At 68.6% G+C, this 57409-nt stretch carries 50 protein-coding genes and 1 tRNA gene (2 of these 51 running past the window's edge); 30 read left to right on the top strand and 21 right to left on the bottom strand.

Features of this window, described 5'->3' with window-relative positions:
* The 4 genes in view from AB0I19_RS11970 to AB0I19_RS11955 are tightly spaced (at most 7 nt apart) and all read left to right on the top strand, a layout consistent with a single transcriptional unit that may run on beyond the window.
* Positions 1–2599, top strand: partial view of an ATP-binding protein gene (locus AB0I19_RS11970; protein ID WP_357147571.1) — the 3' portion only. It extends 1082 nt beyond the left edge of the window; only the last 2599 of its 3681 coding nucleotides appear in the window; its start codon lies beyond the left edge, outside the window; its stop codon occupies positions 2597–2599.
* The gene (locus AB0I19_RS11965) at positions 2596–3009 is read left to right on the top strand and encodes a roadblock/LC7 domain-containing protein (protein ID WP_011207200.1); all 414 of its coding nucleotides are present in this window, start codon (positions 2596–2598) and stop codon (positions 3007–3009) included. Before AB0I19_RS11970 ends, AB0I19_RS11965 begins: the two co-directional genes overlap by 4 nt.
* A 7-nt stretch (positions 3010–3016) precedes the next feature.
* On the top strand, positions 3017–3391 hold the full coding sequence (locus AB0I19_RS11960) for a DUF742 domain-containing protein (protein WP_067492470.1): 375 nt from the start codon (positions 3017–3019) through the stop codon (positions 3389–3391).
* The gene (locus AB0I19_RS11955) at positions 3372–3974 is read left to right on the top strand and encodes an ATP/GTP-binding protein (RefSeq protein WP_174550224.1); all 603 of its coding nucleotides are present in this window, start codon (positions 3372–3374) and stop codon (positions 3972–3974) included. The genes AB0I19_RS11960 and AB0I19_RS11955 overlap by 20 nt, the downstream gene beginning before the upstream one ends.
* A 49-nt stretch (positions 3975–4023) precedes the next feature.
* Here AB0I19_RS11955 and AB0I19_RS11950 read toward each other — a convergent pair whose 3' ends face one another.
* Positions 4024–4566 (bottom strand): hypothetical protein, encoded by a 543-nt coding sequence (locus tag AB0I19_RS11950; RefSeq protein WP_067640986.1) that lies wholly within the window; start codon positions 4564–4566, stop codon positions 4024–4026.
* On the bottom strand, positions 4563–4838 hold the full coding sequence (locus tag AB0I19_RS11945) for a helix-turn-helix transcriptional regulator (protein WP_067640988.1): 276 nt from the start codon (positions 4836–4838) through the stop codon (positions 4563–4565). Before AB0I19_RS11945 ends, AB0I19_RS11950 begins: the two co-directional genes overlap by 4 nt.
* A gap of 83 nt (positions 4839–4921) precedes the next feature.
* Between AB0I19_RS11945 and AB0I19_RS11940 the strand changes: the two genes are divergently transcribed.
* Positions 4922–6421 carry a carboxyl transferase domain-containing protein gene (locus tag AB0I19_RS11940; protein ID WP_357147744.1) on the top strand — a complete coding sequence of 500 codons (1500 nt, stop codon included), beginning with the start codon at positions 4922–4924 and terminating at the stop codon, positions 6419–6421.
* 90 nt (positions 6422–6511) lie between these two features.
* A complete protein-coding gene (locus AB0I19_RS11935; RefSeq protein ID WP_357147567.1) occupies positions 6512–7366 on the top strand; it encodes an aldo/keto reductase in 855 nt (284 codons plus the stop codon).
* Here the strand turns inward: AB0I19_RS11935 and AB0I19_RS11930 are convergent.
* Positions 7347–8465, bottom strand: a complete 1119-nt coding sequence (locus AB0I19_RS11930; RefSeq protein ID WP_357147564.1) for an NAD(P)-binding domain-containing protein — start codon at positions 8463–8465, stop codon at positions 7347–7349. The genes AB0I19_RS11935 and AB0I19_RS11930 overlap by 20 nt on opposite strands.
* Before the next feature lie 91 nt (positions 8466–8556).
* Here AB0I19_RS11930 and AB0I19_RS11925 point away from each other — a divergent pair, with 91 nt between their 5' ends.
* The 5 genes from AB0I19_RS11925 to AB0I19_RS11905 all read left to right on the top strand — a co-directional run bounded on the left by AB0I19_RS11925 (position 8557) and on the right by AB0I19_RS11905 (position 13300).
* The gene (locus tag AB0I19_RS11925; protein ID WP_225281789.1) at positions 8557–9285 is read left to right on the top strand and encodes an enoyl-CoA hydratase; all 729 of its coding nucleotides are present in this window, start codon (positions 8557–8559) and stop codon (positions 9283–9285) included.
* The gene (locus tag AB0I19_RS11920; protein WP_357147561.1) at positions 9285–10418 is read left to right on the top strand and encodes an MBL fold metallo-hydrolase; all 1134 of its coding nucleotides are present in this window, start codon (positions 9285–9287) and stop codon (positions 10416–10418) included. The genes AB0I19_RS11925 and AB0I19_RS11920 overlap by 1 nt, the downstream gene beginning before the upstream one ends.
* Before the next feature lie 60 nt (positions 10419–10478).
* A complete protein-coding gene (locus AB0I19_RS11915; protein ID WP_067492586.1) occupies positions 10479–10727 on the top strand; it encodes an antitoxin in 249 nt (82 codons plus the stop codon).
* Between the two features lie 51 nt (positions 10728–10778).
* Positions 10779–13046: an ATP-dependent DNA ligase gene (locus AB0I19_RS11910; protein WP_357147558.1), complete on the top strand. Its 2268-nt coding sequence runs from the start codon at positions 10779–10781 to the stop codon at positions 13044–13046.
* A gap of 74 nt (positions 13047–13120) precedes the next feature.
* Positions 13121–13300: an antitoxin gene (locus tag AB0I19_RS11905; RefSeq protein ID WP_357147555.1), complete on the top strand. Its 180-nt coding sequence runs from the start codon at positions 13121–13123 to the stop codon at positions 13298–13300.
* Positions 13301–13378: 78 nt separating this feature from the next.
* Here the strand turns inward: AB0I19_RS11905 and AB0I19_RS11900 are convergent, their stop codons facing one another.
* From AB0I19_RS11900 to AB0I19_RS11885, 4 genes are all read right to left on the bottom strand, one after another.
* The gene (locus AB0I19_RS11900; RefSeq protein WP_357147552.1) at positions 13379–14014 is read right to left on the bottom strand and encodes an ammonium transporter; all 636 of its coding nucleotides are present in this window, start codon (positions 14012–14014) and stop codon (positions 13379–13381) included.
* Positions 14015–14225: 211 nt separating this feature from the next.
* The gene (locus AB0I19_RS11895; protein ID WP_357147550.1) at positions 14226–14966 is read right to left on the bottom strand and encodes an energy-coupling factor transporter transmembrane protein EcfT; all 741 of its coding nucleotides are present in this window, start codon (positions 14964–14966) and stop codon (positions 14226–14228) included.
* Entirely contained in the window at positions 14963–17056 is a 2094-nt protein-coding gene (locus AB0I19_RS11890; protein WP_357147547.1) for an ATP-binding cassette domain-containing protein, read from the bottom strand. Before AB0I19_RS11890 ends, AB0I19_RS11895 begins: the two co-directional genes overlap by 4 nt.
* Before the next feature lie 101 nt (positions 17057–17157).
* Complete coding sequence (locus AB0I19_RS11885) at positions 17158–17937, bottom strand: metallophosphoesterase (RefSeq protein ID WP_357147544.1); 780 nt, start codon at positions 17935–17937, stop codon at positions 17158–17160.
* A 110-nt stretch (positions 17938–18047) separates the two neighbouring features.
* Between AB0I19_RS11885 and AB0I19_RS11880 the strand changes: the two genes are divergently transcribed.
* Complete coding sequence (locus AB0I19_RS11880; protein WP_357147541.1) at positions 18048–18551, top strand: DUF4333 domain-containing protein; 504 nt, start codon at positions 18048–18050, stop codon at positions 18549–18551.
* Here the strand turns inward: AB0I19_RS11880 and AB0I19_RS11875 are convergent.
* Positions 18541–19308 (bottom strand): RNA pseudouridine synthase, encoded by a 768-nt coding sequence (locus tag AB0I19_RS11875; protein WP_357147741.1) that lies wholly within the window; start codon positions 19306–19308, stop codon positions 18541–18543. The two genes, AB0I19_RS11880 and AB0I19_RS11875, sit on opposite strands and share 11 nt — an antisense overlap.
* A gap of 64 nt (positions 19309–19372) precedes the next feature.
* Complete coding sequence (locus AB0I19_RS11870) at positions 19373–20359, bottom strand: adenylate/guanylate cyclase domain-containing protein (RefSeq protein ID WP_357147538.1); 987 nt, start codon at positions 20357–20359, stop codon at positions 19373–19375.
* Between the two features lie 193 nt (positions 20360–20552).
* On the opposite strand from AB0I19_RS11870, the gene AB0I19_RS11865 reads away from it, so the two are divergent.
* On the top strand, positions 20553–21449 hold the full coding sequence (locus AB0I19_RS11865; protein ID WP_357147535.1) for an NAD(P)-binding domain-containing protein: 897 nt from the start codon (positions 20553–20555) through the stop codon (positions 21447–21449).
* On the opposite strand, the gene AB0I19_RS11860 is transcribed toward AB0I19_RS11865, so the two are convergent.
* On the bottom strand, positions 21413–22147 hold the full coding sequence (locus AB0I19_RS11860) for a MerR family transcriptional regulator (protein ID WP_357147532.1): 735 nt from the start codon (positions 22145–22147) through the stop codon (positions 21413–21415). The genes AB0I19_RS11865 and AB0I19_RS11860 overlap by 37 nt on opposite strands.
* 61 nt (positions 22148–22208) lie before the next feature.
* Here AB0I19_RS11860 and AB0I19_RS11855 point away from each other — a divergent pair, with 61 nt between their 5' ends.
* Entirely contained in the window at positions 22209–22640 is a 432-nt protein-coding gene (locus tag AB0I19_RS11855) for a DUF6194 family protein (protein WP_357147530.1), read from the top strand.
* On the opposite strand, the gene AB0I19_RS11850 is transcribed toward AB0I19_RS11855, so the two are convergent.
* Entirely contained in the window at positions 22629–23243 is a 615-nt protein-coding gene (locus AB0I19_RS11850) for a TetR/AcrR family transcriptional regulator (RefSeq protein ID WP_357147527.1), read from the bottom strand. The two genes, AB0I19_RS11855 and AB0I19_RS11850, sit on opposite strands and share 12 nt — an antisense overlap.
* Positions 23244–23392: 149 nt before the next feature.
* Here AB0I19_RS11850 and abc-f point away from each other — a divergent pair, with 149 nt between their 5' ends.
* Genes abc-f through AB0I19_RS11830 form a run of 4 tightly spaced genes read left to right on the top strand, consistent with a single transcriptional unit; the run spans position 23393 to position 26067 of the window.
* Positions 23393–24994, top strand: coding sequence for a ribosomal protection-like ABC-F family protein (abc-f, locus tag AB0I19_RS11845; protein ID WP_357147524.1), 1602 nt, complete (start codon positions 23393–23395; stop codon positions 24992–24994).
* 17 nt (positions 24995–25011) lie between these two features.
* On the top strand, positions 25012–25725 hold the full coding sequence (locus AB0I19_RS11840; protein WP_357147521.1) for a CatB-related O-acetyltransferase: 714 nt from the start codon (positions 25012–25014) through the stop codon (positions 25723–25725).
* Positions 25683–25850 carry a DUF4236 domain-containing protein gene (locus AB0I19_RS11835; RefSeq protein WP_084457272.1) on the top strand — a complete coding sequence of 56 codons (168 nt, stop codon included), beginning with the start codon at positions 25683–25685 and terminating at the stop codon, positions 25848–25850. Before AB0I19_RS11840 ends, AB0I19_RS11835 begins: the two co-directional genes overlap by 43 nt.
* A gap of 25 nt (positions 25851–25875) precedes the next feature.
* Entirely contained in the window at positions 25876–26067 is a 192-nt protein-coding gene (locus tag AB0I19_RS11830) for a DMT family transporter (RefSeq protein WP_357147518.1), read from the top strand.
* On the opposite strand, the gene AB0I19_RS11825 is transcribed toward AB0I19_RS11830, so the two are convergent.
* Positions 26064–26615 (bottom strand): TetR-like C-terminal domain-containing protein, encoded by a 552-nt coding sequence (locus AB0I19_RS11825; RefSeq protein WP_357147516.1) that lies wholly within the window; start codon positions 26613–26615, stop codon positions 26064–26066. The two genes, AB0I19_RS11830 and AB0I19_RS11825, sit on opposite strands and share 4 nt — an antisense overlap.
* Before the next feature lie 414 nt (positions 26616–27029).
* Between AB0I19_RS11825 and AB0I19_RS11820 the strand changes: the two genes are divergently transcribed.
* From AB0I19_RS11820 to AB0I19_RS11800, 5 genes are all read left to right on the top strand, one after another.
* Positions 27030–27650, top strand: coding sequence for a GNAT family N-acetyltransferase (locus AB0I19_RS11820; protein WP_357147513.1), 621 nt, complete (start codon positions 27030–27032; stop codon positions 27648–27650).
* 15 nt (positions 27651–27665) lie between these two features.
* Complete coding sequence (locus AB0I19_RS11815; protein WP_357147511.1) at positions 27666–33971, top strand: SDR family NAD(P)-dependent oxidoreductase; 6306 nt, start codon at positions 27666–27668, stop codon at positions 33969–33971.
* Positions 33968–35326: an aminotransferase class I/II-fold pyridoxal phosphate-dependent enzyme gene (locus AB0I19_RS11810; protein WP_357147508.1), complete on the top strand. Its 1359-nt coding sequence runs from the start codon at positions 33968–33970 to the stop codon at positions 35324–35326. Before AB0I19_RS11815 ends, AB0I19_RS11810 begins: the two co-directional genes overlap by 4 nt.
* 64 nt (positions 35327–35390) lie before the next feature.
* Positions 35391–36728, top strand: coding sequence for a DUF1254 domain-containing protein (locus tag AB0I19_RS11805; RefSeq protein ID WP_357147505.1), 1338 nt, complete (start codon positions 35391–35393; stop codon positions 36726–36728).
* 95 nt (positions 36729–36823) lie between these two features.
* Positions 36824–37096: a hypothetical protein gene (locus tag AB0I19_RS11800; protein ID WP_357147503.1), complete on the top strand. Its 273-nt coding sequence runs from the start codon at positions 36824–36826 to the stop codon at positions 37094–37096.
* A 27-nt stretch (positions 37097–37123) separates the two neighbouring features.
* Here the strand turns inward: AB0I19_RS11800 and AB0I19_RS11795 are convergent, their stop codons facing one another.
* Positions 37124–37759 (bottom strand): TetR/AcrR family transcriptional regulator C-terminal domain-containing protein, encoded by a 636-nt coding sequence (locus AB0I19_RS11795; RefSeq protein ID WP_357147500.1) that lies wholly within the window; start codon positions 37757–37759, stop codon positions 37124–37126.
* 70 nt (positions 37760–37829) lie between these two features.
* Between AB0I19_RS11795 and AB0I19_RS11790 the strand changes: the two genes are divergently transcribed.
* Positions 37830–38789 (top strand): zinc-binding alcohol dehydrogenase family protein, encoded by a 960-nt coding sequence (locus AB0I19_RS11790; protein WP_357147497.1) that lies wholly within the window; start codon positions 37830–37832, stop codon positions 38787–38789.
* 25 nt (positions 38790–38814) lie between these two features.
* Here the strand turns inward: AB0I19_RS11790 and AB0I19_RS11785 are convergent, their stop codons facing one another.
* A complete protein-coding gene (locus AB0I19_RS11785) occupies positions 38815–40074 on the bottom strand; it encodes an ATP-binding protein (protein ID WP_357147494.1) in 1260 nt (419 codons plus the stop codon).
* A gap of 282 nt (positions 40075–40356) precedes the next feature.
* On the opposite strand from AB0I19_RS11785, the gene AB0I19_RS11780 reads away from it, so the two are divergent.
* Positions 40357–41244 (top strand): exodeoxyribonuclease III, encoded by an 888-nt coding sequence (locus AB0I19_RS11780; protein WP_357147491.1) that lies wholly within the window; start codon positions 40357–40359, stop codon positions 41242–41244.
* Between the two features lie 91 nt (positions 41245–41335).
* On the opposite strand, the gene AB0I19_RS11775 is transcribed toward AB0I19_RS11780, so the two are convergent.
* A complete protein-coding gene (locus AB0I19_RS11775; protein WP_357147488.1) occupies positions 41336–42403 on the bottom strand; it encodes an AraC family transcriptional regulator in 1068 nt (355 codons plus the stop codon).
* Between the two features lie 124 nt (positions 42404–42527).
* On the opposite strand from AB0I19_RS11775, the gene AB0I19_RS11770 reads away from it, so the two are divergent.
* Both AB0I19_RS11770 and AB0I19_RS11765 read left to right on the top strand, forming a co-directional pair.
* A complete protein-coding gene (locus AB0I19_RS11770) occupies positions 42528–44018 on the top strand; it encodes an NAD(P)/FAD-dependent oxidoreductase (RefSeq protein WP_357147485.1) in 1491 nt (496 codons plus the stop codon).
* Between the two features lie 106 nt (positions 44019–44124).
* Positions 44125–44685: a helix-turn-helix domain-containing protein gene (locus tag AB0I19_RS11765; RefSeq protein WP_357147482.1), complete on the top strand. Its 561-nt coding sequence runs from the start codon at positions 44125–44127 to the stop codon at positions 44683–44685.
* 27 nt (positions 44686–44712) lie between these two features.
* Here the strand turns inward: AB0I19_RS11765 and AB0I19_RS11760 are convergent, their stop codons facing one another.
* The 4 genes from AB0I19_RS11760 to AB0I19_RS11745 all read right to left on the bottom strand — a co-directional run bounded on the left by AB0I19_RS11760 (position 44713) and on the right by AB0I19_RS11745 (position 48363).
* Positions 44713–45837 carry an alpha/beta fold hydrolase gene (locus AB0I19_RS11760; RefSeq protein WP_357147479.1) on the bottom strand — a complete coding sequence of 375 codons (1125 nt, stop codon included), beginning with the start codon at positions 45835–45837 and terminating at the stop codon, positions 44713–44715.
* 436 nt (positions 45838–46273) lie between these two features.
* Positions 46274–46346: transfer RNA gene (locus AB0I19_RS11755), tRNA-Arg, on the bottom strand.
* 66 nt (positions 46347–46412) lie between these two features.
* The gene (locus AB0I19_RS11750) at positions 46413–47123 is read right to left on the bottom strand and encodes a DUF1542 domain-containing protein (protein WP_357147476.1); all 711 of its coding nucleotides are present in this window, start codon (positions 47121–47123) and stop codon (positions 46413–46415) included.
* Positions 47124–47223: 100 nt separating this feature from the next.
* Positions 47224–48363 carry an acyl-CoA dehydrogenase family protein gene (locus AB0I19_RS11745; protein WP_067641039.1) on the bottom strand — a complete coding sequence of 380 codons (1140 nt, stop codon included), beginning with the start codon at positions 48361–48363 and terminating at the stop codon, positions 47224–47226.
* A 154-nt stretch (positions 48364–48517) separates the two neighbouring features.
* Between AB0I19_RS11745 and AB0I19_RS11740 the strand changes: the two genes are divergently transcribed.
* Positions 48518–50152, top strand: a complete 1635-nt coding sequence (locus tag AB0I19_RS11740; RefSeq protein ID WP_357147473.1) for a long-chain fatty acid--CoA ligase — start codon at positions 48518–48520, stop codon at positions 50150–50152.
* A gap of 63 nt (positions 50153–50215) precedes the next feature.
* Here the strand turns inward: AB0I19_RS11740 and AB0I19_RS11735 are convergent, their stop codons facing one another.
* Both AB0I19_RS11735 and AB0I19_RS11730 read right to left on the bottom strand, forming a co-directional pair.
* Positions 50216–50608: an SCO5389 family protein gene (locus tag AB0I19_RS11735; RefSeq protein ID WP_357147471.1), complete on the bottom strand. Its 393-nt coding sequence runs from the start codon at positions 50606–50608 to the stop codon at positions 50216–50218.
* Between the two features lie 83 nt (positions 50609–50691).
* Complete coding sequence (locus AB0I19_RS11730; RefSeq protein ID WP_357147469.1) at positions 50692–51723, bottom strand: nitronate monooxygenase; 1032 nt, start codon at positions 51721–51723, stop codon at positions 50692–50694.
* A gap of 261 nt (positions 51724–51984) precedes the next feature.
* Between AB0I19_RS11730 and AB0I19_RS11725 the strand changes: the two genes are divergently transcribed.
* Both AB0I19_RS11725 and AB0I19_RS11720 read left to right on the top strand, forming a co-directional pair.
* Positions 51985–52845: a M23 family metallopeptidase gene (locus tag AB0I19_RS11725; RefSeq protein WP_225281822.1), complete on the top strand. Its 861-nt coding sequence runs from the start codon at positions 51985–51987 to the stop codon at positions 52843–52845.
* Positions 52846–53080: 235 nt separating this feature from the next.
* On the top strand, positions 53081–57409 hold the 5' portion of the coding sequence (locus AB0I19_RS11720; RefSeq protein ID WP_357147466.1) for an amino acid adenylation domain-containing protein. Its footprint extends 2949 nt past the window's final position; the window shows 4329 of its 7278 coding nt (coding positions 1–4329); the start codon lies at positions 53081–53083; its stop codon lies off the right edge, out of view.

The raw sequence follows: 57409 nt of genomic DNA, 5'->3' as shown, positions 1-57409 counted from the left end.
CGTGCCGCTCGAGCCGATGCCGGTGCGCTCCGACGAGGAGATCGGTCAGCTGGCCCGCGCCGTCGACGACATCCACGGTCAGGCGCTTCGCCTGGCCAGCGACCAGGCGCAGATGCGTTCGCAGGTCAACGACATGTTCGAGACGCTGGCGCGGCGGTCCAAGTCGCTCGTCGACCATCAGCTCACCCTCATCGAGGCGATGGAGTACGACGAGAAGGACCCGCGCCTGCTCGAAAACCTCTTCCGCCTCGACCACCTCGCCGCGCGTATGCGCCGTAACGGTGACAACCTGCTGATCCTCGCCGGTACCAAGCAGCGGCGTTCCAAGTCGGCCCCAGTCGAGATCGCCGACGTGCTCCGCGCCGCGATCTCCGAGGTCGAGGACTACGAGCGCGTCAAGCTCGGCGCCACCCCGCGCGGTTCGCTCGTCGAACCGGCCGCCTCCGACCTGGCGCACCTGTTCGCCGAGTTGCTCGACAACGCGCTGCGCGCTTCGCCGCCGGAGACCGACGTCAAGTTCACCTTCGCCCAGGCGCACGACCAGGGTCTGCTGATCGAGGTCGCCGACCGGGGCATCGGTATGCCGCCCGCGGAGATGACCGACATCAACCGCAGGCTCGAGCAGGCCGCCGAGCCCGGCCCCGACACCGCCCGCCACATGGGTCTGTTCGTGGTCGGCCGTCTGGCCGAGCGGCACGGTCTCACCGTCCGCCTGCGCCCGACGTTCGACACCGCGCGCGATCCGGGCGTCACCGTCACCGTGCACGTGCCGGTCGGCCTGATCGTCTCGGGTGCCGGTGGCGCGGTCGTGCCGCCGAACCAGCTGCAGAAGCAGCAGCAACCGCCGCAGCAGCAGCCGCCGCAGCCCCAGCAGCCGCAGCAGCCGAGCACCATGCAGACCCGTGCGATCACCCGTACCCCGGGTGGCAACATGATGGTCACCGTCGACCCGGGCGTGAGCCCGCCGCCGACCGGTCCCGGTGGACTGCCGCAGCGTCAGCCGGGCAACTCGATGGCGCAGACACAGGACGGGAACGAACAGTCCCCGTCGCTGCGCCCCGCCGCCCCCGGACAGGGCAATGTGCCGCAGCGCGGCAAGCTGGCCGCGGCCAACCTGCCCAAGCGCAACCTGGCGGCGGGTGGTCCCGGCGCGCCGCAGCGTCCGCAGCCACCGCAGCCCCCGCAGGGCAAGCCGGGCGAGGCCAAGCCCGCGCCGACGGCCGGCGGCCTGCCGCAGCGTCAGCCGGGTGCCAACGGTGCCCCCGCCCGCGAGCCGGGTCAGCCGCCGCGCGACGCGGCACCCACCCGTGACGGCGGACTGCCGCAGCGTGCGCCCGGTGCCAACGGCGCGCCGCCGCGTGACCCGTCGCCCGGGCTGCCGCAGCGCGACCCGTCGAACCGCGCACCGCAGCGCGACCAGACCGGTGGTCTCCCGCAGCGTGACCCGGCGGGCGGACCGCAGTCCGGTGGCCTGCCGCAGCGCGCGCCCTCGGGTGGTCTCCCGCAGCGTGACCCGTCCAACGGGCTGCCGCAGCGTGAGCAGACCGGTGGTCTGCCGCAACGTGATCCGTCCACCGGCCTGCCGCAGCGTGCGCCGAACAACCCGCCGACCGGCCTCCCGCAGCGTGGCGGCCCCGTGCCGCAGCGTGATTCCGAGCCGGTGCAGCGCGATCCGTCGACGGGCCTGCCGCAGCGTGGCGGCCCTGCGCCGCAGCGTGATTCCGAGCCGGTGCAGCGCGACCCGTCGACCGGTCTACCGCAGCGTGGTGGCCTGCCCCAGCGCGAGCCGACCCCGCGTCTGCCGCACCGCGAGCAGTCCGGCGGCCTGCCGCGCCTGGACAACCCGGTCGGCGGTCTGCCGCAACGGGATCCGGCCAACGGGCTGCCGCAGCGCAACCCCGCCGGTGGCCCGCCGCAGCGCACCCCGTCGGAAACGCCCGCCGCCCACCGGGATCCGGCCGACGGCGGCCTGCCGCAGCGCGCGCCCGGTCTCCCGCAGCGCGGTGAAGCCGCGCCGGAGCGCCCACTCGGACCGAATGGGCTGCCCCAGCGTGCTCCCGGCGCTACTGTGGTACCGCAGGCGAACGCCGGGCCGGGAGTGGCTCTGCCGCAACGGGATCGGGATCCTGCGGAGCCGGGGAACGCTGCGTCGGCAGGGCGTGATCCGGGACGGCACAGCTATCGGTCGAATCCGGCCAAGGCCGCGTCGTTCTTCCAGACCAGGTTGCAGCCGGCACCGGAGGGCGATTCCGTGATGGGCGGAACGCCGATCTTCGCGGAGATGATGTCGGCGTGGCTCACGGACGAGAATTCCGACCGGTCCCAGCTGGCCGCCGCCTTCGAATCACCCGGTGACGAAGGTTGGCAGGCCGCGCGACGGGCCGCCGAGGCGCAGGCCGAGGCCCGCACGGCCGCCGGCTTGCCACAACGCAATCCGGGCGGAAGGCTCGTGCCCGGTGGCGTGACCGGTAACGCCGACCGCACACCGAAGCGCGACCCTGAAACCATCAGGTCCAGCTTGAGTCGTCACCAGCAGGGCGTCCGGGATGGCCGCGCAATGAAGGCAATGAACCTAACCGGAGATAAAGGAGACCGATGAACCCCGATCTAGGTGGTACGAACCGTCAGCTGGATTGGCTGGTTTCGAACTTCGCCAACGAGGTTCCTGGCGTAGCCCATGCTGTCCTTGTCTCGGCCGACGGCCTGCTGATGGCCGCCAGTGCCCAGCTACCGGTCGACCGCGCGGAACAGCTGTCTGCTGTCACCGCCGGTCTGGCCAGCCTGTCCGTCGGCGTGTCGAATCTGTTCGAAGGCGGTACGGTACTGCAGTCCGTCGTCGAGATGGAGCACGGTTACCTGCTGCTGATGGCAGTGGGCGACGGCTCCTATCTCGCGGTCCTGACGAACACCTCGTGTGACATCGGTCAGGTCGGCTACGAGATGGCTCTGTTGGTCGAGCGTGTGGGCCAGACCGTCCAGGCCACGCCACGCGTCACGATGGGTTCCTGATGGTGGGATGGACATAGACGATCACCGCATGGGAAGCGCCGAGCCAAGCCTCGTTCGCCCTTACTCGTTGACTTCCGGCCGTACCAGGCCGGCAGTCGAGTTGGCGTTGGAGGCTCTCGTTGCCTCGCATCCGGTCGCCATGGAGCGGCAGTTCGAACTGAACAACCTCGAAACGTCCATCGTGGAGTTGTGCAGACAATCGCCGTCCGTCGCCGAGATAGCCGCCCAGCTGCGCATCCCCATCGGGGTTGCGCGGGTACTGGTGGCCGACCTCATCGAGGCCGGTCATGTTCGGGTCTCGGCGACTTTGAAAGACGATTCCAGCGACGATGAACGTCGCGAGCTGATCGAAAGGGTTCTCAGTGGACTCCGGCGTATTTGATTCGACGGCGCAGGTCGACACCCGCACGAGCAAGCCGACTTCGGCGAAGATCGTTGTTGCCGGTGGCTTCGGTGTCGGTAAGACCACGTTGGTCGGTGCGGTGTCGGAGATCGTTCCGCTGCGCACCGAGGCGTTGGTGACCAATGCCAGTGCTGGAATCGACAACCTCACCGGCATTCCGCAGAAGTCGACCACCACGGTGGCCATGGACTTCGGCCGGATCAGCCTCGCCGACGACCTGGTCCTGTACCTGTTCGGTACGCCGGGCCAGTACCGGTTCTGGTTCATGTGGGACGACCTCATCCGCGGCGCCATCGGCGCCGTGGTGCTGGTCGACACCCGCAGGCTGGAGGACAGCTTCGCGGCCGTCGACTACTTCGAGGCACGTGGCCTGCCGTTCCTGGTGGCGCTCAACGAGTTCGACGACGCACCGAAGTACCCGCTCGAAGACATCCGCCAGGCCCTCGCGGTCCCCGCGGATGTCCCGATCATGTCGATCGACGCCCGCCGCCGCGAGCCGGCCAAGCAGGCACTGGTCTCGCTCACCGAATACGCGCTGCGCAAGGTGATGCAGGGCTACTGATCGGCGGGTGGGGCTGCGTCGATGAAGGCCGCAGCCCCGGTCTCACTCGTCAGGGTTCCGGTTCGGGATCGGGACGGGTCCAGCCGATGATCATCGCGGGCGCGCAACCGCCCGCCATGAGCGCTGCCAGCAGCATGAGTCCTCCCGCGTAGGCGGTGCGATACGCATCGGCTTCGGGGTTGATAGCGCTTGCCCCGATCAGGAAGAACAGACCCGGCAGGGTCAACGACTGGGTGAGCGCGAGGCCGACCGAGCGGGCTTTGTTGCGCTCGGCGATCTCGAATTCGTCGAGCATCTGTTCCGGCGCGTAATCCTGTCCGCCGCTGGCGATTCGCAGCATGGTCCAGGCGGGCAGGAACAGCAGGAGCGAGATCGTCGCGATCACGACCGGCACGACCTGCAGGTCGAACGCGCACAGCACGCCCGCGATCGCCACCCCGGCAAGCGCGGTCACGGTGCCGATCACCAGTAGCCGCCGACGTCGTTGCGGCCGCCAGCTTTTCAGCATGCCCGCCGTGCGCTGTTCCTGCACGAGCCAGCGCCGCACCCGATAGTCCTGATAGCGGTCGATCAAACCGGTCGCGCTGGTCATGACGTGCCTTTCGTTCGTGGATACACCTCGGCCGAGAGCGGGCCGAATTCCGTGCGGGAGAAGACCGCCTCCACCGGCAGGGCGAACACGTCGCAGATGCGCAGCGCCAGGTCGAGGCTGGGGTAGTGGTCGCCGCGCTCGAGCGCGCCGATCGTCTGGACATTGACATTCACCGCGTCGGCCAGGGCCGCCCGGCTCATCCGCTGTTCGGCGCGCAGCACCGCGATGCGGTTGTAGATCGGGAGGGTTTCCCCTCGTCTGACTGGGCTCACACAACATAGTGTTGTAAAAACACAACATTCTGTCAAGGCTATCCGCGACATCGTGATCGCCCGGCTACGCTCTGCACGTGCAGATGTCGGCGAATGAGGTGATCGCGCGGCTGCTCGACGTGGGTTCGTTCGCGAGTTGGGATCGCCCACCGATCGGGCGCGCCGCCTCACCGCGCTACCGCCAGGAGCTCGTCGACGCGAGCCGCCGGGCGGGCACCGACGAATCGGTGCTCACCGGCGAGGGGCTGTTGCGCGGGCGTCGGGTGGCCGTGATCGCCTGTGAATTCGGGTTTCTCGCCGGATCGATCGGGGTGGCTGCCGCCGAGCGGATCGTCGAAGCGGTGGAGCGGGCGACCGAACTCGGGCTGCCGCTGATCGCCTCGCCGACCTCGGGTGGCACTCGGATGCAGGAGGGCACAGTCGCTTTCGTGCAGATGGTGAAGATCGCCGGTGCGGTTGCCGTGCACAAGGCGGCCGGGCTTCCGTATTTGGTCTACCTGCGCAATCCGACGATGGGTGGGGTGTTCGCGTCCTGGGGATCGCTGGGGCACATCACCTTCGCCCAACCCGGTGCCCTGATCGGTTTCCTCGGTCCGCGCGTCTACGAAGCGTTGTACGGCAAGCCTTTTCCGCCCGATGTGCAGACGGCCGAGAACCTCTACCGCAACGGTGTGATCGACGGGGTTGTGCCGATCGAGGTCTTCCGTCGGATCGCCCACCGCGCGTTGAGTGTGTGCGCCGGCCGACCGCTTCCGTTGTCGGCCGAGCCGGGTTGGGCTGCGCCCGTGCGTAATCCGGGTACCCCAGCGAATCCCACGGCCACAGCATGGGATTCGGTGCTCAGTACTCGGCGCCCCGGACGCCCCGGCATTCGTGACCTGCTTCGCCATACCAGCCAACGGGTTCCGCTGTCGGGCACCGGCCAGGGCGAAACCGACCGCACCGTCCTGCTCGCCCTCGCCCGATTCGGCGGGCAGCCGTGCGTGGTGTTCGGGCACGACCGATCCGGCCGCCTCGAGGAGCAGACGATGAGCCCCGCCGCGCTGCGCGAGGCCCGCCGGGCCATGGCGCTGGCGGGAGAGTTGCGGCTGCCGCTGGTCCTGGTGATCGACACCGTCGGCGCCGCGTTGTCCAAGGAGGCGGAGGAACGCGGTCTGGCGGGCGAAATCGCCCGCTGTCTGGCCGATCTCGTCACCCTCGACACCCCGACGGTCTCGGTGCTGCTCGGTCAGGGCACCGGCGGTGGCGCCCTCGCCCTGCTCCCCGCCGACCGGGTGCTCGCCGCGCGGCACGGCTGGCTCGCGCCGCTGCCGCCGGAAGGGGCAAGCGCCATCGTCTTCCGCGATACCGAGCACGCTCCGGAACTCGCGGCGGCCCAACGGATTCGCTCCGAGGATCTCCGCGAGGACGGCGTGGTGGACCGGATCGTGGAGGAGTACCCCGACGCCGCCGACGAGCCGGTCGCCTTCGCCCGCCGCGTCGTCCTGACGATCGCCGAGGAACTGGCCACCCTGCGCACCCACCCGCCCGAGGAACTGCGCACGCTGCGGCTGGCCCGCTACCGCCGCATCGGCCGGTGGTAAAACCGACCACCGCCCCGGTTCGCACACCTGGGGAAACACGCGAGGTCGCGTCGTTGACGCCACCGGCAACCACTTCTACCCTTCGGTAGGGTGACCTTCCGCAGCGAAAGCAGTCCTGTTCCCACCATCGTGCTCAACGACGGGAACGTCATACCGCAGCTCGGCTTCGGTGTGTTCCAGGTGCCGGAGGAAGACGTCACCAGTGTGGTCGCCGAGGCGTTGAAGGTCGGTTACCGCAGTATCGACACGGCCGCGATCTACGGAAACGAGGAAGGCGTAGGTCGCGCGATCCGTGCCTCGGGGATTCCCCGCGACGAGATCTATGTGACAACCAAGCTGTGGAACTCCGAGCAGGGCTACGACAGCACGCTGCGTGCGTTCGACACCAGCATGCAGCGTCTCGGCCTGGACTATCTCGACCTGTACCTGATCCACTGGCCGGTGCCGAAGGCCGGTCGTTTCGTCGATACGTTCCGGGCTTTCCAGGCGTTGAAGTCGCAGGGCCGGGTGAAATCCATCGGTGTCTCGAACTTCCGGATCCCCGATCTGGAGCAGGTGATCGCCGAGACCGGCGAGATCCCCACCGTGAACCAGATCGAGCTGCATCCCACCCTCGCCCAGCCCGAATTGCGCGCCTTCCATGCCAACAATGCCATCGCCACCGAGGCGTGGAGCCCGCTCGGGCAGGGCACGCTGCTGGACGATCCCACCATCGTGAGCCTGGCCAAGGAGCTCGATCGCACCCCCGCGCAGGTCATCATCCGGTGGCACCTGCAGCTGGGCAATATCGTCATCCCGAAGTCGGTGACGCCCTCGCGCATCGCCGAGAACTTCGACGTGTTCACCTTCGAACTCGACGCCGACGCGATGGCCGCGATCAACCGCCTCGATCGGGGCACCCGGGTCGGCCCCGATCCTGCCACCTTCAGCGCCGGTCTGGACTGATTCCCAGGTAGTCGCTCAACTCCCGGGCGGCCGCCCGGCCTGCCCGGTTGGCGCCGATCGTGCTGGCCGACGGCCCGTAGCCGATCAGGTGCACGCGGGGGTCGACCGCGACCTGGGTGGCCAGCCGGCCGGTCATCGTGATGCCGCCCCCGGGCCCGCGCAACCGCAGCGGGGCCAGATGGTCGAGGGAACTGCGGAAACCGGTCGCCCACAGAATGACGTCGGCGGGCTGGAAAGTGCCGTCGGACCAGCGCACGCCGGTCGGCTCGATCCGTTCGAACATGGGCAGCCGGTCGAGTACGCCTCGGTCCCGGGCGGCGCGCAGCCGGTCGTCGAGCGGCAGGCCGGTCAGCGACACCACCGAGCCCGGCGGCAGGCCACGGCGCACCCGGTCCTCCACCGCGGCCACCGCCGCGCGCCCGTCCGCTTCGGTGAACGGTGTCTCGCGCCACCGCGGCTCCGTCCTGGTCACCCAGGTCGTCGAGGTGACCCGGGAGATCTCGTCGAGCAACTGCACCGCCGAGATACCGCCGCCGACGACGATCACGTGCTTGCCCGCGAACTCGTCGGGACTGCGGTAGTCGCGCGTGTGCAGCTGACGTCCGGCGAAGCTGTCGGCGCCGGGATAGCGCGGGATGAACGGGTGCTCCCACGTGCCGGTGCCGTTGATCAGCCCGCGCGTGCGCAGTGTTCCGGCACTGTCGGTTTCGACCTGCAGCACCTCACCGCGTCCGGCGCAGCTCTGCCCGTCGGCGGTCCGGTCGCAGACCGCGCGCACCGAAACCTGACGGCGAACCCGCAGGTCGAACCGCTTCTCGTAGAGCTCGTAGTAGTGCGGGACGGCGGTCGCGGCCGGTGCCGAGGACGACCCGGGCGGCAGGGTCTCGGCGAACGACATGCCGGGCAGGTCGTGCACCCGGTTCACGGTGGTCAGGGTGAGCGAGGGCCAGCGGAACTGCCAGGCACCGCCCGGCCCCGGCGCGTGGTCGACGATGAGGAAGTCGCGTTCGGGCACCAACCCCAGGCGGCGCAGGTGATAGCCCGCCGACAGCCCGGCCTGTCCCGCGCCGATCACCACGATGTCGAAGTCGGTTCCCACAGCCGCCGATGGTATGCCTTACCGGGCGCCGACCGCTGACTGTGGCAGAGTGAAGACAACCACGTGATCCGGTACTTCTGTGGAGGAATTCATGCTCGGCGTGACCCGCGATGGCGATGTGATCACCATCGAACTGCAGCGCGAACAGCGGCGCAACGCGCTCAACGAGGAGCTGGTCGCCCAGCTGCGCACCGCCATGCTCGCGGCCGTCGACCAGGGGGCGCGCGTCATCGTGCTCACCGGCCGTGGCCCGATCTTCAGCGCGGGCGCCGACCTGTCCGGTGTGTACTCCGAGACCTTCCTGACCGGTCTGCTCGACATGCTGCACACCATCGAAAGCCTTCCGGTGCCGGTCATCTCGGCGATCAACGGTGGCGCGATCGGCGCCGGTGTGCAGTTGGCGCTCGCCTCGGACCTGCGGGTGATCGAGCCCGATGCCTACATCGCGGTGCCCGCCGCCAAGCTCGGCATCTCGGTGGACCGCTGGACCGTCGCGCGGCTGGCCGCCCTGATCGGTGGCGGCCCGGCCCGCACCATCCTGCTCGGCGCCGAAACCGTCAGTGCCGCGGACGCTTACGCGTTCGGCTTCGCCAACAAGATCGGCACCGTCGCCGACGCCAAGGCCTGGGCCAAGTCGATCGCCCAACTCGCGCCGCTGTCGCTGCGGGCCATGAAGCTCATGCTCAACGACGACGGCACCCGCGTCCCGGCCAGCGAGCAGCTGGAGACGGCGCTGTCGGCGGCCTGGACCAGCGACGACGCGCAGGAAGGCCGGCTGGCCCGGCAGGAGAAGCGCCCGGCGAAATTCCAGGGGCGCTGATGAATCCGGCACGGGTCGCGGGTTCGGTGGCGAGTGCGCTCGGGCTGGCCTGGGTGGCGCGTGCCGTATGGGGTCTGCCGAGGGCACTCGGCGCCGGGCCGTCGGAGATCGCGCCGACGGCGCTCGGCAAGTCGTCGTATCGGGACGGCCGTTTCCACAACACCGAGGCCAGCGCGATGATCGCGGCCGGTTCGGTGGCGTCGCTGGTGTGGTCGGGGCTCACCCAGGGGCGGGTCGGGCGGCCGAGGCGGCCGGTGCCGCTGGTGACGCCCGCCGTACCCGAGCAGGCGGAGGAACTGGCCGTCACCTGGTACGGGCACGCGAGCGCGCTGATCGACCTCGACGGGTACCGCGTGCTGACCGACCCGGTGTGGAGCGAGCGGGTCTCGCCGTCGCCGGTGGTCGGGCCTGCCCGGTTGCATCCGGTGCCGGGCGCGCTGTCCACCCTGCCGAAGGTCGACGCTGTCGTCATCTCCCACGACCACTACGACCACCTCGACAAGCCGACCGTCGACGAGTTGGTCCGCGGCCAGCGCGCGCCGTTCGTGGTCCCCATGGGAATCGGTGCACACCTGCGGCTGTGGGGCGTTCCGGACGACCGCATCATCGAATTGGATTGGGGTGGTTCGGTTTCCCTCGGCCACAAGTCGGGCGACCGTGGTCTGACCATCACCTGTGCCGAGGCCCGTCACTTCTCCGGTCGCGGCCTCACTCGCAACACCACCCTGTGGGCGTCGTGGGCGCTGGCCGGACCGACCAAGCGGGTGTATTTCGGCGGCGACACCGGGTACACGAAGGCGTTCGCGCAGGCCGGTGCGGTGCTCGGCCCGTTCGACCTCACGCTGCTCCCGATCGGCGCCTACGACGAGCGCTGGACCGATGTGCACATGACCCCCGAGGAAGCGGTGCGCGCGCACGCGGACCTGTGCCTCGGCGACCCCGGCTACGGGTTGCTCGTCCCGATTCACTGGGCCACCTTCAACCTGGCCTTCCACGGCTGGGCCGAACCGGTGCGCAGGCTGGTGTCGGCGGCCGCCGCGGCCGGCACCGCGATCGCGGTGCCCAAGCCGGGTGAGCGGGTGGTTCCGAATGACCTCCCACCACGGGTTTCGTGGTGGGAAGATGTGGAGTGAACCTTTCGGCTTAGTGCAGCGATGGGCGATCGCGCGAAACTGGGAAAGGAACATCGGCAGATGAGTCTCGTGGACACCTTGAAGGGCTTGCTCGGTAAGGGCAAGGAGGCCGCCGCGCAGAACGCGGACAAGATCAACGATGCCGTCGACAAGGCAGGCACCTTCATCGACGACAAGACCAAGGGCAAGTACAGCGACAAGATCGAGAAGGGCAAGGAAGCCGCCAAGAAGGCCGTGCCCCCGCAGCAGCCGGGCTCGGGACCTGCCACGGGCGGCACCACCCCGACCGATCCGGGGCCGAAGGCCTGATCCGGTGCGCGGGGGCCGCGACGACGCGGCCCCCGCCGCCGGGCCACGTCGATGGTCCGCCGCGAGTTCGGTGGTGCGCCGGGTGAACCGGATGTCGAGGTCGAGCTCAGCAACCTCGACAAGGTGTTGTACCCGGCCACCGGAACGACCAAAGGTGAAGTGATCGCCTACTATTCGGCGATCGCCGATGCCATCGCGCCGCATATCGCCGGTCGTGCGGTCACCAGGAAGCGGTGGCCCAACGGGGTGGATCACCCCGATTTCTTCGAGAAGAACCTGCCCGAGCACGCGCCCGCGTGGTTGCACCGCGCCGCGCTCGAGCATTCCAGCCGCCGGGTGGTGTACCCGCTCATCGATTCCGAGGCGGCGATGGCCTGGCTCGGGCAGCAGGCGGCGCTGGAAATCCATGTGCCGCAATGGCGTTTCGAAGCGGGCGAGCGCGGTCCGGCCACCCGTATCGTGTTCGACCTCGATCCCGGGCCGGGTGCGGGTCTTGTTGAATGTGCCACGGTGGCGCTGGCCGTGCGGGACATGGTCGGCGAGATCGGCATGCGCGCCTTTCCGGTAACCAGTGGCAGCAAGGGAATTCACCTCTACGTGCCGCTGGACCGGCCGGTGAGTTCGCGTGGCGCGTCGACGGTCGCCAAACAGGTGGCGACGAATCTGGAGAAGCTGCACCCCGACCTCGTCACCGCGACGATGGCGAAGTCGGCGCGGGGCGGCAAGGTGTTCCTCGACTGGAGCCAGAACAACGCCGCCAAGACGACCATCGCGCCCTATTCGCTGCGCGGACGCACCGAACCCAATGCCGCCGCCCCGCGCGACTGGGCCGAGATCGAGGACGCGAAGTCGTTGCGACAGTTGCGTTTCGACGAAGTGCTCGCCCGCTGGAAAGCCGACGGCGACCTGCTGGCCGACCTCGACCCACCACTGCCCGCCCGTCCCGACTCGCTCACCAAGTATCGCAGCATGCGCGACCCGGGGCGCACGCCGGAACCGGTCCCAGCCACGGCTCCCGAGCGTGGTTCCGACGACCGGTTCGTCATCCAGGAACACCATGCCCGCCGCCTGCACTGGGATGTGCGCCTCGAACGCGACGGCGTCCTCGCCTCCTGGGCCGTCCCGAAGGGCCCACCGACCGAGCCGAAACACAACCGGCTGGCCGTGCGCACCGAGGACCATCCGCTCGAATACCTCGACTTCCACGGCACCATCCCCAAGGGCGAGTACGGCGCCGGGGAGATGACGATCTGGGATTCGGGCACCTACCGCACCGAGAAGTGGCGCGACGACGAGGTGATCGTCGAGTTCGACGGCAAGAAGGTGCGCGGTCGCTACGCCTTCATCCAGACCAAGGGCGACCAGTGGCTGATGCACTACATGCGCGACCAAGGCGCCCGGGAAACGCTGCCCGACACCGGTTCCCGGTCGTTCCCGCACGGCTTGTCGCCGATGCTCGCGACCGCCGGAGACGTGGAGTCGTTGCAGCCTCCGGAGTGGGAGTTCGAGACCAAGTGGGACGGGTTCCGGGTGATCGTCGAGATCGACGACGGCACCGTCACCGTGCGCAGCAGGCGCGGCAACACCGTCACCGCCCGGTACCCGCGCCTGGCCGCGCTGGCCGCCGAACTGGCCGGGCACCGCGTGGTGCTCGACGGGGAGGCGGTCGTCTTCGACGACAACGGGCTCTCGGACATCTCCGCGCTCCAGGCGGATTCGGCCCGCGCGATCTTCGTCGCCTTCGATGTCCTCTACCTCGACGGCACCTCGCTGCTCCGCAAGAAATACAGCGACCGCCGGGTGGTCCTCGAGGCATTGGGACAACTGGCGCCCTCGATGCGGGTGTCGGAACGACTCGGCGGTTCCGGGGCCGAGGCGATGGAGCAGAGCCGTGAACAGGGACAGGAGGGCGTGGTCGCCAAGCGCGTCGACTCGGTGTATCAGCCGGGAAAACGCAGCCAGACCTGGATCAAACAGCGCAACTGGCGATCCAGGGAGGTGGTGATCGGTGGGTGGCGGTCGAGCGCGGCTCGCCCGTTCAAGTCCTTGCTCGTCGGCATTCCGCACGACGACGACTTCGTCTACGTCGGCCGGGTCGGCACCGGGTTCGATTCCGAACAGCAGCGCCGCATCGCCGAACAGTTGCAACGCCTGCGCCGCAAGACTTCACCGTTCACCAACGAGATGACGGCGGAGGAGATCAAGGACGCCGAGTGGGTCACGCCGAGCGTCACTGGCATCGTGCGCTTCCAGGCGTGGACCGATACGGGACGCCTGTGGCATCCGATCTGGGACGGTGTGACAAGTTCGCCACGATGATGCTCGCGCGTGAAAGCTGCGCTGTTGCTAGGGTGATCGCGTTGTACCCGGTTCGAATCAGCGAGGAGTACGCGGTGGATTTCAAGAACCTGGCGGACAAGGCGATGGGCCTTGTCTCCCAGCACGCCGACAAGGTCGACGACGTCATCGAGAAGGCCGGTGACGTGGTGGACAACAAGACCGGCGGCAAGTTCGCCGGTCAGGTGGATTCGGCTCAGGAAGCGGCGAAGAACGCGCTGCGCGACAAGGCCTGAGGCCGACGGCGGGCCGGCCGCCACCGGCCCGCCGGACCAACGCGCTGAGAGTTTGCTCCCAGCGCGTTGCCTTGGGGATTACCCGGTCTGCGCCCAGCGGGTGGTGCCCGGGGGAGCGGTCAAGGTGTTGATCAGGTCGATGCCCGCGACGATCAGGGTCGGCCCACCGGCGACGATGGTGCCGATGATCGCACCGACGGACGCACCGGTGATGAGACCCGGCAGTGCGCCGACGCCGCCCGCGGCCGCGCCGACGACGAGGCCGATCACCGCGCCGATGGCCATGCCGACGAAGCTGCCGATGGCGGTGGCCAGGCCGAAGGTCGAGGCGAAATTAGCCTGTGCCGCATAGTTTTCCGAGGGGGAGGCGACCGGGGTGAGGTTCGGGCGCGCGGTGGCCGCGTCCTTCACGGCCGTCAGTTCGAGCTTGCGGCCCTCGTCGCTGACCGCGTGCGGCAGCGGGTACTCGAGGGCACCGTCGCGCACCGAAAGCGGCAGCGAAAGCAGGGTGGCGCCCGCTTCGTCGCGGACCTGGACGGCGCCGTCGGTGACGGTGAAGGTGCCGTGCGTGAGGGTGGTGACAACAGTGTTGCCGATGAGTTCGGTGCGGTACTCGACGCTCGGCGCCACCGGTTCGGCGTTCGCGACGCCGGTGCCGACGAGTGCTGCCGCGAGCACCGGAATGGCGACCGCGGCGATCTTACGGATGATCATGTGAACATTCCCATCTGGTTTTCATCAGGAGACGTGCCCAAACGAAGGCGCCGCGTTCGTTGCTTCCCCCGAGAAGCGAGCGTCGGCACGTGAAAGCGGTCCAGCTCGGTTGTCGATTGAACGCTAGTCGTCTCGATGGTGTCTCACAGAGGAATTCAGATTTTAAACATGAAATTCCTCATAGATATACGCTATGAGGAGCCGTGCTCGTTCACAGTGCGGCGTTGAGCCCGAGCGCACCCGCGCAGACCGCGAAAACGATCACGAGGGCAACGGCATCGCGCCTGGTGGGGGCGCTGGGATGGGCCGTGAGCATGCCCGTGCCACCGCGCGCGGTGATGGCCTCGGCCAGCTCGCCCGCCCGCCGCGACGACACCGCCATGCACGCGGTGAGAATGTCGATGAGCGGATTCGCGTCGGAGGCGCGATGCAGCAGGCTCTCCTTCGGGCGCAGCTTGCGGGCCGCGCGCAGCACCCGGATCTCGTCGAGCAGCAGCGGCAGCCCGCGCAGGGTGAGCGCGACGACCACCGCCCACTCGTCGACCGGCAGCCGCAGCTTGCGCAGCGGCGCACCGAGCTTGGCCAGCGCCGGGGCCACCTCGCCCATCGGGGTGGTGAACGCGATCAGCAGCGAGGCCGCGACCAGCACCAGGCCGAACACCACCACCTGCGCGTAGACCAGCACCCCACGCGTTCCGTTGGGGATGTTGACCAGCGCGCCGAGCACGATCAGCCCCCAAAACCACAGCGGCAGGCGCGGCAGCGCGCCGAGCGGAATCCTGGCCAGCACGGCGATCGCGATCAGGAACGCGATGATCACGCCGAGCACCGGCCACGCGGGCCAGAACATCAGCAGCAGACTGATGGTGAACGCCGCGATCATCTTGGTGCCGGCCCAGAGGCGGTGCACCACGCTGTTCACGGGTACCTCGCGCAACAAAACGGTACTCATCGGGCCACTCCGTTCCCCGGTTCGTTGCGTGAATTGTCCAGTCGCCACAGCGGTTCGGTGTGCGCGGCGACGGCGCCCACGGTCTGGCGCGCGGTCTCGACGATCACCCCGGAATCCAGGTGGACGGTGCGATCACAGACCACCGACACATCGGCCACATCGTGGGAGATGACGATCAGGGTGAGGCCTGAATCACGCAGGCGGGCAAGCAGTTCCACCACTTCGGCGCGGCCCTGCGGGTCGAGTCCGGCCAGTGGTTCGTCCAGGACGACGACCTGGGGATGGCTGGCGACCATCGCCGCGAGCACCACCCGTTTGGCCTGACCGCCGCTGAGTTCGTCGACCGAGCGGGCCGCGAAGGCCCGGTCGAGGCCGACCGCGTCGAGCGCGCGGCCCACCGCGCCGGAACCGGTGGCCTTGCCGCCCCAGTCGGCGATCTCCTCGCCGACCGTCTGCTTCTGCAGTTGCAGGCGGGAATGCTGGAACGCCAGGGTGACGCGCCCGATCTGCTTGTCGACCGGGGTGCCGCGCAGTTCGCAGCGGCCCTCGCTCGGGGCGATCAGGCCGGCGATGATCCAGGCCAGCGTCGACTTGCCCGACCCGTTGCCGCCGACCACGAGCAGTGCCTCGCCGCGGCGCACCGACAGGTCGACACCGTGCAGCGCCGGTGCCTCCCACGGTGTGCCCCGGTTGTAGGTGTGGCGCACGTCGGTGAGCTCGAGGATGGGTTCGCCCATCGGTGCCCGGCGCCGGTCGCGGGCCGGTTGCGGCCAGGCCGCGAGCCGGTCGACCATGCGGCCCTGCGCCAGGTGGATCACCCGGCCCGCGGCGCTCGCGTCGGCTTCGTGGTGGGTCACCAGGACTACGGCGGTGCCGTGCCGCTCGGGCAGCCGGGCCAGCAGGGCGACCAGGTCGCGGCGGCCGTCCGGATCGATCATCGAGGTGGCTTCGTCGGCGATCAGCAGGGCCGGGCGCCGGGCCAGGGCCGCGGCGACGGCGAGGCGCTGCTGCTGGCCACCGGAGAGGGTGGCGGTTTCGCGGCGGCCCATGCCCTCGAGGCCGACCTCGGCGAGCAGCGCGTCCACGTCGACCTGGGCGGCGAGCTCGGGCGGCAGGCCCCACACCACGTCGTCGGCGACGGAGACGCCGAGGGTCTGGCTCTCGGGACGTTGCAGCACCAGCGCGGTGCCGCCGAGTTTGCCGAGGCCAGCCGAGCCCGGCCGGTCGACGGCGCCGCAGGTCGGTGGTCGGCCCGCGAGCACCCGGGTGAGCGTCGATTTGCCCGACCCGTTGTGCCCGACCACGGCGACGAACTCGCCGGGCCGGATGGTGAGGTCGATATCGGCGAGTGCGTCGGTGGCGGCTCCCGGATACCGGAAACCGACGCCGTGCAGAGAGACGGGCAGCGGTGCGATCTGCCGGTCGTCCTCGGGTGCGTCGAGGCGGTCGCTGCCCGGCAGCCAGCGCAGCCGGTCGAGCACCGAGCCGAGCACGAACCAGGAGACGACGGTACTCACGAATACGCCGAGCGCGACCGAGCCGCCGATGTAGAGCCACCACCAGCGCAGCACGGCGTCGGTGGCCTCGGTCGCCATCCGGCCGAGCGGTTCGAGCTGCGCCTGTCGTTCGGCGAGGTTGTTGATGCCCTCGGCGGTGCTGCGGATGGCGTCGAAGAACAGCTGCCTGGTCCTGGCGAACAGCAGCAGGCTCGCCACGGAAAACAGCCCCCAGCCGAGGCCCGCGACCAGCCCGAGCGCCAGCACGGCGGCGAATCCGCCACCTCGTCGTTTGACGATGCCGACGATCCCGGCGATGGTCGCGGCGCCGAGCACCCCGAGCGCGGGCATGATCCCGGCCGCCACGAACGTCACCAGTCCGGCGGCGACGGTCGCGGTGACCAGTGCCCGCAGCCGGTACCGGTGGGCCAGCAGCCCGAGCGGAACGGCCGCGACCAGCTGCAACGCGGCCGCCATCGGCACCAGCGACCCCACGGTGATGAGGCCGACGGTGAGCCCCGCCATCACCGCCCCGGTGGCCAGCTCGATGGGACGCAGTGGTCCGCGAGGAAGATCCGCGGGCTTGTGATTCACGTGTCCAGTCTGCCAGGGGGTTGCCCCACCGGGATATGCGCGGCGTGTGGATTATGTGTGGATCCCGTGTGCCCGCCTGGTGGTGGGCACGGCGCGCAGGCTCAGATCCGGGGCTCCGCCAGCCAGCCGCCCATCGCCACCGTGCGGAAATGGGTTGTCAGAGCGTGGTTTTCGTCGATGACGTGCAAGGCGATGGCCGGGTCGGGTGCGTAGTCCATCACCCGATGCGGCGGAGTGATCTCCCATTCGCCGCCGAGGACCGAGGCGGTGCTCGGGCAGGTGATCATCGGCTTGCCCGCGAAGGTGGTGGCGATGGGGGAGTGGGCGTGGCCGGTGAGCACGCCGATGATGCGCTGGTCGCCCGCGACGATTGCGGCCAGCCGACCGGGGTCGGCCAGCGCGATCACGTCGACGATCGGGCTGAACAGGTGGTTCGGCGGGTGGTGCAGGGCGATGAGGATGGGGCCGTCGGCGGGCGCCTCGGCCAGGGCGGCGCGTAGCCACGTGTACGTGTCCTCGGACAGTGCACCGCTCGGCTCGCCGGGGATGCTGGAATCGAGCATGAGGATCGTCAGCGGGCCGACGCGGTTGGCGCTGTTGATGGGTGCCGTCGAGGCGGGCTCGCCGAGCAGGCCGGTGCGGAAGTTCGCGCGGTCGTCGTGGTTGCCGGGGAGCAGGTAGACCGGGATGTCGGCGGTCAGGGCCAGGCGCGCCTCGGCGTACTGCTCGGGTTTGCCGGAATCGGTGATGTCGCCGGTGACGAGGATGACGTCGGGCCTGCGCGGCAGGTCCGCCAGATAGCCCATCACCGCCTCGACCCGTTCGGTATTGCGTGCGCTGAGGTCGAAATGGGTGTCGCTGAGCTGAGCCGCCAGGATCATCGGCAGTCGCTTTCTTCTCTGGGATCGCTCCGTTGCGTCAGAGTGCGCCGGGATGACTCATCGGCACCCTTCAAGGCTAGATGACCTGCGCTTATTCGTCTGCATGAGCCGTGCCACGGACCGAAACCCATCGGCTGGTCTGTGTGCGTTTTCACCGCGCGGAAGCTCACGTTCTCCTGCGCGAATCAGCCTGTTGTAGTAAGTGTATTCCGCTGAGTGGGATCGGATGTTTACTCGAGCGGAAGGTCGAATCCGTGAAGTGCCCGCGTCTGGCCGACGAACCGGCCACCGGTGACACGTTCATCTGCGTGGCCAAGGTCGAGGGCAAAGAAGTGCGCGTGGATGTGCGGGTCGAGGACGGCGAAGGCTCGGTGGAGTACAAGAGCCGCGATATCGCGTTCGACCTGGCGGCGACCGCGGCCGACATCAGCACCGAAGCCTCGAACCAGCTCGGTTTCGCGGTGACCGTCGACTGTGGTCAAGGCCTGAAGATCGCCGAGGTCGGCAGCACCTTCACCTGTACGGCGGTCGAGGCCGAGGCCGAGGGCGATACGGCGACCGTCGTGGTGACCGCGCGCAACGACGGCAGCAGCAGCTGGGAGATCACCGGGTAGCACCGGTGCGGCGGTCGGCCTCGGCGAGCAGGTGAGCCGCTTCGTCGGGGTCGGTGGTGAACGGTGCCCAGAAGTCGGGGCCCGGGGTGGCGCGCAGGTCGAGGACCGGTGGGGTGAGCCAGTCGGCGTCCAGTTGCAGCCGCCAGGAGTGCAGATGGGTGCGGGGGAGGGCGGCGGTGCGGTCGAACAGGGGGTCGCCGAGGATCGGGTGGCCGGTCCAGGCGAGCTGCACGCGGATCTGGTGTCGTCGCCCGGTCACCGGTCGCAGGGCGAGCAGGGCGCGATCGTCCTTGCGGGCGACGGTGGTGAACGTGGTGAGCGAGGGGTAGTTCTTGGCGGGCAGCAGGTCGGCGTCGTCGACGAACCACCGGTCGTCCTCGCGGCGGATCGCCTCGCGCGGCGCCGCGATCCGCACCCGGTTCTTGCGTCCCACGCTCAACGGCAGGTCGAGTTCACCGTGGTCGGGCAGGTCGTCCCCGGACACGATCGCGAGATAGGCCTTGCGCGCGGTCTGCTTGTTGAACTGGCGGGTGAGCTGCCCGTGCGCCGCCAGATCGGTCGCCAGCAGCACCAGCCCGGAGGTCACCTTGTCGATCCGGTGCACCGGGTACACCTGTGTCCCCGCCGCCTGCGCGATCTCGACCAGATCGGTGTCGTGCCGCTCCCCGGTCACCGAAATGCCCGACGGCTTGTTCAGCGCCACCACCGCGTCATCGGCGAACACCGTGTACGCCTCGCGCACACTCAGCCAATCCATCTCCACCACAACACCCTAGAGAACGGTGTCCTGCATCCCTTCGACACGGTGCTCCGAGCCGAATTCACGCGCGGCGGAGGCGGTGGGGGCGCAGGCGGTTGAAGCCTCGGACGCGGACGCTGCGCAGGTGACGGATGGCGAATTCGGGGTGGTCGGCGAGGGCTTCGGCGGCGGCGTCGTCGATGAGGATGTTGGCGGGGCGGGCGACGCCGGTGAGGCGGGCGGCGATATTGACCACCGAGCCGTACAGGTCACCGAAGCGTTGCAGCACCTCACCGTAGGCGAAGGCGACGCGCAGTTCGGGGGTGCCGCCCACGAGCATGGTCGACTCCTGGATGGCCAGCGCGATCCGGGCCGCGTCGATCGCGTTCTCGGCGGCGAACATCACCTCGTCGCCCACGTTCTTGATCACCCAGCCGCCGTTGTCGGTGATCGCGGCGGTGGTGGTCGACTCGAAAGCCTCCAGCAGCGTGGACAATTCGTCGGGATGCAGGTGCCGGGTGAGCCGGGTGAACCCGACCATGTCGGCGAAACCGACGGCCAGGGTGCGGGTGGATCCGTCCCCGGCGTCGTCGATGGAACGCGCGATGGCCGCTACCAGATGCCTGCGCCACACATACGCCTGCAACTGCTCGACCTCGGCGAGGGTGTCCTCGGCGGCCGCCCTGATCCGCTCGGCCACGGGCAGGGCGGGATCGGCCGCCTCCGCGCGGACCTTGACCTCGGCGAGCACCAGGTCGGCCTGCCATTCGGCCAGCCGCGCCAAGCCCTGACCGATGGTGCGCGCCGCCGCCGCCTGCTGCCGGAGATTCGACGCCGCAACCACTTTCATGCCGCGGAAGGTGCTGACCGAGTCGATATCGATCTGGGCGTAGTCGACGGCTTCCTCGGAGTTGGCGGGGAAACCGAGCGCCGTCCACAGCCGCCGGGATTCGCTCTCCGGTACGCCGGAGAGCTCGGCCACCTGGGTTCGGTTGAACCGTCGTGGGCCGCCCAGTAGCGCCTCCTCGACGATGCGCTGTACCAATTCGGTCATCTCGGGCTCCGACATACCTGAAACTTTACGGCCACCGGCTGTACACCCGGGGATGCTCACCTTCGGCCTTGGCATGGTTCACAACAATGACGCCCCACACAATTGTTCACCCGCCGGTGCCCTGACCTGGACGATTACCTGTGGGTGAGCTAGGGACGGGAAAAGTGCGTACTTCTGTGCCGCCGGGTTGGCGCCCACACTCGGACTCATGAACAACGTGACCGTGCTCGGCACCGGCGCGATGGGCACCGCGATCGCCCAGGCCTTTCTCGCCGCCGGCTACCGCACCCATGTCTGGAACCGCAGCCCCGAGCGCACCACGGCCCTGGTGGCGGCGGGTGCGGTCGCCCATCCCGCCGTCGCCGATGCCGTCGCCGCGAGCCGGGTGATCGTGACGACCATGACGACCTTCGCCGCCACCCGCGACAGCCTGGACGGTACCGGTGAACTCGCGGGCCGCGATCTCATCACGCTGAACAGCGGAACACCGGCACAGGCAAGGCAATTCGCGCGCTTCGCGCATTGCGTGGGCGCGCGTTACCTCGGTGGCGCGATCAAGAACGTGCCATCGGCCGTCGGAAACTTCGACACCCTGCTGTATTTCGGTGGCGACCGCGCCGTCTTCGACACCCATGTCGAGACCTTGCGCGTACTCGGCGGCGACGTCGAATTCCTCGGCCCCGACCCCGACCTGGCCGCACTCTACGAATCCGCCGTCGGCGCAACCCTTCTGCCCACCCTGCTCGGCATCTTCGAGGGGGCGGCGATCCTTGCCTCCCGTGGAATCCCTGCCGAGGCGATGGTCGGGTACTCGGTGAAATGGTTGCGGATGATCGAATCCCTGCTGCCGATCCTGGCCACCGAGATCGACACCCAGGACTACAGCCGCCTCGGCGCCACCGTCAACCTGTTCCACACGGCGGTCCCCGACGACACCCAGCTGGCGGCGGAGACGGGCGTCGATATGAGCTGGCACGAACCCATCCACCACCTGCTCCGTTGCGCGGTCGCCGAGGGGCGTGGTGACCAGAGCATCACCGCCCTGTTCGAGTTGCTCGCCGCCGGTACTCAGCAGAGCGCGCGAGCTCGGGGGTTGTGCGGCTGATCCCGCAGGACCTCCGTCAGGGCCGCCGCCGCTTCGACGAGCGCCCTGGATCGTCGGGTGAGTGCGGCCTCTCGGGTGGCGAGGGCGTCGCGTAGCTCTCCCGGCCCGCTGCGCCGGAACTGGGTGAGCACCGTGCGCAGGGTGGTTATGCCGTAACCCGCGCGCCGCAACTGGTGCACGATCCTGGCGTCGCGCACCTGTTCGGGCGTGTATCGCCGCGCCCCTTTCGAGCGCTCGGGAACGACCAAACCCTCTGCGTCCCAATGCCGCAGCGTGGAAGTTCGGATGCCGAGCGCGTCGGCGAGTTCGGCGATGCCGAGTGCGTCGGAGTCGCGCACATCCGCGATCGGCTCGGCTCCGATACCGGCCGCCGCCCGCACCGCGAGCGCCAGCTCGCCGCGTTCGGTGTGCAGGGCGGCGTGGGCCGCGTCGAGCCCGGCAAGTGCCCGCTCGGTGTCCCCGGCGACGGCATCGCGCATGATCGCCTTCGCCGCCACCGGGCCGGTCCCTTCCGCCAGCGCGCGGTAGGCCCGGGCGGCCGCGACATGCGCGTCTCGATAGTTCCGGTGGCCGCCCGGCGACCGTTGCGCGGCGGGCAGCACACCGTCGTTCTCGAGGTCGCGCACCTGCTGCACCGAGTAACCGGCCGCCCGCGCCACATCGACCGTGCGCAGTCGGTCCGAATGGAGCTTTGTCACGAGTTCTCCTGGTGATATCGCGTCCGAGTCCACACAAGCACTTCAATGCGACGCTTGAAGCATGCAGATTACCGAGATCGACGACTTCGTGAGCGGACTCGACGGTGTGCTCGCCCTGCGACCCACCGAGGGCAGTGACTTCCCCGAGATCAGCTGGGGCGACGTCTTCTACTACTACGCCCCGGACGGCGTGGTGCCCCGTGGTCAGCCCTTCGCCACGATCGTCACCAAGAACTATCCCGACGACACCGCTTCCGGCCTGGACCGGCCCGGTGCCTTCCGCGTCAACGTCGCGGTCGGCACGGACACCTTCGCCGAATACGCCGACAATCCGCTCGCCGACAACACCTTCGCCCCGCATCCGCAGTACGCCCGCGCGCACTGGCTTTCGATCACGAACCCCGGCCCGGACAACGCCGAGGTGCTGCGTGAACTGCTACGAGAAGCCCACGGCCGCAACAGAGCACGCGTCGAACGCCGTTCAGGACATTGACGGTCGAGTGGTGTGCCCGCGGAACGCTCCCGCGCGGGCGGCGAGCGCAGTGCCGGCCGCCGCCCGCCCCGGCAACCCCGGATCCGGCGGGGTGCGCAACAGCATCAGGCAGTGGTACACCGGGGCCGTCGCCGCGATGAGCAGCGCTCGGGCATCGGTGTCGGCGGGGATCTCGCCCCGTTCCACGGCCCGCTCCACGACGATCTCGCACTGCGCGTAACGGTCCTCCCACATCCGCGCGAGCCCCTGCGCGGCTTCCGTCGACCGGAACGACACCGCGATCAGCGCCGACGCGATCGACGGTTCCGCGAGCAACGACTCCTGGATCTCCTCGTTCAGCGCGGTCAGATCCCCGGCGAGCGAACCGGTATCGCGCGGCTGCCAGTCCAGATCACCCGCCGCCGCGATGACATCGGCGAGCAGCCCGCCCACATTGCGCCACCGCCGGTACACGGTGGTCCGATGCACACCGGCACGTTCGGCGACGGAGTCGATGGTCAGCGCGTCGTAGCCGTTCTCGGCCAGCTCGGCGCTGACAGCGGCCAGTACCTGCTCCCGGTTGCGGGCGGTGCGGCCACCTGGGCGCGGTTTCGGTTCGCTCATGGATCTTCTTCTTGCTCGCGGGGAAATCCTGTGGCACCATACTAATGCAATTGTTGTCGCACTAGTGAGGTTGCCGATGCTCCTTCGAAGCGTTCATCACGTCCTGCGGTCCGCTCGGTCCGCTTCCTCGAATGCTTCGGAGTGCTTGTATGCCAACCCAACTCACCGCACGCGCGGTCAGCAAATCCTTCCTTGGGCGCCCGGTCCTCGATGAGGTGACGTGTGCGTTCGCCACCGGCGAGCGCACCGGGATCATCGGCGAGAACGGTTCGGGCAAATCCACCCTGCTGCGCTTGCTGGCCGGCCGCGAACTGCCCGATTCCGGCGAGGTGACGGTCCGGGCCGACGGTGGCGTCGGCTACCTCGCCCAGGACGAGGAACTCCCACCGCACCTCACCGTGCAGCAGATCATCGACCGCGCCCTGGCCGACCTGCGCGCCATCGAGGACCGTCTGCGAACGCTGGAAGCCGCCATGGCCGACGGTGACGGCATGGCCGAATATGCGGAGCTGACAACCCTTTTCGAGCTGCGCGGCGGTTACGACGCCGAAGCCGAGGTGGAACGGGCCCTGCACGGTCTCGGTCTCGGACTCGTCGCCCGCGATCGCCGCGTCGGTGACCTGTCCGGTGGCGAACAGGTCCGATTGCGGTTGGCCTCGGTGCTGGCGGCCGGCACCGAGGTGCTGCTGCTCGACGAGCCGACCAACCACCTCGACGACACCGCCATGACCTGGCTCGAAGACCACCTGCGCACCCGTCGCGGCACCATCGTCGCGGTGTCGCACGACCGGCGGTTCCTCGAACGCGTCGCCACCGACCTGCTCGAGGTCGACGCCGACCGCAGACGAGTGATCCGCTACGGCAACGGCTACGCGGGCTACCTCACCGAGAAAGCGGCGGCCAGGCAACGCTGGGAGCAGGCCCACGAACAGTGGCAGACCGATATCGCCCGCCTGCGCGAGACCGCCGCGACCACCGCCCGCGCCGTGGCACCGGGCCGGGCGATGAAGGACAACAACAAGATGGCCTACGACCGGGCCGGTGGTCGCGTGCAGCAGTCGTTGGCCAGTCGTGTCCGCAATGCGGAGGAACGTTTGCGGCGGCTGCTGGCCGACCCGGTACCCGCACCGCCGCAGCCGCTGCGGTTCACCCCGGTGCTTCGGACGCGGCGGGTGCAGGGGCAGGTACTCGAAGCGGTCGACGTGGCGGTCGAGGGTCGGCTGCACCGTACGAGCCTGTCGATCGCGGCGGGGGAGCGGGTGCTGATCACCGGGCCCAACGGCGTCGGAAAGACCACGCTGCTCAGGGTTCTCACCGGTGAAGTCACACCCGACGGTGGCACCGTGACCCGGCGCGGACGCATCGGCTACCTGGCCCAGGAGCCTTCGTTCCCCGACCCGTCGCAAACCCTGGCCGCCGCCTTCGCACACGGTCGCGCCGGCGACTCCGATGAGCACACCGAACAACTACTCGCCCTCGGCCTGTTCGATCGCGCGCGACTGGACACCCGCGTGGCCGACCTGTCCACCGGCCAACGCCAACGCCTGGCCCTTGCCCGCCTCGTCACCGAGCCCGTCGACGCCCTGCTCCTCGACGAACCGACCAACCACCTCTCGCCTGCCCTGGTCGAAGACCTGGAAACCGCCCTGAGCACCTATCGCGGTGCACTGCTGGTCGTCAGCCACGACCGCCGCCTGCGCTCACGCTGGCGCGGCGCCCACCTCGCCCTCGGCGCCACCGCCACCGTCTGAATCACGAAGGAGCCCCCGTGCCCGCACCCGACCCGACCACGCCCCATCCCGTTCCCGACCGCACCCGGGTGATGCTGCTGAAACCGCACGTGACCTCGCCCTGGATCGAGGTGGGCGACTTCACCTACTACGACGATCCCGACGACCCGACCGCCTTCGAAACCCGCAACGTCCTCTACAGCTACGGTCCGGAGAAGCTGGTCATCGGCAAGTTCTGTGCCATCGCCACCGGCGCCCGGTTCATCATGAACGGCGCCAACCACCGCATGGACGGTCCGTCGACCTACCCGTTCCCGGTCCTCGGGGGTTCGTGGGCCGACCACATCGACCTGGTCATGGACCTGCCGAACCGTGGCGACACGGTGATCGGCAACGATGTGTGGATCGGCAACGGCGCGACCTTGATGCCCGGCGTCCGCGTCGGCAACGGGGCGATCATCGGCACCGGCGCCGTGGTCACCGCCGATGTTCCCGACTACGGAATCGTCGGCGGCAACCCGGCCCGGCTGATCCGAACCCGGTATCCCGCAGCCGAAGTCGAGCGCCTGCTGGCTTGTGCCTGGTGGGACTGGCCGCTCGACCACATCACCCGCCATATTCGAACTATCATGGCCGGTAGCGTCGATGCATTGGAATCGGCTGCCGCCGAGCTCGATTCGGATCGACGCGCCGAACCGAAAGGCCAGCAATGCCCATCCGATTCCGCCAGCGCAAATCCTTCGGCCCCCTGAAGTTCAATTTCACCCAGTCGGGCCTGTCGTCCTGGGGCATCAAAATCGGTCCCTGGTCCTGGAACTCGCGCACCAGGAAGAACGCCGTCGACCTCCCCGGCCCCCTGAGCTGGCGGCAGCGCTGAGACTCAGCCGAATTCGCGCGCGACGGTGACGTTCACCGTCATCCCGCACATCGGCGCCGCGACCACCATCGCGCTCACTGTCACAGGCCGGCAGGTACTTTCGGCCGCCATCGATCATCGCGGCTGGTTCCAGCTGCCCGCGAAACCGGTCACCACCAGGCGACTGGCTGGGCCGGCGGCCCTGATCGCCGGGTGCGCGCTGGTCCAGCCGACCTAGAGCAGGAGATCTTTGGTGAGGGCGTCGGCGACCATCGTGGCGATCAGGTCGATGAGGGGCGGGACGCGTGCGGAGTCCTCGTCGAGCACGATCAGCCAGGCGTAGAGCGGGCCGAGAACGAGGGCCTGCAGGACGGCGGGGTCCGGTCGGTGCGTCACCTCGCCGCGCTCGATCGCACGGTCCACCACGGTGGTGATGATCGCGCGCTCCACCGCGAGGAAGGTCGAGGCGAAACGGGTACGCAGATCGGGGTCCGCGCGCACGTCGGCCAGCAGGCCCGACAGCGTGTCGGCGCCCGAGCCGACCAGCTGTGCGGCGATCTGCTCGATCAGCGTGACCAGGTCGCCGCGCAGGGAACCGGTGTCGGCGGGGGACTCCTCGCCCAGGTCGTGCAGCAGGACGGCGAAGGTCATCTCCTGCTTGGAGGAGAAGCGCCGGTAGATGGCCGCCCATGAATGGAGTACGCCCATGATCACTTGGGCCGGGAGGTGCTCGGCACCTCTGCTGTGCGCCGTCATCTTCGAGCCGGCCTCGTAGATCCTCGCCACGGCCGCCTCGGTTCAGTTGCTGATCGGCATCCGCCGACCGGTCACACCGCGTCCGATCGAAGCCCGAGCCGGACGGTGATCCGTGGCCGTCCGCGTGAGCGAGGGATTCGCACGGACGGCGTCACGGACCGTCAGATCTGGTCGGAGAAGCGCAGGTCCCGGGAAGAAATCACGATGGGCCAGCCTAATTGTCCGACCGGCCCCGGCATCCCGAGGCGACCGTAAGGATTTCGTCAAGAATCGGCGCGGACGACCAGTGTGTCGATACCCCTTGACGCGTGGCGACGTCGCGAAAACCGACAAGTCGTTCCGAATTCTATGCTTGGCAGATGTGCTGAGATAGCCTAACGAAACACATTCTGCCCGAACGAGTTCCGTGATCCGGCACAGTGGATCCATTGAGGTACAACAGCGTTGAGTTCAGGAAAGAGCCTGATCGTCCGCCCGGCAACCAAGGCCGACATCGACTCCATGGTGGAAGTGCTCGCCGCCGCTTTCGCCCATGACGATCCGATCGATGAGTACGTCTTTCCGGACGAGACCGTCCGGTATCGACGGGCCCCGCGCATGTTGCGCGCCATGATCCGGCACCGCTTTCTGCCCGCAGGCGGGGCCGAGGTGGCGGTGCTCGACGGGCGGGTTGTCGGGGCCCTGCTGTGGTACCCGCAGGGTTATCGTCCGGGTGGCCTGCGCGAAATCATCGCGGGCCCTGAGCTTCTCGCGGCGATGGGATCCGCGGTGCGTCGCGGTATCGAGGTCGACGCGGCCATGGATCGGGCCGCTCCGCCCGAACCGCACTTCTTCCACGTCTATCTCGGCGCCGACCCGAGCCTGCAGCGCAGCGGTGTGGGCCGGGCGCTGTACGCCTCGTTCACCGACAAGGCCGACCGGCAAGGTGCGTCGATCTGCGGCATCTGCAAAGACGCCAATGTCGGCTACTACGAGGCGCTGGGCAACGAGCGCACCGGATCCGTCCGGCTCGGTGCGTCCGGCCCGGAACTCAACATCATGATTCGCCGCCCGCGGCCGCTCTGACCCCGAGGAATGCACATGACTGACATCGCCATCGTCGGCATCGGCTGCCGTTATGCGGGCGGCATCGACTCACCGGAATCGTTCTGGGACTTCGTGATCCACAAGCGCGACGGCGTTCGCGAGATTCCCGAGGAGCGCTGGGACTGGCGCCGCTACTACGACGAGGACCGGCGCGCCCCCGGCCGCATGTACACCAAACGCGGCGCCTTCATGACGGGCGACCCGTGGGCCTTCGACCCGGAGTTCTTCGGCATCTCCCCACGCGAGGCCACCAGCATGGACCCGCAGCAACGGTTGATCCTCGAGGTCGCCTGGGAGGCGCTCGACGACGCGGGCGTGGCCGGACGAGCCGCGGGGTCCTCGCTCGGGGTGTACGTGGGTGCCTTCACCCTCGACCAGATGGTGGTTTCGGCGGGTGCCGCGCTGCCGCATGTCGACCTGCACACCGCCGTCGGTGTGTCGTACACGATGCTGTCGAACCGGCTCGCGTACGCGCTCGACCTGAAAGGTCCCGCCGTGACGGTGGATACGGCCTGTTCGTCGTCGCTGGTCGCCCTGCATCTGGCGTGCCGGGCTATCGCCGACGGTGACTGCGAGGTCGCGATCGCCGGTGGCGTGAACGTGATGGTGCAGCCGGAAACGTTCGTCACGATGTGCAAGGGCGGCTTCCTCGCCGCCGACGGGCGGAGCAAGCCGTTCGACGCCGCGGCCGACGGCTACGGCCGGGGCGAGGGCGCCGGGGTGGTGGTCCTGAAAAGGCTGGCCGATGCCGAACGCGACGGTGACCGGGTCTACGCCGTGGTCAAGGCCACCGGCGCGAACCAGGACGGGCGGACCACCGCGATCACCGTCCCCAATGCGGAATCCCAGGAAAGCCTTGCGCGCGAGGTGATCCGGCGCTCCGGCATCGACGTTCGCGATGTGACCTACGTCGAAGCGCACGGTACCGGCACCCCGGTGGGCGATCCGATCGAACTGCGGGCCATCGGCCGCGCCTACGGCGCACCTGCCGGACGGCCGGGGCAGCTCGGCGTCGGATCGTTGAAGGCCACGCTCGGGCACACCGAGGCCGCCTCCGGCGTCGCGAGCATCATCAAGTCGGCGTTGGCGATTCGGCATCGCACGATCCCTCCCCAGGGCTGGCTGGACACGCCGAACCCCGATATCCCCTTCGACGAGTGGGGGATTCGAGTACTCACCGAGGCCGAGTCGGTCGGGCCCGACGTCGAGCGCATGGCCGTGGCGGTCAACGGTTTCGGTTACGGCGGGACGAACGCGCACGCGATTCTGCAGGAGTACCGGCCGAGCGCCGAAACCGTCCGGCCACCTGTGCATTTCGGTGTGCTGCCGCTGTCGGGGCGTTCCGAGGGTGCGGTACGGGAGCTGGCGCGTGGGTTCGCCGAACGCATCGCCGACGGTGCCGATCCGCAGCGGCTGGCGGAGGCGGCGTGGCGGCGGCGTCAGCATCACCCGGTGCGCACGGGCGTCGCTTTCGGTGAAGACACCGAGCTGGTGCAGGGGCTGATCGATCTGGCGACCGGATCGGGCCGGGTCGCCAAGACCGTTGCCAAACGCGCCGGTGAACCGGTGTTCGTCTGCACCGGCATGGGCCCGCAATGGTGGGGCATGGCGCGTGAGCTGCTCACGGCGGAGGGCACTTTCGCTGTCGAAGCGAAGCGGGTGGACGCGGAGTTCCAGGCGGTGGCCGGCTGGTCGATCATCGAGGAACTGCTGCGGCCCGAGGAAGAATCGAGGGTGACCTCGACCGCCGTCGCGCAACCGGCCAATTTCCTGGTGCAGGTCGCGCTGTTCGCGACGCTGCGGGAGCGGGGGATCGAGCCCGCGGCCGTCGTCGGGCACAGCGTCGGCGAGGTGGCAGCCGCGTACCTGACCGGCATGTTGTCGCTGGGCGACGCCGTTCTCGTCAGCTACCACCGTTCGCGGCTACAGGCGACCACGGCGGGCACCGGCGGCATGCTCGCGGTCGGACTCGGGCCGGACGAGGCCGGTGCGCTCGTGGCGGGTGAGGACGCGGTCGATATCGCGGCGATCAACAGCCCTTCGGCGGTCACCCTCGCCGGTGCGGTCGGCCGCCTCGACGCTCTTGCCGAAACGCTCACGGAGCGAGGCGTGTTCGCGCGTCGTCTGCAGGTCGAAGTGCCGTATCACAGTGCCCTGATGGACCCGATCCTCGACGAACTGCGTGCCGCGCTCGCCGACATCACCGTCGCCGAACCACGCCTCCCGCTGTACTCCACCGTCACCGGCGAGGTGGTCACCGGCGCAGACTGGGACGCCGACTACTGGTGCGCCAATGTGCGCAAGCCGGTGCGTTTCGCGGCGGCGGCCACGGCGCTCGTGAAGGCGGGGCACCGCGTTTTCCTCGAAGTCGGCCCCCACCCGGTGCTCGGCGCCAATATCCGCGAGATCCTCATCGGTGCGGGGGAGACGGGCACGACCATCGCCACCCTGCACCGCAAACAGGACGACGCGCACAGCATGCGTCAGGTGCTGGCCGACCTCTACGCCGCGGGCGCTCTCGACATCGACACCCTGTTCACCGAAACAGTCCGCCCGACACCGCATATCGACCTGCCGCGCTACCCCTGGCAGCGAACGGTGCTGCGCTCGGAACTGCCCGAACTGCGGACGCAGCGGCACGGCACCCCGGACGCGCACCCCCTGCTCGGCGACCGGCGCCCCGACGATGCGAACACCTGGCGGCTCAACCTGTCGACCGCCGCGCTGCCCTGGCTCACCGACCATGTCGTCGGCGGCACCGCCATCATGCCGGGCTCGGGCTACCTCGACGCCGCGCTCAGCGCCGCAGCCGTGCGGGCCGAGTCCGAGCAGGTGGGGCTGGAGGACGTGCGGTTCGTCGCACCGCTCGTCGTCGACGGCGGTGACGCACCGATCGTCGAACTCCACCTGGAGGTTTCGACCCGACGTTTCACCATCCGTTCGCGCGGTGCCGCCGGTTCGGTGTGGACCGTGCACGCGACCGGACGGCTCGTCGAGGGCTCCTACGCGCCGGTCGACGCCGACGTGCCGGACCTCTCCGCGATGACATCGGTCGAACCGGCCGACTTCTACACCGGTCTCGTCGCGGCCGGGCTCGAGTACGGTCCGGCGTTCCAGCGGGTGACCGCGATCCGGCTCGACACGGACACCGTTGTCGCGCAGGTGAACGGTGAAATCGACCGGGATGCAAGCCATCTCGCCCACCCGGCCGTGGTCGACGCCGCCTTGCAAACGGTCGCGGCATTGCTCGCCGGGCGTGCCGCCGAAGGGGCGATGGTTCCCGTCGGCGTCCGCTCGGTGCGCCGGTTGGCCGCACTGCCCGCCGAGATCACGGTGGTGACCCGGATGTCCGGAGACGCCGCCGACATCGACCTGCTCGGCGCCGACAACGCCGTCTGCCTGCAGCTGCGTGGCGTGCGCTTCGCCTCGCTCACCCCGGGTGCGGGACCACTGCAGCGGATGAGCGAATTCTTCTACGAAGAACGCTGGGAGCTGCGCGAACCGGTCGACACGACCGCGCTGCCCGGCAACGACGGACTGTTCACGCTGGTCCTCGGCTACGGCGAAGGCGTCGAAGACCGCGTCGAACGGGTGCACCAGGCCGTGCGCACCGGTGCCGCCGGTTCGGCCGCCGTCCTGCTCGACGACGCCGAGCTGGAAGCGAACCTCACCGCCCGCCTCCGCGACCTCTTCGCTCTCGAAGTGGTCGAGCGCGTGCATGTCTGCGTGGTTCCCGGCGCCTCGGCCGACGGCGATATACCCACCCTGTGGACCCTTCGCCGGGTCGCGGCCACCCTCGAGAGCTTCCTCGACGTCCGCGCGAACGAACTCGCCGTCGACCTGCCGATGACCGGCGACGGGTCGCTGCACGCGACGGTCGTCACCGCCAACGCCTACGCGCACCCGGCCGACCCGACGCCACCCTCGCTCACCCAGGCCGCGATCGCGGGCGCCCGCCGTGTGCTGCTCAACGAACAGTCCCGGCTGCGGTGGCGGCTCGTCGATATCGACGCTCGGGTTACCGAAACCGAACTGGCCGCCGAACTCGCCCTGCCGGGTGCCTTCACCTACGACCGCAGTGACGAGGTGATCCTGCGGGACGGACTGCGCTGGGTCACCGTCGTGGACCGGACCATGCCGCAGCGCCTCGAAACGCTCGACACGGCGGAGCCGCTCACCGATCCGGAGGCGAACTTCGAACTCGAGCTGCCCCGCTCGCGCACCTTCGCCCGGCTGGGCTGGCGGCGGTGCGAACGCCGTGCACCCGGACCCGGTGAGGTCGAACTGCGCATGCGCGCGGTCGGCCTGAACTATAAGGACGCGCTGAAGGTGATCGGCGTGCTCGGGGAGCGGGAGCTGGCGCCCACCTATTTCGGCACGGTGCCCGGTATGGAAGGAGCCGCGACCGTCATCCGGGTCGGTGCCGGAGTCACCGACGTGGCCGTCGGCGACGAGGTGACCGTGACCTCGAAGGGCATGATCGCCCGGTTCCACACCACCGACGCCGCCCTGCTCGCCCGCGTGCGCCCCGGCACCGATCCCGGTCGCTGCACGAGCGGAACGGCCTTCGCCACCGCCGAACACTCCCTGCTCGAGCTGGCCAGGATCCAGCCGGGGGAGACCGTGCTGATCCACGGCGCCGCCGGTGGTGTCGGCACTGCCGCGGTACAGATCGCCAAGCAGCACGGTGCCGTGGTGATCGGCACCGCGAGCACCGAGCAACGCCGTGCGCTCGTGTCGGCCGAGGGCGCCGATCACGTCCTCGGTTCGCGCTCGCTCACGCTCGTGGACGAGGTGCTCGCGCTCACCGACGGCCGTGGCGTCGACGTGATCCTCAGTACCGCACCCGGTGAGTTGCAACGCCAGAACTTCACGATGGTCGCCGAATTCGGCCGCATCGTCGAAATCGGCAAGGCCGACATCTACGCCGGCGGCGTGCTCGAACTGGCCGCCTTCGACAAGAACATCGCCTACTACTCCTTCGACCTGGACCGCATGGCCCGCGTCCGGCGTGACCGCGTGCTCGACCTGGTGCGCGGGATCAACGCCCGGCTCGACGACGGCACCTATCGGGCGCTGCCGTTCACCAGCTACGGCACCGCCGAGGTCGGCGAGGCCTTCGAGGCGGTGGCGCGGTCCACCGGAACCGGACGCGTCGCGCTCGATCTCACCGAAGCCGAGCCCCTCGTCCGCCCCGCCCTGCCCCAAGTGCGTATCGAAGCGGACGCGAACTACCTGATCACCGGTGGTTTCGGGGCCTTCGGCCTGGCCACCGGACGGTGGTTGGTCGGCAACGGCGCCCGTCACCTGACGCTGCTGGGCCGTAGCGGCCCCACCACGGGAGCGGCCGTCGCGCAGCTCGCGGCGTGGGCGCAGCAGGGCATCACGGTGGTCAGCGAGCTGGTCGACATCACCGATGCCGAGGCCGTCGCCGCGGTGATCGACCGAGCGCACACGGCCGACCATCCGCTGCGCGGTGTGTTCCATACGGCGGGCGTGATCGATGACAAACGCGCCACGGTGATGGACGTCGACAGTTTGGCGGCGGTGTATCGGCCGAAGGTGGACGGTGTGCGCGCCCTGGCGGCGGGTCTCGAGGCGGCAGGCGTGCGACTCGACCACTTCGTGCTGTACTCCTCCGGCTCGACGATGTTCGGCGCGGTCGGTCAATTCGCGTACACCGCAGCCAATTCCGCGCTGCAGGCGATGGCCGAATCGGTTGTCCGCACGGGTGGCACGGCGCTCGCGGTCGGCTGGGGTCACATGTCCGGTGGCGGTATGGCCGCCGCCGACGACCACATCACCCGTTATCTGCGCACCACCGGCTTCGATCCGCTCGACATGGACGAGGGCGCACAATATCTGGAACAGGCGCTGCGCCTGGGTATTACGCAGGCGGCGATCATTCCGATCGACTGGGCCAAGGTCGATGCCACCGCGCCGTTCTTCGCCAAGACAGGGCGCCTTGAAACGATGATCGCCGCTGCGGCGCAGGATGATTCGGCGGCCAGTCAGTTGCGTCTGCAGCTCGCCGAACTCGACGAGGACAAACGCGGGGAGGTCGTGGCGTACATGCTGGCCGAACAGCTGGCGCAGGTGATGGGTGTCGCGGCGGATTCGATCGACCTGAGCGTTCCGGTTCCCGAACTCGGCCTGGATTCGCTGATGGCGGTGGAATTCGGTGCGCTGGTGTCGAAGTCGCTCGGTGTCGAGCTGCTGACCTTGCAGATGGGCCGTTCGTTCAGCCTCGAACAGGCGGGAGCGCGAGTGGCGGAGGCGATCGTCGGGGTGCGGGCATGAGCGAGTCGGCGCGGGAACTGGCCAGGAAACTGCTCAACGACACGGTCGGCGAGGGGGTGTCGCGGGCACCGTCCACGCCACCGCCCGCCACGCGACGGCCCCGGCGCGGTCCGGGTCGCCAGTTCGCCGACCACCCCGAGGTGGCGGCGATGGCGAAGAAGCGCGCCACGATCGCCGAACTGTACGACCGATTCGACATGCCGAACCCGGTCTTCCTGCTGCGTGAGAGCGCCAACGACACCGTGATCCGTTGGCAGGGACGCGAACTGGTGAACTTCGGCGCCTACAACTACCTCGGGCTGAGTAATCATCCGAAGGTGGTGCAGGCGGCCAAGGACGCGCTCGACACCTACGGCGCCTCCGCCTCGGCCTCGCGCATCGTCGCCGGGGAGATCCCGCTCTACGCCGAACTCGAGCAGCGTCTGGCCGGGATGTACGACGTCGCCGACGCCTTGGTGACCACCAGCGGATACCTCACCAATGCCGGGGTGATCGGCTTTCTGTTGCGTGACGGCGATGTCGCCATCTGTGATTCGCTGATCCACCGCAGTGTGGTGTCGGGCGTGCAGTGGTCGGGTGCGCGTCAGCTCACCTTCCGGCACAACGACCCCGAGTCGCTGCGGTCGGTGCTGCGGATGGCGCGCGCCAATTTCGACCGTGCGTTGGTGGTGCTCGAAGGTCACTACAGCATGGACGGTACCGTCGGCCGGCTTCCCGAAATCGCCGCTATTGCCAGGGAATTCGACTGTGCCGTGATGGTCGACGAGGCGCATTCGCTCGGTGTGTTCGGTGCGAACGGCCGAGGCGTTCGCGAACATTTCGGCCTACCGGGCGACGCGGTCGACATCTGGATGGGCACCCTGTCCAAGGCGCTCGGCAGCTGCGGTGGATTCGTCGCCGGTGACGCCGACCTGATCGGTGCGATGAAGGTCGCAGCACCCGGCGTGGCGATGCTGAGCGGAGGCCCCGCGCCGTCGACGATCGGTGCCGCCCTGGCCGCCCTCGACATCCTCGACATGGAACCCCAACGCCTGACCCGCCTGTGGTCCAATACCGAGTTCTTCCGGAGCTTGCTCGTCGAACGTGGCCTCGACCTGGGTGTTTCCGAGGGCACCCCGATCTTCCCGGTCATGGTTCCGCAGGAATTCCGCTCCGGTTTCGTCTCGGCCCGGCTGCTTCAACAGGGCATCTACACGGGCGCGATCACCGCCCCGGCGGTCCCGGTCGGCAGCGAACGACTGCGCTTCTTCCTGACCTCCGAACACACCACCGACCAACTCCGGCGCACCGCCGACGAGCTGGCCGAGGCAGTGCGGGTCGCCGAAGCGCTGCCCGTCGTCTACGGCCTCGGCTGAGAGGTTCTTGATCTCACCCGGAACGGATGATGCATCGCGATCGGCCAGGCATGACGATTGCCCGATGACTACTGCGGCGTCGAAACCCGATCTGGCAGCACTGGCCGCGGAGGCCTTCGTCTACGGGTATCCGATCCTGGCCGACCTGGACAAGGTCGCCGAAGCGGTGCGGAACGGTTTGGGGGCGACCGCTGCCGCCCCGTTCAACCAGTTCGCCAATGCGGCGTCCCTGGCCGGGCCGGATACGAATTTCGTGTCCGTCAACAACGACACCGTGTACTCGAACGCGATGGTCGACACCAGTGGCGGCCCGGTGCGGTTCGACGTGCCCGATGCCGACGGCCGCTACTACGTCATGCAATTCGTGGACGCCTGGACGAACAACTTCGCCTACGTCGGTCACCGTGCGACCGGAACCGGGGCCGGATCGTTCCTGCTCGTGCCGCCCGGATGGAACGGTGCCGCACCCGAGGACGTCATCGTGATCCACTGCCCGACCACGATCGTCTCGATCGTCGGCCGCTGGGCGGTCGACGGCGAATCCGACCTACCCACGGTGGAGGCGCTGCAAACCGGCCTGCTGCTCACCCCCACCGGTACCGGAAAGGGACTGCCGACACCGGCCACCGGCGTGCCCGACGACCTGCTGTTCTTCGAACAGCTGCGCGTCGCGATAGCCGCGTTCCCACCCGCCGAACGCGACAAGCGGTACCAGCAGCGGTTCGCCCCGCTCGGATTGCTGGCGGATGAATCCCCTTACCGCGCTTGCGATCCCGGCCTCGCCGAGGCGCTGGTCGAAGGTCTGGCCGAGGGCAGGAAGAACCTCGAGTCGGAGCTGAAGCACGTCAGCGCGCCGGTGCAGAACGGCTGGAACCTGACCTACCACCTCTTCGACTACAACCTGGACTTCTTCGAAGTCGGAGCCCTCGACGATCCGGAATGGAAGGTGCCCGATACCCCCGCCCGCTACACGCAACGCACCGCGGCGGCCCGCGGGGGACTGTGGGGCAATCACGGCTACGAGGCCGCCTACGCGATGGTCTACGTCGACAGCGCGAGCGCCGCCCTGGACGGATCACAGCGATACCAGTTGACCTTCGCCACGCCCCCGCCGTGCGGCGCCTTCTGGTCGATCACGATGTACGACGCGCAGAACTTCTACCTCGTCGACAACCCCATCGACCGCTACTCCATCGGCGACCGCACCCCCGGGCTGGTCACCGCCGCCGACGGCTCCCTCACCATCGCCCTTCAGCACGACGAGCCGACCGACCCGACGCAACGTGCCAACTGGCTCCCCACTCCCGCCGGCCCCTTCCGTCCCCTGTTGCGTGTGTACGAACCCGACCCCAGCGTCCTAAACGGTTCCTACGAACTCCCACCGATCATTCGACAGCCCTGATCGGTGACCGGCACTCCTGACATCGGAGGCTCGGTGCGGGTCGATGGAGCACTTCGCGACGTAGGGTGAGACCGCCTCCGACCGGAAGGAACACCGTGACCGAAGCAGCATCCGTAGTCGTCGCTTACACCCACCTGTTCCCAGGTTTGGAACTCGACCTCCCCGGCGACCGCTTCGACATCGTCTTCGCCGACGGCAGCGAAGCGGCGGCCACCCTCACCGAAACAGGCGGCGGCCCGGCCATCCTGGTCGACGCCTACCGCACCCAGGCGGGTACGGAAATCGCCGAAACCCTCTGGCCTGTCCGGCGTTCGGTGGACGACGAGCATCGGGTGAAGCTCGGGAAGGCCCTGCGCTCGACCAGCTAGGGCCGCAGTGCTCCGAGCGCCCAGTCGTCAGTGCAACCGGGTCGCGAGCCCGTCGAGAACAACGCCGAGTTGCCGTTCGAACCTCGGGTCGCCGTCGTCGCGGAGATGTCCGGCGGCCTTGACCAGCTCGGCCCCCTCGCCGAGCCACGCATCGCGTTCGGCAAGCGAATATCGAGTGGGGTCCGCGCCGGTGGACGGGCTGCGCTCCTGCTCTTCGATGACGAAGCCGACCACGAAGGCCGTGAGCAGGTCGAGGGTGTCGTCGGCCTCGGGCAGTGAGAACCCGGCCGCGGTCAAGCGCTCGAGCCACGATTCCTTCGCCTTCACCACGTCGGGGTCGGCGAAACGCGTGCCGCTGAAGATGCGCGCCCCGTCCCGGTGCCTCAGATACTCCGACCTCAGGACGCGGGCGTAGGCGGACACGTCGTCACGCCAGTCGGCGCCGCGCGGGATCGCCGCCAGGGCATCGGTGACGCGGCGCATGACGAAGGTGGCCATCTCGTCGAGGAGTTCCTGCTTGTTGCGGACGTGCCAGTACAGGGCGGGGGCCTTCACGTCGAGCCGGGCGGCGAGCGCGCGGACGGTGAGGGCGTCCATGCCCTGCTCGTCGAGCAGTTCGAGCGCCGTCGTCACGATCTGCTCCCGGGTGATTCCTTTTGCCACGGTTGACACCTTAACAAAGTTAAGGCACCGTTGACGGCATCCTGAATTAACTTAGTTAAGGAGACATCTCATGCGTGCTGCTGTCGTCGAAACCCCTGACGCCACACCAGTTCTCGCGGACTTCCCTGATCCGCAACCGCGGCCGGAGCGGGCACCGCTGAGGCTGGTCGGCGCTGGTTTGCACCACGTCGTCCGTGGGCAGGCCGCCGGGCGCCACTACTCCGGTGGCCCGGCACATCCACTCGTACCGGGCGTCGATGCCGTGGCGCGGACCGAGGACGGGCGGCTGGTCTACACAGGTTTCGCCCTGGCGCCGTGGGGGACCATGGCGGAATGGATGGTCACGCCGTTCGAGGCGGAACTTCCCGCCGGGGCCGATCCGCTCGCTGTCGCCGCCGGTATGAATCCGGCCCTTTCCGGCTGGATGCCGCTGATCGCCCGGCGCGAGGAGGCGGGCGAACTCGGGACCGTACTCGTGCTCGGCGCGACCGGCGCCTCGGGCGGTCTGGCGGTGAGTGCCGCGCTGGCCCTCGGCGCGAAACAAGTCGTCGCGGCCGGGCGCGACCACGCAGCGCTGGAACGACTGCGCAGCCCGGGCGTAGTGACCGTCGCACTCGCCCCGGACGCACCCGACACCTGGTCGACCACCCTCGGTGCGGCCGTCGCCGACACCCAACCCACCCTCGTCCTCGACTACGTGTGGGGCACCGTCGCCGAGGCTGCCTTCGCAGCAGTGGGAAGCTCCGGCCCGTCCGCCAACAGCGTGCCGCTCGATTACGTGCAGATCGGCACACTCGCCGGAACCGACGCCTCGCTGCCCGCGGCGCTACTGCGCAGCCGCCGCATCCGGATCAGCGGCAGTGGCCTCGGCTCGGTCTCGAAGGAACAGATGATCGCCGAGGTCCCCGCCATCCTCGCCCGCTTCGCCGACGGCACCTTCGACCCGCCCTACACCGCATACCCGCTCAGTCGTGTCGGCGAAGCCTGGGCACATCGGGGCCGTCCCCGCGCCGTCATCGTCCCGGACTGATCGCGGACTTCCTGGTGAACATATTTCAGACTTGCAGCTCAGGCGGCGGGGTCGTCCACAGGGCGCTGATCGGAACACCGGTCAGCGCGTCGCCGAAAGGGAGTTGCTGGTCACCGCAGTAGAGGACCAAGCCGGCATGGAAGCGATCGCCGAGGCGACGTTGCAGGGCTCGCAGGCCTCGGAAATCGTCGGGGCGAATGGTCTCCGCCGCTTTGACCTCGATCGCGACGATCCTGCCCGCGTTGTCCTCGAGGACGGCGTCGACCTCGTAGCCGTCCCGGTCGCGGTAGTGGTGCAGCCTGGCCATGGTCGTGCTCCAGGTGAGTTGACGGGTCAGTTCGCCCAGTACGAAAGTCTCCAGGATGGCGCCGGTGGTCGTGTCATTGGTGACGCCGGTCAGTAGATAGGCGGCGAGACCGGAGTCGGTGAAGGTCAGTTTCGGTGTCGAAATGGCACGTGCGGTGGCATTGGCCGACCAGGCCGGGACCAAGCGGACGAGGTAGATGAGCTCCAGGATGTCGACATAGTCCCGCAGGGTCGTGACCGGTATCCCCAGATCAGCGGACAGGCGGCTGTAATTGAGTAGGCCGCTGGTCTGCGCGGCCAGGGCTGCGACGAGGCGACGCATGTCGGATCCGCGGCGGATGTCGGCCACCTGGTGCACATCGCGACTCATGATGTCGTCGAGGTAGGAGCTGTAGAACTGGGCGCGTCGACGCGGCGCGGTACGACGGATGGCTTCGGGATATCCGCCCCTGGCCGCCGCAGCCAGGTAGTCCTTGCGTCTCAGCTCCGATGATCCGGTGCGGAAGTCGGCACCGGCAGCGAACACCGCATCGATGAAACCATCTGGGGTGCCGTTGATTTCACCTTGCGACAAGGGAAAGAGCTCGATGGTTTCCGACCGGCCGGGCAGTGAATCGCCCAGAGAGCTGAGTCCGAGGAGTCTTGCCGAGCCGGTCAGCAGAAAATGCCCCGCCCGTGGATCGCGGTCGACAGCGTGCTTGATCGACAACCAGAGATCCGGAACGCGCTGCACTTCGTCGATCATCATGGTGCCTGGTGCGTCGAGGAAGGCGGCCGGGTCGGTTTCCGCCGAGGTACGCGTAGCTTTGTCGTCGAGATAGCGTTTGGTGACCTCCGGCATACCGCGCAGGCACTGCTCAGCCAGCGTACTCTTCCCGGTCTGCCGTGCACCGTTGAGAATGACCACCCGCGTGTCTGCCAGCGCCTCTTTCACCAGCGCAGCGGCTTTTCTCGGGAGGAAACCAGCGGTGTGATGCACAGCCGAATCCTACGCTCTCCCGTCGATCTGCCGAAGGTTCTCCCGTCGATCTGCCGGAGAGTGTGTCGTCGATCTGCCGGATGAAGCGTCGCGTCCTTGCTTTCGACTCTGAGATCCACGATGCCCTGCTGCTGACCTGGCGTCAGGACCGAAACCGAGCTGCACGGGATCGTCATCTACGAGCAAGGCCCTCGGCAGGCTTCGAACCTGCTACATCCTGGTTTCAGGTCGTGTACCGGAGCTGCCCGGGCGGGCGACAGGGGTTTCCGGCACAGTGTTGCCATGGGTTCGTCGGTCGCCGGCTCTTTCACTGTCGCCACATTCAACGTCAACGGAATCCGCGCGTCACGTCGTCGTGGATTCGACCAGTGGTTGCGGGCCAGGTCGGCGGATGTGGTCGCGCTGCAGGAATTGCGTTGTTCCGCAGCCGATGTGGGCACCTTCCCGGGCTATTCGGCGGCAGTGGATGTCGGTTCCGTGGCCGGTCGCAACGGAGTGGCCGTATTGACCAAGGTTCCCGCCGCTGCTGTGCGGACGTGGGTGACCCACCCACCCAGGGCCCGCGGACTCGGTGAGTTCACCGCGCAGGGACGTTATATCGAGGTAGACCTGGCCGACCGCCCGGTGACGGTGGCCTCTCTGTATCTCCCCAAGGGTGGTCTGCCCGCGCATCTCCAGCGCCCGGGATCGATGCGCGAGCAGCCCGACGGTGGGGTCCGGTACGAACGCAAGCAGAGGTTCCTCGCTGCGTTCGCCCGCGAAGTGCACCGGAACCGGCTCGCTGCGCTGAGTGTGGGACGCGAGTTCGTCCTCACCGGGGATCTGAACATCGCGCACACCCGGCACGATGTGACCAACTGGCGTGCCGCCCGCACGATGGACGGCTTCCTGCCTACCGACCGCGAGTGGTTCAGTTCGATTCTCGGCACGCGCAGGCTCGTCGATGTGGTGCGACAGGTGCACGGCGATCGCCCGGGTCCACTCACCTGGTGGAGTTGGGCGGGTCAATCGTTCGCCAAGGATGTGGGTTGGCGAGTGGACCACCAACTCGTGACACCCGGTCTCGCCCGCCTCGCGACGTCTGTCGTCGTCGACAAGGAACCGTCACCCGCCGAGCGCCTCTCCGATCACGCGCCCCTCATAGTGACCTACTCGGCGACGCCCGACTGAGAAGTTCTGGTGCCCTCGGCGGGGCACATCGAAGATGGGAACGCAGGCGACCTGGAGGTTTGGGCCGGCCAGGTGATGATCGAAGCGGATTTCAGTCTTGAATGAGCGACCCAGGCGTTGTTCGGCGCCGGTTTTGGAACTGTTTGGGGGTCACTCCCTTCCAGCGTTTGAATGCGTGTATGAAGCTCGCGGATTCGGCATAACCGAGGCGGATAGCCACGTCGTGTACCGAGAGCGCGCCGGTGCGGAGCATCTGTTCGGCGAGTGTTTCGCGGACCTCGTCGCGCAGGATCTGGTAGCTGGTGCCTGCTTCGCCGAGTCGTCGTCGCATGGTTCGGGTGCTGATGTGGAGTGCGCGGGCGACCTCGTCGGGACCTGCTGTGTCCAGGTCGACGTGGGTGAGCAGGTCTCTGATCTGTGCCGCGATGCCGTGGCGGTGTCGGCGTGCGGTGACCAGTTGTCGGCACTGCTCTTCGCATTGGGCGAGGGTGCGTGGATCGGCTCGAGGGAGTGGCTGGGTGAGCAGGCGTGGGTCGAACGCGACGATGTTTTCGGGCCGGTCGAAGATCGGTAGCTGGTGGAACACGTCCGCGAACGGTGTGGGCGAGGCTGGTCGTGGGCGGCGGATCTCGACTCGCGCTGGTGCGAACTGGCCGGGGAAGAGGTCTTCGATCACGGTGAGGATGGCCGCCGCGTCGCGATCGAGGAGGAATTGTCGGGCCGGTGGTGTGAGGGCGGTGTCGTCGAGTCGCACGATCACCTCGGCCTCGGACACCTCGACTCGGGGAACGCAGAAGGCGAAGGTCAGGTCGAAATAGCGAAGGAAGAACGACAGGGCGTCGCCCAGGGTGGGACTGGCCAGGCAGGCGAATCCGAAGATGCCGAATGTGGTGGTGCGGTATCGGCGGCCGAGTTCGAGCCCGGGGTGGTCTTCGTCGGTGAGCGCGGTGGCCAGGTTGGTCGCGACGGCGAGTTCCTGTGCTGCGGAAACGTGCGCGTGGGGGTCGGCGAGGTGGGCCGCGGTGAGACCTGAGCCGTCGAGTGTCTGCTCGGGGGTGAGTCCGTGGTCGCGGGCGAACTGGGACATCAGGGCGACGCTGGCAGCCGACCGGGGAAAATCGTGATGGGAAACCGCTGCGGCCGGGATAGATCCCGTCATGACCAGCGAGTTTACAAGTCTGCCGAGGGTTTGGCCAAAATTGTCAATTCTCTGGCCGCGCGGATCTACGTCCCGCGATGCTCCGTGGTTAGCGTCGAGGACCATGCGAGATGGGACAACAAGCGTGGCGGACACCGTATCGGTGGCCATCGTCGGTGCGGGTTTCGCCGGACTGGCGATGGCCAATGAGCTGCTGCGAGCGGGGATCAGCGATTTCGTGATCTTGGAGAAGGCGGATCGGGCGGGCGGGGTGTGGCGCGAGAACACCTATCCAGGTGCCGCCTGCGATGTGCCCTCGCCGTACTACTCGTTCTCCTATGCCCCGAAGCCGGACTGGACCCGGCGCTACGCCGGTCAGGCTCAGATCGAGAGCTACCTGACCGATATCGCGTCCGCGCCCGACCTGCGGGGCCGGATTCGGTACGACGTGGACGTGACAGACGCACGGTTCGAGGAGTCCGAGGGGCTGTGGATCCTGTCCACCGCCGACGGCGGTTCGGTCCGCGCTCGGGTGTTCGTGCCGGCGACAGGGCAGCTGTCTCGTCCGGCGATGTCCGACATCGAGGGACGCGAGCGGTTCGAGGGCGCATCGTTTCATTCGGCGCAGTGGCGTCATGATGCGGACCTGCGGGGACGGCGGGTGGCGGTGATCGGCGCGGGCGCGAGCGTCATCCAGTTCGTTCCGCGAATTCAACCGCAGGTCGCACAGTTGACCCTGTTCCAGCGGTCGGCGCCCTACATCCTGCCCAAACCGGACGGTGTGTACCGGTCGATCCACCACTCCGCTTTCCGGCGGCTGCCGCTGCTGCAAAAGCTCGAACGTGGCCTGTGGTGGACCCTGGGCGAGGTGTGGACGCTGGGTATCACCGGTAACCGGCGGATCAGCGCTGCGGTCGAAGCCGCGGCGAGCTGGCAACTGCGACGGCAAGTGGCCTCGGCGGCCTTGCGGCAGAAGCTGACACCCGACTACCCGATCGGTTGTAAGCGGGTGCTGTTCGCCAACGACTACTACCCTGCCCTGGCCGAGCCCAACGTCGACGTCGTCACCGATCGCATCACCGAAATCACCGCAGGTGGAATTCGCACCGCTGACGGCGTCGAGCACGCGGTCGATGTGATCATCTACGGCACCGGATTCGCCACCCAGGAATTCCTCGGACCGATGACGGTGCGCGGGCGCGCAGGCCACGAACTCAGCGCCGCGTGGGCCGATGGCGCCCGCGCTCATCTGGGCATGACAGTTCCGGGGTTTCCGAACATGTTCGTCATGTACGGCCCCAACACCAACCTCGGCACCGGTTCGATCATCTACATGCTGGAACGCCAAGCCCGCTACATCCGCCAAGCCGTCGAGGTGTTGGCGCGAAACCCGGGTGGGGTCATGGAGATTCGTGCGGAGGTCGAACAGCGCTACGACGACGAGATACAGCGACGCCTCGCCGGCTCGGCGTGGTCGGGTTGTGTGAGTTGGTACAGATCCGCCTCCGGTCGGATTTCCAGCAACTGGCCGGGTTTGGTCTCGGAGTATTCCCGACGGACGGCGACGTTCTCGCTCGCTGACTTCCATGTCGGTGCGGTCCCGCGAGGATCCGGCATCGCCGAGGCGACCACATGAGACGAGCAAGGTGAGGCCACCCCGGCGATTCGGCGGCGCGATACCGCCACCGTTCTTGGGGGCCGGTCAAGATAGCATCGAGGCCGGCACTAGGTCAGGACTGGAGATGCCTCGCAACAGACGTCCGCAGGATCGGGAAGAAAAGCGTGCAGAGATCGTGGTGGCTGCTCGTCGGTTGTTCGTCGAGCAGGGTTACGACGCGGCATCGATGACACGGATCGCCCGCGACGCCGGAGTGGTATCGAACACGCTGTACTGGTACTTCCAGGACAAAGACGCGGTATTGATCGCGGTCCTGGACGCGGTCCTGGCCGACTCGATGGCCTCCTACAGCGAAATGCTGGGCGCGGGGCTGTCCGATCGGCTGCTGTGGCTGGTGGGGGAGTTGGAGCAACTGGGGCGGCTGGTGAGCACGGTGCACATGCGTGCCGAGAAGTCCGAAGCCATTCACGAATGGCACGAGCAATTCCACGCGCTGGCCGAGGGATTGTTCCGGGCAGAACTGATCGAGCTCGGCGTACCGGCCGACGAGGCCGATCCGCTGGTCGCGATCGGCGTTTTCGTTGTCGAGGGCTTGCTGACACATCCGGCGGGGCAGGCTCAGCGGCGGGCGGTGCTCGAGACGTTGCTGAAAAGCGCTCGCGGTCTTGCCGCAGCCGCCGACTGAGTGCCTGGTCCGCGAGACCGGGGTGGCCTACTGCGTGTTGTTGCGTGCGGTGTAGCCGAATTGTGTTGCCAGGAAAAAGAGTTGGTCACGCACTGCACGTTCGAAGTGCTCGCCCAGGTAGATGTCGAAGTGATCGCACGGGTAGTTCTGGACATGCACGTGTGCCAGGCCCCGGGCATGACGCTTGGTGGCCTTCGCGGGCGCGGCCGCGTCGTGGTCGCAGACACACAGCAGCGTCGGAGTGCTGAAGCGAGCCAGCGCGCGACCGGGCCGATCGAGCGGAAGGCGCAGCGCCAGCCGCGCGGCCAGAGCGTTGGCGGCATCGAATTCACCGTCCGGGCCGCGCAATACACCCCACATGCTGTCGCCGCCGACACCGGTCACGGGTTCTTCCCCGGCGTCGATCTCGGTCAGCTCGATGTTCTTCGACACCTGAGCCCGTACCGACGGCAGCCGTTTCAACAACGTGCTGGTGCGCCGCGAGAGACGCGTCCCCGCAGGCAGGAGTGCGGAAGCACCGGCAAGGGCATCGGGTGAGGCCACGAACGCGGGCATCCAGGATGTCCCCGCCATCGGCAACAGGATCGGCTTCGCGCCGAACAAGGAACCGATTGTGTCGAGGACACCTGCCGCTGTCAGCGCTACCACGCTCAGCGGGCCGGTCCGGATACGTGAGCGCAACGACGCCGGTCCATCGGTGAAGGGGCACTGGGCGACGACCGCCGCGACCCGGCGGTCTTCGGAGGCGACCTGAAGGACATGTCCGCCACCGAAAGAGCTGCCCCACAATGCGATCCGGTCGGCATCGACCTCCGGAAGAGTGCGGACGAACGCCAGGGCGGCATGCCAATCGGCGCGTTGCCGACCGATATCGAGGAGCTGGCGTGGTGCTCCGCCGCTGGCCCCGAGGTGACGGTAGTCGAACACCAGCACCGACCACCCCGCCTCGGCGAACCGTTCCGCGTAAGCGTCCAGGCGCATCTCCCGCACCGCCCCGAGCCCGTGACCCATGATCACCATCGGGCGCGGGCCGTCGAGGTCAGGTGCGGTGTACAACCATGCCGCGCACTCGTCCTGACCTGAGGTGAACGAGACCTCGCGCCGCTGCACCGTCGCCGCCTCATGCCGATCGGCAGGCCCACTGATTTCCATGACTCGCGTCCTCTCGGTTCGCCACTTCTTGGATGACGTCCAAGAAGTGGTTCGCGGTTAAGGTAGAGGGTTCTTGGACGCCAGTCAAGAACTCGGTCGGCTCACAGATCTGGTGGCGGCGATCCCGAACCTCAAGCGCGCTACAAGCGGCATTGGCGAGGTTTTGTGAAGTCCTCGGCATGCCCGGCGACTTCATCTTTCGAGGACGGACGGAGTCTGCGTCGAACATCCACTGTGAGCCGCACTGAATCACCAGGTCATGACGGGGATATCACAGCCGGCCCGGGGCTCTCCGCGCATCGTCGGCCAAACCTGGCCGCCAGCCGCAACGGCGCACGGCACCACGACAGCCGTGCCATCGCGCGCCCTCTGCCTGGCTGGGCAGACAGGATCACCACGTCAAATGCGACGCGGTGATCCTGTTCCCATCTTCGAGCGCCCCCGGCAGGATTCGAACCTGCGACACCCGCTTTAGGAGAGCGGTGCTCTATCCCCTGAGCTACGAAGGCGGGGGGCTCGCTCGGCGGGCCGAGGTGAGTATAACGCGAGGGGGTGGGTGGGGGTGTCGGGCTCGGTCAGAAGGCGGGGTAGGTGCCGGTGTCGTAGCCGGGGTCGGTGAGGTCTGTGGGGGTGGGGGTGGCGGCTCGGCCGGTGCCGTCTTCGAAGGCTTCGGCGTCGTAGCCGATGCCGTGCATGCCGGCGAACAGGGCCGAGAACAGCAGAACCGAGCCTGCTCCCCAGGCGCCGGCGAGGAGGGCGGGTTTCCACCAGGGTTCGGAGTACCAGCCCGCGGGGACGGGGCGGCCGGCGACTCGGCCGCCGGGGTAGTAGTGGCCGGTGGTGGGGGAGGGGTGGGGGGAGGCGGTGATGCGGCGGCCGTTGTAGTCGATGGTTCGGGGTTGTTCGACGCGGCCCGCGATGTCCTGGCCGTCGAGGGCGGGGATCGGGTCGCCGGGGTCCATGTTCATGGCCTGGCGGGCGGCGCGGATGTAGTAGAGGCCTTCGAGGGCGGTGCGGCGAGCGAGGTCGGCCTGGTGGGGGGAGCGCGCGCGGTCGAGTTGGGCGGTGGCGGCGGTGTGGCGTTCGGCGGCGTCGGCGAGGGCCTGGCGGGCGGCTTCGTTGCGCGGGGTGAGGGCGTAGACCTGGCCGCCGAGGCGTTCGATGCCCACCCTGGCCTCGGCTCGCGCCTCGTCGAATTCGCGGGCGGTCCGTTTGTTCTGTTCGGCGCGCAGGTACAGCAGGGCACCCACCGACAACACCAGGATCAGGACCAGCCACCACAGCATCGCACGCCTCATTTCGTCGAGGTGTCGAGATGCCGTCCAGTTTACTGACCGGTTGCGGCGAACGCGCTGACCGCTGATGATCAGCGCGTTGCCGAATTGCTCAACCGGCGAGATGGCGGGCGATCACCAGGCGCTGGATCTGATTGGTTCCCTCGAAGATCTGCATCACCTTCGCCTCGCGCATGTACCGCTCCACGGGGAAGTCCTGGGTGTAGCCGTAGCCGCCGAACACCTGGACGGCGTCGGTGGTCACCTTCATCGCGGCGTCGGTGGCGGCGAGTTTGGCGACGCTGGCCTGACGCGAATAGGGCAGCCCGGCGTCGCGGCGGCGGGCGGCGTCGAGATAGGTGGCGCGGGCGGTGTCGACGGCGGCGGCCATGTCGGCGAGCACGAAGCCGAGGCCCTGGTGGTCGATGATCTTGCGGCCGAACGCTTCTCGCTCCTTGGCGTAGGCGACGGCCTCGTCGAGCGCGCGCTGGGCCACGCCCGTGGCGACGGCGGCGATGCCGAGGCGGCCCGCGTCGAGGGCGCTGAAGGCGATCGAAAGTCCTTGTCCCTCTTCGCCGATGCGGCGTTCGGCGGGCAGGAACACGTCGTCGTAGGCGGCGGTGGTGGTCGGGATGCCGCGCAGACCCATCTTCTCCTCGGGCTTGCCGAAGCTCAGACCCTCGGTGCCCGCGGGCACGAGGAAGCACGAAATGCCGCGCGAGCCTTCGCCGGTGCGCGCGAACAGGGTGTAGAAGTCGGCGCGGCCACCGTTGGTGATCCAGGCCTTGGTTCCGGTGATCCGGTAACCGCCGTCGACGGGGGTCGCGCGGCAGCGCAGGGCGGCCGCGTCGGAACCGGCGTGCGACTCGGAAAGGCTGTAGGCGCCGATGGTTTCGCCCGAGAGCATCCCGGCCAGCCACTGCTGCTTCTGTTCGTCGGTGCCGTAGGTGAACAAGGGATGGCACGACAACCCGTGCACGCTCACCGCCACCGCGACCGCCGCCCACCGGCTCGCCAGTTCCTCGAGCACCTGCAGGTACACCTCGTACGGCTGCGCGCCGCCACCGAACTCCTCGGGGTAGGGCAGGCTGAGCAGTCCGGCCGCGCCGAGGGCGGGGAAAACGCCCTCGGGAAAGACCCCGGTCTTCTCGCTCTCGGCAACGCGCGGCTCGAGCACTTTGTCGGCGATCTCACGGGTCAGTTCGATCAGATCGCGCGCTTCTTCGGTGGGCAACATGCGGTCAACAGCCATGGCCGTCACATTACGGCGGAGGCTGTCGAACGGTTCGCGCCGACAATGTGTCCGCCGGAATCTTGGCTGGGAGAACCGTTGCCCAGGCCAAACCTTTCGGTAACATCCCGTGTGACGTGGATCATTCCGCGGCGAGGGATTCGAAGGAGCACCGATGCTGAGCACAATGCAGGACGACCAGCTCTCGCTGGCAAAACTGCTCAACTATGCCGCCACTTTCCAAGGCGATTCCACCGTGTCCACCTGGACCGGCGACGGTGTTCGCACCATGACCTACCGCGAGCTCGGCGCGGATTCCGCTCGGCTGGCCAACGCGCTGCGCGGGCTCGGCATCGAAGAGGGCGACCGGGTCGGCACCTTCATGTGGAACAACAACGAGCACATGACCGCCTACATCGCGGTCCCCGCGATGGGCGCCGTCCTGCACGCGCTCAACATCCGGCTGTTCCCGGAACAGCTGGTATTCGTCGCCAATCACGCCGAGGACCAGGCGGTGATCGTCGACGGCACGCTGGTTCCGCTGTTCGCCCAGTACCTGCCGAACCTCAAGACGGTCAAGCACGTGATCGTCGCCAACGGTGACCCGGCCGCGCTCACCGCGCCCGAGGGCGTGCAGGTGCATTCCTACCGTGAGCTGCTCGACAGCCAGTCCGCCGAGTTCGATTTCCCCGTCGTCGACGAGCGTTCGGCCGCCGCGATGTGTTACACCTCGGGCACCACCGGCGACCCGAAGGGTGTCGTCTACTCGCACCGCTCCAACTGGCTGCACGCCATGCAGGTGAACTCGCCCAACGGCATGGGTTTCCACGGCGGCGACTACGTGCTCGCGATCGTTCCGCTGTTCCACGCCAACGCATGGGGCCTGCCGTACGCGGCGCTGATGTCGGGCGCCAACATCCTGATGCCGGACCGTTTCCTGCAGCCCGCGCCGCTGCTGGAGATGATGGCCGCCGAGAAGCCGAGCTTCGCCGCCGCCGTGCCGACCATCTGGGGCGGTGTGCTCGCCGCGCTGGCGGCCGCGCCGCAGGACATCTCGCACCTGCGCACGGCTGTCGTCGGTGGTTCGGCGGTGCCGCCGTCGATGATGCGCGCCTTCGAGGAGAAGCACGGCGTGCGCATCCTGCACGCCTGGGGCATGACCGAGACCTCGCCGCTGGGCAGCGTCGCGCACCCGCCCGCCGGTGTGGAGGGCGACGACGCCTGGGAGTACCGCTACACCCAGGGCCGTTTCCCGGCCAATGTGGAGGCCCGCCTCGTCGGTGACGACGGCAAGGTCGTCCCCAACGACGGTGAGTCCCTCGGTGAGCTGGAGGTGCGCGGCGCCTGGATCACCGGCTCCTACTATTCGCCCACCGGCGCCGAGGTCGACCCGGACAAGTTCGACGACGGCTGGCTGCGCACCGGCGATGTCGGCAAGATCAGCCCCAACGGCTACCTGACCCTGGTCGACCGCTCCAAGGACGTCATCAAGTCCGGCGGCGAGTGGATCTCCTCGGTCGACCTGGAGAACGCGGTGATGGGCCACCCCGCCGTCGCCGAGGCGGCCGTGATCGGCGTGCCGGACGAGAAGTGGGACGAGCGCCCGCTGGTCGCCATCGTGCTGGCCGAGGGTGCCGCCGCCGAGGCCACCGAGCTGCGTGACTTCCTGGCCGACAAGTTCGCCAAGTGGCAGCTGCCGGAGCGCTGGACCTTCATCGCGGAGGTGCCCAAGACCAGCGTCGGCAAGTTCGACAAGAAGCGCCTGCGCGCCCAGTACGCCGAGGGCGAGCTCGAGGTCGTCACGGTCTAGAACGACGAAAAGGGCGGGCGTGGAATCACTTCCACGCCCGCCCTTTCGCCGGCCGACGAGGATTCAGCAGTTACGGAGCTCGGGACTCTGGTTCAAGAGCTGTGCGCGTGGGCTGATGTAGCGGGTGTAGGTTTCCCCGCCGACCGCCGAGAGCGGGAAGGCCGCGACCCGGTGGCAGTTCTGGAAGGCCAGCTTGACCCCGAAGTGGCGTTCCAGGCCACCGCGGATGGCGTCGGAGGCAAGGGCACGCAGCAGCTGGCCGCGGGCCGTCTCGTCCGGCGGCGGGACCCGGTTGTCGGCGTATTCGTCGGTGCCCGAACGCAGGTCATCGGCAACCCGGCTCACCACTTCCCAGGCGTAGGGCAGCGACCGGCGGACGCAGTCGACGAATTCCGCGTCGTCGATATCGCCCTGTTCGGCGCGTTCAAGTAAGGCGGCGGGAACATCGAGGGACATGGCGCTCTCCTCCTGCTCGAAGTGTTTCGGTGGAATGCGATGCCCGGCCGAGTGTAAACGAAATCCGTTGTCGATAAGCGGGTTCAGTCCGAAAGGGCGCGGCGCAGCGAGGATTTCGCGTCCGACCACAGGGCGGTGACCAGTTCGCCCGCTGGTTGCTCGGTGCCGAGCGAATGTGCTTGGCCGGCCCACAGATTCACCTGATCCGGGTTGCCCGCGGCCCGGCCCTCGGCGCGGAGAGGCGAAGTGGCGTAATGGATTTCAGGATACGCCGCGGGCGCACCCGCGGTGTGGTCGATGAGGAACCGGTTGCGGATGCCGCGCGCACGCCGACCGGTGAAGGCGCGGGTGAGCATGGTCGGTTCGGTGGAGCCGATCGCGCCGCGGTGCACCGCGTTGGTTCCGGCTTCCGGACAGCGCAGCAGGGCCGTGCCGACCTGCGCCGCCCGTGCGCCCGCGGCGAGAACCGCCGCGACCGCAGCGCCGGTCGCGATGCCACCCGCGGCGACGATCGGGCGATCGGTGGCGGCGGTGAGCAGTTGCAGCAGGGCGAGCAGGCCGAGCGGGTCGATCGGGTCGTCGGCCGGGTCGTCGAGGAAGCACGCGCGGTGCCCGCCCGCCTCGGCCCCCTGGGCGATCAGTGCGTCGGCGCCCGCGTCGAGCGCGATGGCGGCCTCGGCGGGCGAGGTCACCGTCACCCAGACCTCGGAGCCGACGGCGTGCAACCGGTCCACCTCCACCGCGGTGGGGCAACCGAAGGTGGTCGACACCACCGCGACCGGCTCCTCGGTCAGCAGGTCGATCTTGTCGGCCCAGCCGTCGGTGTCGTGCTTGGGCGTGCCGAGCGGAAACTCGACCCCGAGTTCGGCCAGGTAGCCCGCGTAGGAGGCCGGATCGGCGACCGGGCCCGGCGCGAAGAGGTTCACGCCGAACGGTCCTGAGGTGAGCGCCCTGGTCGCGGCGATCTGCGCGGCCACCGCCTCGGTGCCGAGGTATCCGGCGGCCAGCTGTCCGAATCCGCCCGCGGCCGACACCGCGGCCACCAATTCGGGAGTGGACGGGCCGCCCGCCATGGGTGCGGCGACGACGGGGACGCGCAAGCTCTCGATCACCATGCCAAGAGTGTGGCCCGGCAAACCTGTGTCCAGCCCCCGCGACACCGTGGGTTACACGCCTCGATCCTGGGCTCGTTACTAGTCAACACACGATTCACCTGGGAATTTGCCACCGAAGGTTGCGGAATGATCACGGCGCGGTACAGTTCACGTCACGACGGATGCCGAACCGTTACACATAGTCCGGCATCGGGAGAGATCCCAGGTCGATCGCGAGATCGGCTTCGTACCGTCATTGTCGCCGGACGCTAGGACGAAACCTTGTCGCAGCACCGTATGGGCCCCGATTCGATCTCCGTCAAGGCCCTGTTGGCCGACGGTGGCGCCGGACGCCCCAGCCGGCACCGCGCCGCGCCCTCGCGCACCGAGCGGGTGCGGGCCGCCGCAGGTGCCGCGGTCGCCGCGGGCGCCCTGGTCGGGACCGCCGCACAGGTCGTCCCCGCCATCGCCTACGCCGCCCCGCTGCTGCCGACCACCCAGGACGACGTCGAGGAATCCGTCGTTCCCGAGTCGGCCCGCGAAGACGTGAACCTCGTCGCCGCGCAGGAAGTCGCCTCCCACGTCGAGGCGCCCGCGCCGGTGCAGGCCGTCGCCGCCCCCATCGCCGCTCCCGTGGCCGCCCCGTTCGGCATCGGCAACCTGCCCCCGGAGATCTCCGGCCCGCTGGCGCAGGTCGAAGACATCCTGCAGGGCATCCAGCACCAGGTCGCGCCGCCGCAGGCCGCCCGCCCGGTCGCCGGTCCCATCAGCTCCGGCTTCGGTGCCCGCTGGGGTGCCATGCACAGCGGCATCGACTTCGCCGACAACCTCGGCGCCCCGATCCACTCCGTCATGAGCGGCACCGTCGTCGAGGCGGGCCCGGCCTCGGGCTTCGGCCTGTGGGTGCGGGTGCTGCAGGACGACGGCACCACCGCGGTCTACGGCCACGTCAACGACATGCTCGTCAGCGAGGGTCAGCGGGTGAACGCGGGCCAGGTCATCGCGACCGTCGGCAACCGCGGCCAGTCCACCGGCCCGCACCTGCACCTCGAGATCTGGGATCAGGGCGGCGCCAAGATCGACCCGCTGCCGTACCTGGCCTCCAAGGGCGTTCCGATGGAATGGGGCCCGTCGGCTCACTGAGCGGATATCGCCCGCAAACAGGCACGATCGAGTGACGGTGGTTCGTATGAGCCCCGTCACTTTGCCGTTGAAGCGGCAACAGTGACAAAGCCCGCGCCGATACTCCTCTGGGCCCGAGATTCTGGGGGCTACCGGCGCGATCCCGGTATGTGTGTGGACGGTCGATATGATGGCTCGATCTGCACGGTGCGGTTGTGGCCGCGCGTCAGGCTCGATGAGAGGTGAATGATCCCGCATGGAAACTGCCCGTCGTTCTGCCCGCGGTAACCGCCGTCGCCGGTCGAGCAGTCCGACTTTCGGGCAGTTGCTGACCGCCGCTGTCGAGTCGTCGGCCGATCGGGTGGCAGTCCGGTTCAATCCCACGGGCGAGCCGGCCGATCAGCGCGAGCTCACCTATTCCGAGTTCGACCAGCGGTCGGCCCAGCTGGCGCGAGAACTGATCGGGCGCGGTATCGGCCCTGGCGACGTGGTCGCCATCGGCATCGCCCGCAGCATCGAATCGGTGCTCGCGGTGTGGGCCATCGCCAAGACCGGTGCCGCCTACGTGCCGGTGGACCCGAACTACCCGGCCGACCGGATCGCCCACATCCTGTCCGACTCCGGTGCGGTCCTCGGCCTTACCACCACTGCGCACCGCGCGGTCCTCGGCACCACGCTGCCGTGGCTCGAGCTCGACGACTCCGCGACCGCCGAGCGGATCGCCGCCCAGCCCGCGCACCCGGTGTCCTACGCCGACCGCGTCCGCACGCTCGACGAGCGTCATCCGGCGTACCTGATCTACACCTCAGGCTCCACCGGCAAGCCCAAGGGCGTCGTGGTCACCCACACCGGCCTCGCCCCGCTGGTCGCCGCCGAACGCGAGCACTACGGCGTCACCGCCGACTCCCGCGTGCTGCACGTGTGCTCGCCGAACTTCGACGTATCGGTGCTCGAGCTGCTGCTGGCGTTCTCGGCGGGCGCCACCCTGGTGATCGCGCCGCCGCAGGTGTTCGGCGGTTTCGAACTGGCCGACCTGCTGCGCCGCGAGCAGGTGTCGCACATGCTCATCACGCCCGGTGCGCTGGAGTCGGTGGAGGCGGCCGATCTCGACGATCTGAAGGTCGTCGTGGTCGCGGGTGACAAGTTCGGCCCGGAACTGGTCGGCCGCTGGGCCGTCGGCGATCGCCGTTTCTACAACGGTTACGGTCCGACCGAGGCGACCATCCTCGCCACCAGCACCGCGCCGATGGATCCCGCCGCCCCGGTGACGATCGGTTCGGCCATCGCCGGAATCGGTGCGTTCGTGCTCGATTCGCGGCTGCGACCGGTGCCCGCCGGGGTGATCGGCGAGCTGTACCTGTCCGGTCCCGCGCTGGCGCAGGGTTATCTGAACCGGCCCGCACTGACCGCGGAGCGTTTCGTCGCGAGCCCGTTCGGCGCGCAGGCGGGCGACGCCAACGCACGGCTGTATCGCACCGGCGACCTGGTGCGCCGCAGCGAATCCGGTGACGGTGTCATCGAATACATGGGCCGCTCGGACTTCCAGGTGAAGATCCGCGGTTTCCGCATCGAGCTCGGCGAGATCGACAACGCCCTCACCGCCCACCCCGACATCGACTTCGCGGCCACCCTCGGCAAGACGCTGCCCTCCGGCGTCACCGCGCTGGTGTCGTATGTGCTGCCGCGCACGGGCGCCACCCTCGACATCCCCGCCGTCGACGCGTTCCTCTCGGAGTCGTTGCCCGGCTACATGATTCCGGCCGCCATCATGGTGCTCGACCGGATCCCGCTCACCCCGGTGGGCAAGCTCGACCGCAACGCCCTGCCGGAACCGGTGTTCGCCGCGCGCGAGTTCCGCGCACCGTCCACCCCGGTCGAGGAGATCGTCGCCGACGTCTTCGCCGCCCTGCTCACCACCGGTGGCGACGAGGAGATCCGGGTCGGCGCCGACGACGACTTCTTCGAACTCGGCGGCAACTCGCTGCTCGCCGCCCAGGCGGCCACCCGCATCGGCGCCGCGCTCGACACCAGGGTGCCGGTGCAGGTGCTGTTCGAGGCGAGCACCGTGTCGGCGCTGGCCGAACGGGTGGAACGCCACATCGGCACCGGTTCCGGCCAGGAACTCCTGCCCCAGGAGCGGCCCGAGATCATTCCGCTGTCGTTCGCGCAGCAGCGGATGTGGTTCCTGAACCGGTTCGATCCGGCCAGTGCCGTGAACAACATGCCCATCGCGGTGCGGCTGTCGGGCGCGCTCGACGTCGACGCCCTGCGCGCGGCGGTACGCGACCTGGTGACCAGGCACGAGGTGCTGCGCACCATGTACCCGCAGGTCGACGGTGCCGGTCAGCAGCTGATCCTGCCGGTGTCCGATCCGCGCGCGGTGCCGGAGATGGCCTGCGAGCAGGTCACCGAGGAGCAGGTGCCCGGGCTCGTCGCCGAGACCGTCGGTGTCGGCTTCGATGTGTCGCTCGCACCGCCGATCCGGCTGCGGTTGCTGCGGCTCACCGCGCAGGAGCATGTGCTGATCTGCGTGGTCCACCACATCGCCGGTGACGGTGTGTCGATGGGCCCGCTCACCCGCGACCTGATGACCGCCTATGTGCAGCGCAGCGCGGGGTCCGAACCCCAATTGCCGCCGCTGCGTGTGCAATACGCCGACTTCACGCTGTGGCAGCGCGCCGTGCTCGGCACCGAGGACGACCCGGAATCGGTGCTGGCGCAGCAGATCGGCTACTGGCGAACCCAGCTCGCCGGCCTGCCCGACCAGCTCGCCCTCCCGGCCGACCGGCCGCGCCCGTCGGTGGCCACCTACCGTGGCGCCACCTTCGACTTCCGCATCCCCGCCGACGTGCACGCCGGGCTGGACAAGCTCGCGCACACCCACAACTCGACGCTGTTCATGGTGGTGCACGCGGCGCTGTCGGCGCTGCTCGCACGGCTGTCGGGCAGCAGCGATATCGCGATCGGCACGCCGGTGGCGGGCCGTGGCGACGCCGCCCTCGACGACCTCATCGGCATGTTCGTCAACACCCTCGTGCTGCGCACCGAGGTGGATCCGGCGATGGGCTTCGAGGAGCTGCTCGCCCAGGCGCGCGCCACCGATGTGGCCGCGTTCGGGCACGCCGACGTGCCGTTCGAGCGGCTGGTCGAGCTGCTGGATCCGGCCCGTTCCACCGCGCGGCACCCGCTGTTCCAGGTGATGCTCGCCTTCCAGAACATGGCGCGCACCGCGCTCGAGCTGCCGGGCATGACCGTGAGCGGGGTGGATCTGAGCATCCCGTTCGCCAAGTTCGACCTGCAGTTCGAGATGGTCGAGGACGCCGACCGCCACGGCGTGCCGCACGGCATCGCGGTCGGCCTGACCTATGCGACCGACCTGTTCGACGCGGCGACCGTGGAAGGTATCGCCGCCCGGTTCGTCCGGTTGCTCACCGCCGTCGTCGCCGACCCGGCGGCCCCGCTCGGTGGGCACGAGCTGATGGAACAGGCCGAGCTTGATCGAATCCTGCTGGGCTGGAACGACACCCGTCACGAGCTGGCGCCCGCGCTGCTGCTCGACGGTTACCGCCGTGCGGTGGCCGAGCACCCCGATGCGGTCGCGCTCGCCTACGAGGGCACCGAGCTGACGTACCGGGAGTTCGACGAGCGGGTGAACCGCTTGGCGCGCAAACTCGTCGCCGACGGTGTCGGACCGGAATCGTATGTGGCGCTGGCCGTTCGGCGTTCGCTCGAGCTGGTGGTCGGCATGTACGCCATCGTCACGGCCGGTGGCGCGTACGTGCCGCTCGACCCCGACCACCCCGCCGAGCGCATCGCCCACATTCTCGACACCGCGCAGCCGGTGTGCGTGCTCACCACCACCGCCGACGCGGTCGAGGTGCCCGCCGGAACGCCGGTGATCGCGATCGATACCGTTGCGCTGCAGGACTTCTCGGCCGAACCGCTGACCGCGTCCGAGCTGTCGCGCCCGGTTCTGCCGCAGCACCCCGCCTACGTCATCTTCACCTCCGGTTCCACGGGCAGGCCCAAGGGTGTCGCGGTGTCGCACGCGGCGATCGAGAACCAGATCGCCTGGATGCTCGCCGAATACCCGCTCGGGCCCGGCGATGTGTACCTGCAGAAGACCGCGACCACGTTCGACGTGTCGCTGTGGGGCTACTTCATGCCGCTGCGCACCGGCGCGAAGCTGGTCGTCGCCACCCACGACGGGCACCGCGACCCGGCCTACATCGCCGAAACCATTGCGGCGCAACGTGTCACGATGACCGACTTCGTGCCGTCGATGCTCACCGTCTTCGCCGCGCACACCGCACCGGGCAGCATTCCCACCCTGCGCGATGTGTTCGCGATCGGTGAGGCGCTGCCGCCGGAGACCGTCGCCGCCATGCGCGCGGTCTCGGACGCCCGCGTGCACAACCTGTACGGCCCCACCGAGGCCGCCGTCTCGGTGACCTACTGGCCCGCTGACGACCCGGGCCGCGGCTCGGTGCCGATCGGTGTACCGGAGTGGAATACCCAGGTGTACGTGCTGGATTCGCGGCTGCGCCCGGTTCCCGCGGGTGTGGTCGGCGAGCTCTACCTCGCC

Origin of the sequence: Nocardia sp. NPDC050413, from assembly GCF_040655475.1 — a bacterium.
In the GTDB taxonomy this organism is placed as follows: Bacteria; Actinomycetota; Actinomycetes; order Mycobacteriales; family Mycobacteriaceae; genus Nocardia; species Nocardia coubleae.
Note: the sequence above shows the minus strand (reverse complement) of the source record. Positions and strands in the feature narration are given on the sequence as shown.

Excerpts from the sequence above, each read along its gene's own strand:
- AB0I19_RS11965 (WP_011207200.1), top strand. The coding sequence starts at position 2,596 with ATGAACCCCGATCTAGGTGGTACGAACCGTCAGCTGGATTGGCTGGTT.
- AB0I19_RS11960 (WP_067492470.1), top strand. The coding sequence starts at position 3,017 with ATGGACATAGACGATCACCGCATGGGAAGCGCCGAGCCAAGCCTCGTT.
- AB0I19_RS11950 (WP_067640986.1), bottom strand. The coding sequence starts at position 4,566 with ATGACCAGCGCGACCGGTTTGATCGACCGCTATCAGGACTATCGGGTG.
- AB0I19_RS11940 (WP_357147744.1), top strand. The coding sequence starts at position 4,922 with ATGTCGGCGAATGAGGTGATCGCGCGGCTGCTCGACGTGGGTTCGTTC.
- AB0I19_RS11925 (WP_225281789.1), top strand. The coding sequence starts at position 8,557 with ATGCTCGGCGTGACCCGCGATGGCGATGTGATCACCATCGAACTGCAG.
- AB0I19_RS11920 (WP_357147561.1), top strand. The coding sequence starts at position 9,285 with ATGAATCCGGCACGGGTCGCGGGTTCGGTGGCGAGTGCGCTCGGGCTG.
- AB0I19_RS11915 (WP_067492586.1), top strand. The coding sequence starts at position 10,479 with ATGAGTCTCGTGGACACCTTGAAGGGCTTGCTCGGTAAGGGCAAGGAG.
- AB0I19_RS11910 (WP_357147558.1), top strand. The coding sequence starts at position 10,779 with ATGGTCCGCCGCGAGTTCGGTGGTGCGCCGGGTGAACCGGATGTCGAG.
- AB0I19_RS11900 (WP_357147552.1), bottom strand. The coding sequence starts at position 14,014 with ATGATCATCCGTAAGATCGCCGCGGTCGCCATTCCGGTGCTCGCGGCA.
- AB0I19_RS11895 (WP_357147550.1), bottom strand. The coding sequence starts at position 14,966 with ATGAGTACCGTTTTGTTGCGCGAGGTACCCGTGAACAGCGTGGTGCAC.
- AB0I19_RS11885 (WP_357147544.1), bottom strand. The coding sequence starts at position 17,937 with ATGATCCTGGCGGCTCAGCTCAGCGACACCCATTTCGACCTCAGCGCA.
- AB0I19_RS11875 (WP_357147741.1), bottom strand. The coding sequence starts at position 19,308 with ATGGATTGGCTGAGTGTGCGCGAGGCGTACACGGTGTTCGCCGATGAC.
- AB0I19_RS11870 (WP_357147538.1), bottom strand. The coding sequence starts at position 20,359 with ATGTCGGAGCCCGAGATGACCGAATTGGTACAGCGCATCGTCGAGGAG.
- AB0I19_RS11865 (WP_357147535.1), top strand. The coding sequence starts at position 20,553 with ATGAACAACGTGACCGTGCTCGGCACCGGCGCGATGGGCACCGCGATC.
- AB0I19_RS11855 (WP_357147530.1), top strand. The coding sequence starts at position 22,209 with ATGCAGATTACCGAGATCGACGACTTCGTGAGCGGACTCGACGGTGTG.
- AB0I19_RS11850 (WP_357147527.1), bottom strand. The coding sequence starts at position 23,243 with ATGAGCGAACCGAAACCGCGCCCAGGTGGCCGCACCGCCCGCAACCGG.
- abc-f (WP_357147524.1), top strand. The coding sequence starts at position 23,393 with ATGCCAACCCAACTCACCGCACGCGCGGTCAGCAAATCCTTCCTTGGG.
- AB0I19_RS11835 (WP_084457272.1), top strand. The coding sequence starts at position 25,683 with ATGCCCATCCGATTCCGCCAGCGCAAATCCTTCGGCCCCCTGAAGTTC.
- AB0I19_RS11815 (WP_357147511.1), top strand. The coding sequence starts at position 27,666 with ATGACTGACATCGCCATCGTCGGCATCGGCTGCCGTTATGCGGGCGGC.
- AB0I19_RS11810 (WP_357147508.1), top strand. The coding sequence starts at position 33,968 with ATGAGCGAGTCGGCGCGGGAACTGGCCAGGAAACTGCTCAACGACACG.
- AB0I19_RS11805 (WP_357147505.1), top strand. The coding sequence starts at position 35,391 with ATGACTACTGCGGCGTCGAAACCCGATCTGGCAGCACTGGCCGCGGAG.
- AB0I19_RS11790 (WP_357147497.1), top strand. The coding sequence starts at position 37,830 with ATGCGTGCTGCTGTCGTCGAAACCCCTGACGCCACACCAGTTCTCGCG.
- AB0I19_RS11780 (WP_357147491.1), top strand. The coding sequence starts at position 40,357 with ATGGGTTCGTCGGTCGCCGGCTCTTTCACTGTCGCCACATTCAACGTC.
- AB0I19_RS11775 (WP_357147488.1), bottom strand. The coding sequence starts at position 42,403 with ATGACGGGATCTATCCCGGCCGCAGCGGTTTCCCATCACGATTTTCCC.
- AB0I19_RS11765 (WP_357147482.1), top strand. The coding sequence starts at position 44,125 with ATGCCTCGCAACAGACGTCCGCAGGATCGGGAAGAAAAGCGTGCAGAG.
- AB0I19_RS11760 (WP_357147479.1), bottom strand. The coding sequence starts at position 45,837 with ATGGAAATCAGTGGGCCTGCCGATCGGCATGAGGCGGCGACGGTGCAG.
- AB0I19_RS11750 (WP_357147476.1), bottom strand. The coding sequence starts at position 47,123 with ATGCTGTGGTGGCTGGTCCTGATCCTGGTGTTGTCGGTGGGTGCCCTG.
- AB0I19_RS11745 (WP_067641039.1), bottom strand. The coding sequence starts at position 48,363 with ATGGCTGTTGACCGCATGTTGCCCACCGAAGAAGCGCGCGATCTGATC.
- AB0I19_RS11740 (WP_357147473.1), top strand. The coding sequence starts at position 48,518 with ATGCTGAGCACAATGCAGGACGACCAGCTCTCGCTGGCAAAACTGCTC.
- AB0I19_RS11735 (WP_357147471.1), bottom strand. The coding sequence starts at position 50,608 with ATGTCCCTCGATGTTCCCGCCGCCTTACTTGAACGCGCCGAACAGGGC.
- AB0I19_RS11730 (WP_357147469.1), bottom strand. The coding sequence starts at position 51,723 with ATGGTGATCGAGAGCTTGCGCGTCCCCGTCGTCGCCGCACCCATGGCG.